Raw genomic sequence first — 57,671 nt, 5'->3', positions numbered from 1 at the left:
GGGTGACTCTGCAGGTGGTGGCCTGTCACTAGCCTTTGCGCAGTATTTATTAGAACAAGGACTGCCGCAGCCCAAGGACATTATTCTGTTGTCACCGTGGCTTGATATAACATTAAGCAATCCGGCAGTACTCGCCATGATTGATAAAGAACCTATGTTGAACTGGGATATGCTGGTCGAGGCCGGGAAAAGATACGCCGGTGAAACTCCGCGCTCCCATTACTTGGTCAGCCCCATCCATGGAGAGATTAAAAATTTGGGTAAAATTTCATTATTTATTGGAACACATGAATTTTTCCTTCCGGATGCCCGCAAATTCAAAGAAAAAGCAGCCCGCCAATTCGTTGATATCAACTATTTCGAGTATCCAAAAATGAATCATGTCTTCCCCGTATTTCCTATACCAGAAGCCAAAAAGGCACTTGGACAGATTGTTGAGATTATTAATAGGCAGATATTGTGATCACTAACAATTAGGTGCTGCAGTTCCTTGCAAATATTTACGAAGAGCACAGAAAAAAGCCGCTGTAGAGCGGCTTTTTCGGATGCTTCGCGCAGTTCCCGTAGGTATTCCTTTTCCAATCAATTCCAATATCTAACATTTCTATTCCGCTTATTGATCCAGCGCAGCCAAGCGGGTGGAGGGGTGAATGCTGCGAATGAGCAGGATTCCGTCATACTGATCTCGGGGAATCATTTTCTCATCCAATACTCCCCATGCCTTGACAGTACGAGGTGTATACATCCATTCGGTCGCTGGATTTAACTCTTCGTCTCTCATGTTGATAAATCGGGCCGCACCCATGTCCGTTCCCACAATATCCTCAAGATTGCCCTTCTCATGAGGGAGAACTTTCTCCTCTACCCCGTTGTTTTTCTTCGAACTTCCTTCTTGGGCAAATAGCCCGATTACATAATTTGCCTGTTTGAGGGAGTAAGGCAGCAGCTCTCCCATCGTCGGATAAGGATTGTGGTCAAAATCGTACCCGTTGTGCTCTGTAATCATCGTGGAATTGTTTTTACGTATGTGATAGTTATGACCCCATATGATTATTTTCTCGTTTGGATAGACATTTTCAGCAAGCCAAGTAAGGTTACCGGCCATGACGCGGTCTCGTTCATAACTCGCCATTTGTAACTGTTTCTCAGGGTCAATTCCGGCAAACATCTTAACGATGTGAGGATGATAGTTATCCAGCATATCCAAGCGGTTTTGTAACACACGCTCAATCAAAGGCACGAGGTTGGTCTGATCGGCCTCAGCTTGATTCAATTCATCTCGGTGTTCTCGTACGAATTGTTGAAGAGCTTGATACTTTTCTTTGATCTTCTTTTTTTGCTGATTAAAATCATCGATTTGGTTAATCTTGTTCATTTCCTTATACCACTGCTCCGTCTGGGCAAAGGCTTTGGCTTTACCTGGATCTACTTGGTTGAACCAATGCTGAATATAAGTAATAAAAGAATGGTCTGCGCCTTGAGAGTCAAAACCAGTCAGGATTAGCGGATGATCGGTTTTACTCTGCTGCGCGATGTATTCGAACAGCGGCAAGTTCTCTTGTACCTGCCATACGCCATAGATGGAGCTTTTCATAAATTGTTCTGTTGTCATATGATGTCTCTGTGCATACGCCACAGCACTATCCGAAAGATTAGACTCGAATGCAATCACGTTATAACCTAATTCCTCATGCAGGAATTTGACGAGCCGGACTTTCATCGAATTGTATTCGGATGCCCCATGCGAAGCTTCACCGAGACTGACCATGCGCTTATCCGCTAGAACGGATTTCAGGAAAGTTAAGTCGGTGTAAGAATCATCTTTTTCAGGTTTGAATGATGTTAACGTTTTCGCATTTGAGCGGATATGGTCCTGCCAGGTTAGATCGGATGACATCTGAGTCTCTTGAACCGTTGTAGGCAGTCCTGTCATGTAGGCGGTATCACCAGTACCTGCCATACTTAAGCTGCAGACCGCTGCTGTAGATAATAATACCTGTTTGTACCATGGTTTCATTAGGCTGACACTCCTCTGCTTTGATGGAGTCCAGCATAACATTCCTCGTTTAAAGCCAGTCCACTTGATGTTTAAGGTTAGTTTAAGAATGGAGGGACGAAGATTAAAAATCTTCCGCAGCAATTGAACCTGACATCATCAGTTGTAAAAAATGGGGGAAATCTTCCGCCACTTTTGTAACCTCTTCAAATTCAGGTTCTTCCCCGCGCACAACCGCACCAGTTTCACTGGATAGATCAATGGCATAATAGGAATAACCATCATGAACAGACATCATTATCGGCAGATGCTGATCCCACCAACTCGTGATTTCGGATTTCCACACATCATCGTTTGCAGCTGCTTCGAGGCTGATTAATTCATATTCATTCCAGTGGAATTCCGAATTGGAACTGTTATTGTAGTCAGCCTCGCACAGGAACCAGGTCTGCTCGCTGGTTGACATGCATTGGCTGACCAAACGTAAGAATGAGGCATACTCGTCGGGAATAATCTTGTATCTGGCAATCCATTGTTGATTCAGGTGGAGTTCAGGTTCTGACTTTAGGGTTACCATCCAACCGCTTAATTCAGCCCATGTGATGAAATCCAGAACGACTTTATCCATACAGCACCTTCTCTCTAGGAAGATTATTTCCGTACAATCCAGCGCAGCAGCACCGGTCAAACGTCATCTTTAAAATGGAAATGTTCGTGATGGATCGAATTCATTCCTGCCAGCTTCCCCGTTTTCTTGTGGTAAAATGCAAAGTTTTGATTCAGCGGCAGCTCCAGCAGTTGATAATTGTGGTCGCGGGGTAAAGAATCGATTTCTTTCAAAGCTGCCTCTCTCGTGCTGTACATGCCGATCGGATAGAAATTAGGGAAATGTGCAGATGCCTCTGCTGCGAATATTCCCCAGATGAAATCAGTCAAATGGAGTCAACCCTTTCCTCTGTAATGATCTACCGCCGCCTGCTCAATCGCAAGTCCTTTCGTGTACCGTTCCATAAACCGGGCAAAACCGTTCACATCCGAAATGTCTGGATCTATCCTGATTGCTTCCACGTCATTGAACACTTTCAGGTTGAGGTAATCTGTCAAGCTCTCGTTATTTTCCTTATACATCATGTAGGAAGCCAATACTGCTATACCCCATGCACCGCCCTCACCAGCAGTAGGCATAACAGATACCGGAACGTTAAGTGCAGCTGCGCACATTTTCTGGCCAATTAAGGGCGTTTTGAATAATCCGCCATGTGCCAAGATATGGTCAATCTTTACATCCTCTCTCTCCGTTAAAATGTCCATACCGAGCTTTAATGCGCCAAATGCACTGAACAGATGTGTTCTCATAAAATTAGCGAGTGTAAATCGGCTCTCTGGCGAACGAACAAATAAGGGACGTCCTTGGGTTATGCCAGTAATCTTCTCTCCCGAATAGTAACCATAACTCAGCAAACCGCCGCCATCCGGTTCTGCTTCGAGCGCTTTATTGAACAAAACATGAAATAAGTGACTGGTGTCGGCTTTATATCCCAACGCTTCACAAAATTCATGAAATAATCTGACCCATGCATTAATATCACTAGTGCAGTTGTTGGCAAGAACCATACCTACAGGGCGTCCATCAGGTGTAGTCACCATGTCAATCTCGGGATATACCCCTATATCTTTATCCAGAACAATCATAGCAAAAATTGATGTACCTGCAGATATACTGCCGCTGCATGTCTGAATACTGTTCGCAGCCACCATACCTGTTCCGGCATCCCCTTCCGGAGGACAGAATGGAATACCGGCTTGAAGATCACCATCCGGGTCGAGGAGATTCGCACCAACGTCATGAAGATAACCCGCATGTTCACCAGCTGAATAGACAGAAGGTAGAATGTCTTCAAGCTTCCAGGGGTAATCATTACGGCTAATTAGTTCGTTGAACTGCTCCATCATCTCTTCATTGTATCCTCTTGTCGACCTATTGACCGGGAACATGCCTGAAGCATCCCCCACCCCGATCACTTTACGGCCTGTTAGAAGAAAGTGAATGTAACCCGATAATGTTGTCATATATTTAATGTTCTTTACATGTTCTTCATTGTTTAAGATAGCTTGGTACAGATGCGCAATACTCCAGCGCTCAGGAATTTTATATTGGAATTCCCGGGTTAACGAAGCTGCTGCCGTACTCGTTGTGAGATTACGCCAAGTACGAAATGGAACTAACAATGCTGCTGCTTTATCCAGAACAAGATAACCCTGCATCATGCCGGATATTCCGATAGAACCAATTCTGTGCAGACTCACTCCATAGTTCTTCATAACCTGCTTTTTTAATCGAGCGTACACTTCCTGTAACCCTTGAATCATCTCATGTGCATGATAAGTCCAGTTATGATTAATCCATTGATTTTCCCAATCATAGCTGCTGGAAGCAATGATTTCGAATTCATTATTGATCATAACGGCCTTGATTCGTGTCGATCCAAATTCAATACCAAGCGAGGTGTTACCGCTGACGATCGCTCGTTTCAGATGTTGATCCATTACGTGCGCGCACCACCTTTTGGGAGAGTGATATCATATGAACTGAATAACTTGGTGTGATAATAACATGTTTTGCGGACTTTGTATATTGGATAAACTAAGTTTTGGTATGAAATGCTGCTCACTCTATATCGGGTCTTGTATTAGGTGCACAGATGTGTCGGGGCTGAAAAAGCATTATGGAGGCCGCAGAACAAGCTTGTGGGAAAATTAAACAGGGAGTGAACAAACGGCATAGAAGCAGCAATCGCCGCAAACCTGTGCAAACGGTAGGATGCGGCGATTTGTACTGTGAAGTTGTGTAGTTTTGGTAACTTGCTTCTCAGTTCTTTTGTGGTTCATTACCCTGATGAGCTTCTACAGCTTTTCTTCCCATGTTCATGGACAGCTGTACACTAATCATTAGCAGTACAATGACCAGCATAGCAATAATAGAGATATAAAACTGTCCGCTGAGATCAAAGATCCGTCCTATAAAAAGTGGGCCGAAAGCGCCCATGATATAACCTCCCATTTGTGACATGGCTGACCACGTTCCTGCTTCTTCAGGCGTATTTGTTGCCATGATGGGCAGCATCAGCGCTAGCGGAAACAATCCACCAGCACCGATACCGAGAAAAAGCACTGCTGGAAGCATCGGCACTGGTGACAAGAGTAACACAAGACCGATGAGTTCAGACACACTGCACAAGACAAGCCATTGTTTGATCTTCCCAGAGCGATTTACAAGATTCGGAATCAATAACGCGACAGGAACTTGAATCAATGTGAATACGGTTAGAAGCAGCGCTGCATGTTGTGAACTGTATCCAAAGCTGAGGGCAATGGGTGAAATCCATGCCGTCAAGCTGTAGAACATGCTGGCCATGAAACCAAAAAACAAGGTAAATTGAATTGCTTTTTTATTACCCAACGGTAATCTGAGACGTTTTATATCACTTCTGGAAGGTTTATTTTTTCGAATAAGTCCAATCCAGAAGAATACTGCAATGATCCCCATAATAGCCCAACAGGACAAAGCAAATGAAAGATTATGCTGACGTTGCGTGTAGATCGGAATGGTCAACCCAGATGCCAGGGCCGCTCCAATTGTCATGGATACGGAGTAAATACTGACTATGCCAGGGTTTGCCGGGAAATACTTTTTAATAAAGCTGGACAATAATGGCCCGGCAAGACTAATACCAATCCCACCGACCAACGCGGTAACGATCAAAATAGTAACCGATTGATCTGCACTGCGGAGTGCAGTGGCGAGTGTAATGAGAAGAAGCGAGATGAAAATAGTTCGCTCCAAACCGAGACGCTGACTTAACGTTGTAGTGGCCGGGGCGAACAGTCCCATGCACAGGACGGGTAATGTAGTCATCAGACTTGCTGTTAATGCGCTGATACCCAGTTCCGCCTGAATCATACTCATCATGGATGCCACAGAAGTAATGATGGGACGCAGATTCAATGCTGCGAAGAACAGAGCTAATACATAAAATATTTTTTTCACCTTTCTCTTCCTCCTGAATCTTGTTGAATTAAATATGAGTATAAAGCCGCCCCATTCATTGATCAATCCAATAAATCGTATTATTATGATAGTAAAATACTATCATTCTGCGAAGGAGAAAAGATGGATACTCGAAATTTAACATATTTTATGGCGGTCTTCGAGCTTCTTCATTTCACGAAGGCGGCAGAACTTCTCGGAATTTCACAGCCTACGTTAAGTCAGCAGATACGTCTGCTTGAGGCTGAAGTGGGTATGCCTCTTTTTGATCGAATTGGCAAAAAAGTGGTTGCAACCGAGGCAGGCAGACTTCTACATCAATACGGTATGAAAATGATTCAGGCTGAAATGGATGCAAAAAGTGCGATTCAAGAGCTGCGATCGGAGAAGCGAGGAACTGTTCGACTTGCTGTGTTACCCTCTGATCTTGATTTTCAACTCGTCCCGCTGTTTGTGGAATTCAAGACAAGGTACCCTGACACGAAATTACAGGCTTTCTCAACGATCTATGTACGAGACGAAGTATTAACACATAAAGTGGATCTTGGCATCGGGCTGCGTGGTCCTACCGATAGACGACTCGTGCAGATCCCTTTGGGGAGCGAGCCTTATGAATTATTTGTTCATTCTTCGAGTGATCTTGCGAGTAGACATGAAATAAGCCTTGAAGAATTGACGCAGCTTGCACTGGTCATGTACCCCAAAGGCTATATAGGTAGAGATTTGGTGGATGAGGTTTTCCGGGAACAAGGTTTGGAGTTAACTACGGTGATGGAAGCCGGTTCCGCATCCTCCCTGCTGCAGCTTGTAGCAGCAGGGATCGGTGCGACAATTCAGCCGAGAGAACTGTTAAAGCAGCATTCGGGCTGGGAAGATATTGTAACGATACCTATTGCGGGTGCCGCACCTGTTCGACACATGGAACTAAGCTACTATGCAGATCGATTCATCAGTAAAGCGCAGCAGCAGCTGACGGAATGGCTGATCGGATTTTTCAAATCTAGAACGGATTGACTCTCCAACCTCAAACTGAAATCCAGTTCAATTTCACGTTTCAATCGGGGTGATTACTTTATTAGGTACCCACCCCTTCTCGCCTTCTGCAGTGAGTACGAGACTCCATTCATTCAGTTCCAGCACTTTTTTAACAACCATACCTGGTATAACGTTCAATTCATGCGCAGAGTAGTCCTCTTGAACAATCGCCAAAAGCTCTTCATTAGGTGAACTTAGTATTTGTTTTGGCACCCAGCCGCGCTTTTTAGATTGGACCGCTTCACAAAAAATCCAGTTGGGGAATTGAGTATCTTCCTCCCCATAGTGAACAATCTCTCCTCTGGTTAATACAATGGGATCTGGATAATTCGACTGATGTGAATGAATTACTTTATACGGATTCATATGTATTCCCTCCTGCTGTGCCGTGCTGTATTTCACATAAAAGTGTTGTGTATGGCTAAAGGTATTATATCAAAATGTAACATAACTCTAAATATAAAGTGTTCATTTTCTATAGAGCAGCGCCTAGATTACAGCGAAAATATACGCTAAGCCTTCGGTATTAACGGCTTAGCGTTTTGGGGTTGTTTTAACTCCGATCGTCCAAGTGATACAGCCAGATCAGAGGATGATTCAACTTTCAATGTTTTTCATTAGTCTCCATGTTTAATCTTCGTTATGAACGGTAGGTTGTCCATAAGCGCAGAGAAAGACACGTACACCTTCAGTAATAATACGTTTGGTCTGTGCTTCTTCCACAGCACCCGTTCCCCCCGGTCGATTAAATACCAATAAAAACGTTAATGCAGCAAAGTGTTTTACAGCCATTTCAGGGTCGGGTACATGGAGCAGTCCGGTTTGTCCAAACTCGGTAAACCTCCTAATAAGCTCCTCTTCTGCTGCGTTATCCAGCTTTTCCAAAAACGAGGATGGCAGGTTGGCCGCTTCCACCGTGATCAGACGGATTAAAGCGCTGTAGTCAGACGAGCCATTAGCAGAAGCGACGAATTGTTCGCAGAACAAGCACAGTGCCTGTTCCAGATTCTCGAACTCCCGGAGGTAATCTGAAATGCCCTGCTTGATCAGTTCCAGCACTGCCTCACTCGTTTCTTCCGCAACAGCAATCAGTAGGTTCAGTTTGTCCCCATAATAATCATAAACGGTTCGTTTAGACACCCCGGCCCTAGCTGCGACTGCATCAACGCTGGAACGATCAAACCCGTCTGATAGAAATAGATCTCGTGCTGCCGCAATAATTTTAGCTCGTTTCTCTGAAGAGCCTTGGCGAATTTTTTTGTTTTCCGTATTCTCCATCCTTACGTTCCCCCTTATAGGTATAGTATCAAAAATGAGTTCCTCTTTACAAACTACACTGTACGGTGTAGTGTAATTAATGCAGCGCTCTAAATGAATGATCAGGGAGGAATTTATTCATGAAAACTACGCAGTCTGTTGTTGATGTGCTCATTATCGGAGCTGGACCGACAGGGCTTACATTAGCCTGCGACCTTGCTCGCCGCAGCGTCGATCATCGTATTATCGAACGCAGTATTTCGTATAATGCAGCATCTCGTGCCAAAGGAATCCAGCCCCGCTCGCTGGAAGTCGTCGATGATTTGCAGGCTGTTCGTTACATTACGGACACAGGTGTCGTAGATTTGCCTGTTCGTTATTATACGGAAGAAGGCCGGAGTGCGGATAAGCGAGCTATAACCGTCTCAGCCAGCGCCGAACTTGAAACACCTTACCCTGATCCGGTCTGGATTGCTCAATTTGATGTAGAAAAAGCGCTGCGCGAACAATATGGGGTACTCGGCGGCCGAGTTGAATTGGGGGTTGAAGCCGTAGGACTTGTACAGGATCTGGATAGTGTTGTGGTAACCGTTAACACACCGCAGGGAGAAGAGCATATTCGAGCTCGTTATGTAGTCGGTGCTGACGGAGGCAAAAGCAATATCCGCAAGTTTATTCATCTGCCACTGGTTGGAAAAACACACGATCAAGAGCGGTGGTATCTTGGCGATGTACGTCTGGAAGGTCTGGATCGTGATCATATTCATATCTGGACTTCCCCCGAGGGAATGATTGGGGTGACACCATTACCGAAATCCGACATTTGGCAGCTGCAGGCTACAATTTCGGCAGAAATTGAGGAACCAGAGGAGCCGTCGCTCGAAGTGTATCAAGCTATGTTTGACCGACGGGCGGGTGCCAGACGAGTTCAGCTCACGGATGCCTCCTGGCTCTCCATCTACAGAATCAACGTAAGAATGGTTGAAACTTACCGCAAAGGCCGAGTTTTCCTCGCTGGCGATGCTGCTCATGTCCATTCCCCGGCTGGCGGTCAAGGCATGAATACGGGGATACAGGATGCGTACAATCTCGGATGGAAGCTGGAAGCCGTTCTACGTGGAGCGGATAACGCTCTGCTTGACACGTACGATGAGGAGCGGCGTCCTGTTGCACGAGCCGTGCTTGAGGACAGCACCAAAAAGATGGGAGGGGTATTGGGAACGGCGACTGAACGCGGAGCTTTATCCCGAACGTTAAGCGCCATTTCCGACGATTTGACGACCGGACTGCTTGTTTCCTATCGTTCAAGTTCTCTTACGCGCCCTACTCTTCGCACAATTGCTGCGCGTACAATGCCTGGGGATCGGGCGCCTAACGCCGAGAGTCTGCAAGGCACAGGGTTTGCAGGCAATCTTTTTGACTTGTTTCGAGGGCCGCACTGGACTCTTTTGGCTTTTGTAGACGATACCAATCAGCTCAATTTGAAGAACTTCGCCTACGACGAACTCCATGTGCACTGCATCGTGCCGCCGCATGCACAGGAGACGGCAGGCATCATTGACGCAGCAGGGAATGCTTATCGAATTTACGATGCAGTAAACGAAGAACTTGTATTGATTCGTCCCGACGGTTACATCGCACTGCGCACTTCCATTGCAGACTGTTCATCAATTCAGCAGTACTTGAATTCGATATTATCACCCAAGCTCATCTGAACAGCGACAACGATTTGAACTCTTCATGATCGATATTCCTAACGATAAATAAAGAAGATGGCCCCCTGAAACACAGGAGCCATCTTCTTTGATATTCAAACCATTGTATAACGGAAATAGTCAAAATCAGCATGTTTGCGTGTCCCGCCCAAATCCTGCGCACAAAGACCGATATAAGTCCCGGTGAACCGGATATACTCTGGAGATTCGTCACACAGATGTGTAATATCTGTCCACTCACCCACTTGAATCCAGGAGGAATCCTCGTCTGAGCTGTAGTAAAAACACGCCCGATCATGATCGATCACAGCTTTGAGGCGAATTTGATTCCCCTGCTGCAGCGGAATGTCCTCCTCCAGAAGCTCATCATACAGCCCATATCTGGATTGGATGATACCCAGGCACAGCCCTTTTTCTTCATGATGGGTTACCCGGAGGTAGAGATAGTCTTGAGTGTCGTAATACAGTATCAGTCCGGCCATCTGCTGTGGATGATCTGGAGCGAATTCCAGGCACGTCTCGGCTTCACATTTAAAAGCCTGCAGTCTGCGAGCAACCATGCTCTGTCTGTGCGTCGAACTCATCGATTCCATTCCATACAGGCGTAAGCAGCCGGGACGTTCCGTCAGAGTAACCCAACTTGGGTCCGGCGGGATACGAAGGGTATTCCAGTCTTGACGAAGCTCGGCTTCTTCAAATTGATCCATCTCTGCTGGTGGTTCGAATGGGTGCGGTTCTAGATTCGGTGCTGCCACCTGAAGCTCAGGGTATCGTTCCCCGCTGGCAAGCCGAAGCCATCCGTCTTCACTCCAGGTACAGCGCTGCAGCGCTGTCTCACGTCCAAGGATGCAGTGTTTCTCCTTCACAGGTCTGCCCACCAGATGTGCCATGTACCATTCACCTGTGGGTGTCTCGACGAGACTGCCGTGGCCGGCCTTTTGCAGCGGTAGATCTGTTCTGCCGTGTGAAGTGAGCATCGGATTAGCCGGATCGACCTCATAAGGACCCTGTAACGTTCGTGAACGAGCAACCGTAACCGCATGCTCATAACCGGTCCCACCTTCAGCAGTGACCAGATAATAATAGCCCTGGCGTTTATACAGATGGGGCGCTTCGGTCAGTCCCAGTTTCGTTCCTTCAAAAATGTTAATCGCGGGGCCAATCAGCTTCTGCTCCTGAACCGAGTATTCCTGCAGTACGATGCCTGCGAAGCGGTTTTTGCCTTTGCGGTGATCCCAGATCATGTTAACCAGCCATTTACGTCCATCTTCATCATGGAACAAGGACGGATCGAAACCGCTGCTGTTTAGATAGATTGGATCGGACCATGGCCCTTCAATATCCGATGCGGTCACAAGGTAATTGTGAGTATCTTTAAAGGCACCTACCCTGCTCTTCACATCGGTATATATCAGATAGAACACGCCGTTATCGCAGCTGAGACAGGGCGCCCATACGCCTCCTGAATTAATATTCCCCTCCATATTTAATTGGGAAATTCGCGTCAAGGGTGAAGGCAGCGCACGCCAATGAACCAGATCCCTGGAGTGATGAATGCGTACACCCGGGAACCACTCAAAGGTGGAAGTGGCGATATAATAATCCTCCCCTGCCCGGCAGATGGAGGGATCGGGATTAAAACCGGGCAGAATGGGATTGGTGATCATCGGATTGATCGTATTCATGTAGAGAAACCTCCGGTAAATAAGTAATTAACGTACATCGGTATAAAATCAGTTCATTCGTGTAGGAGCTTTAAGTGCCGTCCTTTGTTCAGTGCCATCCCAGTGCCTTTTTGCCAGCCTCTAGCGCAGTAACGATCCGGTCAACATCGTACACATTGCCTCTCCACGTACCTCCGCTGACAGACTGCAGCGCCGCCCATAAGCGTGTATCATCAGGCAGTGCTTCATCTGGCCGCATATCCGGGTGAAACGGCCTTTGTGCCAGAATGAGGGCTCCTTCTTCAGGGGAAACCTCCATTCCTTTAGTACCTATAAAGTTAACACTGCCATCCAGAGTACCCCGATCCACAACAATATCAATTAAGTCGCCATTTCTCAGCTTACCAATGGGCCCGCCTGCCAGCCCTTCAGGACCTACATGACCAATACAAGCTCCTGTGGAGACGCCAGAGAACCTAGCATCGGTGATCAGGGAAACGTATTTGCCAAACGATAAATGCTTAAGTGCAGAAGTCAGCTGATAAGTCTCCTCCATGCCGGTTCCTGAAGGCCCGCGCCCAAGCAGCACGATGATGTCCCCCGCCGCAATTCCGCCTGTCTTGATCGCACGTATTGCTTCCCGTTCCGTAGTAAACACTTTCGCTGTACCCCGGTGACGGTATACACCATGCTCATCCAGAACATCCGGGTCGATCGATGTGGACTTGATAACGGAACCTTCCGGAGCAATATTTCCTGTCGGAAATGTCACCGTCGATGAAATTCCCAGACGCTGCGACTGCTCTGTACTCATAATAACGCTGTCCGGGTCAATCCCGTCCCTTTCCTGCAATTGCTTCCTCATTACATGGCGGCGTTCGGATGTCTCCCACCAATCCAGTACATGACCCAACGACGTGCCTGTTACGGTAGGTACAGATTCATCCAACAAACCAAGACGTCTCAGATGAAGCATGACCTCGGGTACACCGCCGGCTTGGAACACACGAATGGTCGGGTAAAAGATGGGGCCGTTAGGCAGCGCACTTACCAGTCTGGGGACATGTTTGTTGACTTGAATCCAGTCCTGCACATTAGGCAGTGTTAAACCAGCCGCATGAGCAATCGCGGGTATATGAAGCAGCAGATTGGTAGACCCGCCGAAGGCGGCATGCACGACCATGGCATTACGAATCGACGCATCGGTAATAATGTCGGCCATCCTCGTTCCCTGGTTCTCCATGCTGATCAGTGCACGAGCAGACTGTCTTGCCATCTCCATCCAAATGGGCTGCCCGGAAGGGGCAAGCGCAGCATGAGGTACTGTCATACCCAAGGCTTCAGCCACAACCTGAGCGGTTGCCGCAGTCCCCAGAAACTGACATCCACCGCCTGGTGTAGCACAAGCCCTGCACCCTAAGTCCGCCGCCATTTCAAGCGAAAGCTCTCCATTCGCGTACCTTGCACCGATGGTCTGAATTTTACCTGCGTCCTCCCCATCCGTAGGTGGAAGAGTAACACCGCCAGGGACAATAACACCTGGCAGCTGCGGCATACCTGCAAGTGCAAGCATCATTGCGGGCAGTCCTTTATCACAAGTGGCAACGCCGAGCACACCTTTTCGTGTAGGCAGGGATCGAATCAAGCGGCGGAACACCATCGCAGCATCATTTCGATACGGCAGCGAGTCGAACATGCCTGTTGTTCCTTGGGATCTGCCATCGCAGGGGTCACTGACATAACCGGCAAACGGGATACCGCCCCGGCTGGACAGCTCTTCTGCGGCCGCCTTCATTAGCAGTCCCACTTCCCAGTGACCCGTGTGATAACCGAGCGCTGCTGGACTGCCATCCTCATTTCGAATACCGCCCTGTGTACTCAGAATCAGATACTGTTTTCCGTTTAATTCTCCAGGTTTCCAGCCCATACCCACGTTCTGGGACATGCCGAACAAGTCACCGCTTGGAGCGTTACGCAGTAAATCATCCGTTAAAGGCAGACGTCCCGATACCCCTGGAGCATGAGCCGTTATCTCGTAAAGATCAGACGACTTTCCCTCACGGTCAGACGCCTCACTCTCCAAATTAGACGTCTCTTCCCCCATAATTGATAGGATTTGTTCGTACATGATACCCTCCCCGCAGTTTAAGACTTGACAAAGACTGTTTTGATCGCGGTGAAAAATTCTACAGCCGCTTGTCCCTGCTCTCTGGAATGTGAACTGGACATCTTCATTCCGCCAAACGGAGCCTGTAACTCGACACCGGCCGTCTCGGCATTAATTCTCACAAGTCCAGCATCCATATCGCGGATAAACGAGAGCATAGACCCGACATTTTGCGTATAAATCGAAGCACTTAATCCGTAGTCACTGTCATTAGCCAGCGCTATAGCTTCTTCAATAGAATCTACCGGCATCAGTGCCAGTACTGGGCCAAATATTTCTTCCCGGGCAATAGACATATGAGGTTTGACACCTTCGAATACCGTTGGCTGTACATAAAATCCGTCTGCAAGCTCAGGAGTATCCGGTTTGTTTCCTCCAGCAAGCAGCACAGCACCTTCATCCTGACCTTTTTGAATGTAATGCAGCACGGTGTTAAGTTGTCCTTCACTAGCGCATGGGCCCATCCAGCTCCCAGCAGACATCCCGTCACCCAAGCGGATTTCCTGAATCTGCGACAGCAGTTTTTCTTTAAATGCGTCATATATTTTCCGTTCGATAATAACGCGGCTGGTAGCCGTACATTTTTGGCCCGTTGATTTCAGACCACCGCTAATCGTTCCCTCGACAGCCAGATCCAGGTCTGCATCTGCCGCAATGATAACCGGGTTTTTGCCGCCCATTTCAAGCTGGTATTTGGCTCCACGAGCGAGTGCTGCAGCTCCGACCCGTTTGCCGACTTCATTGGAACCGGTAAACGTAATTCCATTCACATCGGGATGCTCGGCAAGCGCGGAACCGATGACCGACCCTTTACCACATATAAGGTTAAGAACTCCCGCCGGGAGACCTGCTTCTTCAAAACATTCCAATACCTTGGCTGCCGTAACCGCTGTTTCCTGAGCAGGCTTAAGCACAACCGTGTTGCCGTAGATCAGCGCAGGTGCTGCTTTCCAGATCGGAATAGCTACCGGGAAATTCCACGGTGCAATCACACCTACAACACCAAGCGGTACACGCGTTGTGAACATTAAGGCCTCGCTATCTGTAGACGGAATGACATCACCCGTTTTGCGCATGCCTTCTCCTGCGTAGTATCTTAAGATCGCCACACCGCGCATCGTTTCGCCTTTGGCTTCCGGGAAGGTTTTGCCCATCTCTCTTGTCATCGCTTCTGCTACTTCATCAGCTCGGCGTTCAAGCACATTTGCTGCCTGAAAAAGATAGTTGCCGCGTTCAGCACCCGTTAGTTTCCGCCAGGACTTTGCCGCCGTTTTGGCTGCTGCTACAGCCTGATTCAAGTCATCCACGCCAGAGGCAGGAACATGCCCCACGATTTCTTTTCGATTCGCCGGATTGAGGCTGGGTTCTGTTTTGCCGGACTCCGCCTTCACCCATTCACCGTTAATAAAATTGTTATAGGTCTGCTCTAACTGAAATGCACTCATGATCTTCATCCTCTCTATTCGTTGAATTAGGTTCTCTTGAATGGTCAGATCCTTTACTCGTTTCCAATGACCGGGTTAACAAGAGTGCCGATACCACTAATCGATATTTCAATACGGTCACCTGGGTTAAGTGTAAAATCATTAGGCGGTACAATATTTGTACCTGTCAGGAGTACCGTGCCGTCGAACAGATCATTATCTCTTGCTAAAAAGGACACCAGTTCATCCAGCTTCCGGTTTAATTCACTCGTGCTGGCCTCACTTTTGACAACCAATTCTCCATTTCGATATATCTCGCAGACAATATCCAGGTCATATGGATTCTGCACCGTTTCCGCCAGTCGGATTGCTGGACCGATGGAGCAGGAATTGCGCCATATTTTGGCCTGTGGCAGATACAGCGGGTTCTCCCCTTCAATATCCCGGCAGCTCATGTCATTGCCTGCAATATATCCGACGATACTGCCATCTGCGGCGAGTACAAGCCCAAGCTCAGGCTCGGGAATCTGCCAAGTGGAATCACTGCGGAGCGTAACCGCTTCATTCGGTCCAATGGTCCGGGCTGCTGTGGATTTGAAAAAAATCTCCGGACGTTCAGCATCGTAAACTTTGTCGTAGAACGTATTGGCATCCAGCTTGCCATCCGTCGCTTCGTAATTCCGCGCTTCCCGGCTTCGCTGATACGTCACACCGGCTGCCCATACTTCGGGTGCTTCAATTGGATTGACAAAATGCAGGGATGTCCAATCATCCGTCAGTTTGTTTGCTGGCTTAAAAGCGCTTTCAACAAGCTGGACTGATGAAATGCCCTTCTCTCTTGCCTGATAGATCAAAGTCATGAAATCGGCCTGCGGCAAACGATAGGCTTGTTCATCATCCGTAACGGCTGCCAGCCACTTCTGTTCTCCATCCAGAAATCGAATAATTCGCATGTAAACCTGCCCCCTGTTTTCCCCTTCGGGTTGATAGTACTAACTTACCATCAGGTACGATGCATGGCGATGCTATAATCAATCCGACGATTTACCCTTTTCACGCATTGTTTTTCTGTTAAGATAGGATTATAAGTCTCACAAAAAGATAATTAAAGGTGAAGCCTACGCTTCGGATGCATCTTTCTTTCATAAAGCTTTTAGCTTCGATTTTTCAGGTTCTTTCTGTCCTCTCCGATTTTATGTAAAGGACTAGTTCAACAATAACCAACCGTTATAAAAGGTACAGGACTAAGGAGGTTGAGCTGCCGTGAACAAGCATACAGAAGCGATGTATTTAGGTCGTCTGCCGGATGTTCGCATGTCGTTTCAATTAATGGGGCTGCATGCCAGGAAGGCGGAATCTAACTGGACATATCCATCCCATGAGCATTCGATGTATGAAATCCACTGGATGATGGAGGGGCAGATGAGTATGGTGATCAATGGTACGGTGTATGATCAGTCCAAGGGAGATCTGCTGTTTATTCGGCCCGGGATGACACATTCCTGCACGGGTGCGGGACCGGAAGGTTTCACCTATTTTTCGGTTCATTTCAGCGTTCATGATACGTCCTTTTGCCGGGAACTTAACCGCAGCAGAGACACTTATTATCCGGCGGATTCCAGTCTAGCATTAACGATATCTCCTGTTTTGTCTACCTTATACGATCTGGCTGCTGAGCACATGACCGATTCATTATCCTCATCCAAACAAATGAGGGTGCATGCCGCTGTATTTGAACTGCTCGGTTCACTGGTTGGACAGTTATCTCAGACCACATCTGTTACACTATCGAGAAAAGAAATGATTGCCCAACAGATCGCTGAGCACATTGAGGAATCCGTAAGATACATCCATCTGCACGGCGAGATTCAGGAAGGTAACCGGACCTGGATTCAGGATATCGCCAAATCACTCAACTTAAGCACCTCGCAGGTGAATCGCATTTTTCGGGAGGTCTACGATCAGGCGCCGCGTCAATATTTATCAGAAACCCTTCTGAATGAAGCCCAGCGACTGTTAAAGCAAACTGACCTGAACGTGGATCATATTGCGATGATGCTGGGGTACAAAACCAATGCTCATTTCAGTCGTCAGTTCAAGCGGTGGACAGGTATTACGCCCAGTAAATTTCGTATGCATACCCAGCAGAGCGCAGCCAATCATGCGCATCATGGAGAAGGGATCAAAGCTCATGCTGAGCATGAGTTAACATGAAAAAGCAGCTCGCGGGTAATTGAACATCACCACAGGCTGCTTTGTTCTGCAGATTAAATTTGCGCTGTATTTTATTCGAAAACCTGAATTAACTGAGCGTAAAGGATGCCAGACTTGCGCTTCCCGTTCCCCGGTATGTCAAATATAAAGCCTGCTTGCCGTCCGGAATGGCCGCAGTAGCTGTATAGGGTTTCCACTCGTTGGTGAAATGTACCGGGATTGTTCCCAGAACGGGACCGTCCCATGAGGTTTTGACCTCGAAGGTTCCGCTGCAGTATCCACGCACCTTGATCGTAACTTGATGAACATCTTTACAATTGAAGTATTTAAAACCCGCCGTGGCTGACTCCGTCATGTTCGCAATATAGCCTGTTTCTTCGTCGCCATCCCGGCCATCCTGGGTGATTTTCGGAAAACGGCTGTCCAGCCAAGCGCCTGCACCGAAACCTCCCGTGTACTGTTGATCATCTTGCGTGAACAGATTACATGCGAGATATGCGGGATATTCCCCTTTACCTTCGAGAGGTCCATCGTTTGAACCACAGGAGGTCATTTCAACTTGAGGAATGGATCCATCCGGTTCAAAAGAAATCTTCTCGATACATCCCTGCCGATTGAATGCATCGCCGTTCGTATGTCGGTGATAGAAAATATACCAGTCTGCGCCGATCTCTATGATGCTGCCATGGTTGTTGCCGCCGTAATACATAGGTTTGCCAGCTGGCTTATACGTATCGATATGCAGATCGCAGTTGCTTACAATTACGCCTTGATATTTGAATCCTCCGGTTGGAGATGTGCTGGTCGCGTAACATAACTCGTGCATTACAACAGAGGAATAGACCAGATAGTAGATCTCGCCCCTTTTGCGGATCGAAGGTGCTTCAAAGAATTCATGTCCTTCAAATCCGCTGCCCTCACTATAGGGTTGACTTGGTGCAATAAATACGGGTTCCTCTATAATGGTAAGCATATCAGGCCCAAGCACCGCTGCCATAGCACCATGTCTGGAGCGGTCACCTGGCGCACAGAACCCGGTATACAGATAAGTCCGCTCTCCTTCTGTCATCACACCGGGGTCAAACTGCGGCTCATCCCCTTCTCGTTCTCCGAGCCGGGTACCGTCAGCATATTTTACATAACCATAAAACTCGTACTTACCCGCAGGTTCACTGCATACGGCAACCGAAACCACAGGCACTTTATCGAGTACATAATATAGATAATACCGACCATCGGGACCCCTCGTGACATCAGGGGCATATAGACACATATGACCATCCGGATTCAGTGGATCATCTGTTTTTCGATAAATGACGCCCTCATTCCGCCAATTCCCAAGGTCATCTACGGGTGCAGACCAGCACACATAATCGTTCAGGCAAAAAACATGCCCGTTAAAACGATCATGTGAACCGTAAACGTACACTCTGTCGTTAAATACGTAAGGTTCCCCATCCGGCACGTATTCCCAAGACGGAAGATATGGATTCAGACCTTGTTTTCTCATTACAATGCACTCCTTGTTTAAAATCATTGGTTTAATTAATTCCGCAAATGATGCGGCTGTACCGAAAAATCTTCCTTATAATAGGATTAGTTCGATGTTCTGAAATCGTTGTTACTCCACAACATGTTTGGTAAAGGTGATGAAATCATGAATACTATTTTTTATGCTGAGTATGACGCTGCCCACCACAGTCAATTTGTGTTTGATATTCCCGAAGGTCATGATTGCTGGCTGCTGGTGGTCACACAGACTCCCGCTCTGTTCTGGGTAGATGGTAAACTTCAACCATATCCGTCCCATTGTGCTGTTCTCTACGCACCTCATCAAAAAATATACTACTGCGCTTGTGCAGAACAGTATGTGAATGACTGGATTCGTTTTGACACGGATGAGCTTTATGTAACGGATACTTCTCTCCCGCTGGGGAAGCCATTTCCGTTAGATGACCCTGAATATTGTCGCAAGCTGTTTCAATTGCTGGTTGCTGAGCATTCTTTGCAAAAAGACTATCGGGAGTCATCCATAGATTATTTGCTGCGAACACTGTTTAACAAACTGCTGGAGTCTTGTGATCAAGAAAATATTGGCCCGCAGCATTACCCTCTCATGAAACTTCGGACAGCGATCCACAACCATCCAAGTCATCCATGGACAGTTGCTGCTATGGCCAAGACCTTAAATATCAGCCCAGGCTACCTGCAGTCCATTTATAAAAAATCCTTTGGGGTGTCCTGCATGGATGATGTCATCCACAGCCGAATTCGATTGGCCAAAGAGTATCTCGGACATCATCGGCATACGGTTGTGGAGATAGCTGACAGGTGCGGATACCGCAATGTAGAGCACTTTTGCCGGCAGTTCAAACAGATCACGGGTGTATCCCCTAAACAATTCAAGGAGCATCGACCTGATCGAAGTTTGTAGGCACAAACACTAGGATAAGTGCTAACACATATAAAAAAACACAAACATAAGCTCTAGTAACAACATAAATAGGGTGTTCTTAGTATTTCATGTTGGTAACGCTTTCTATTATTAAGTTAAGGTTTTGCCTACTCGGCTGCAATGATTTATCCTGAATGATTATTGATCAATTCTCAGGTTTGATTGGATGTTGGCGCAAAATGAGAAATTCATGATATCACATTTTATTAATACCGCTTCGTACTTTCTTAAAATCATCATATGTATACGTTCTAAGTATAGTTATTTAATGTACTGCTAGGGTTTAACATTTGTGTCACGCTGGACAGGCTTGGACTTATTCGGCGTCGGATTGTTAAGCTTTTTGCGCTTTTGAAAAGTGATATAGGACGTAATGATTAAAAGTGCGGGAAATCCGATATAAATCAGGATGTATAAAATAATAGGTCCAAAAACAAGAATAATAGCATCTGACGGGCCGTTATATATGCCGTTCTCCTCCTTCATGTAATTATAAATTCTAATGTTTACGATATGCATATTATACAGTGATTACATCTACTGGTCGATGGCGTCATGCTGGATGAAAGTGTTCTTCGCAATACATGGTCAAGGAAGGTTCATATCGTGGATCTGCGGCTCCTTTATTAAGATCTATTTGTAACATTTTCAAACTAGAATCGTTACTTACTTATATATGCAGCTAAACATAAAACAGAAACGAGAGATATCATGAAAAATAAAGCTTCCATGATTCTATTCATGTTGGGATTAGCTATTGCACTTTCTGCTTGTGCTGATGGAAATAAGAGTAATTCGGAAGTAAACCAAACGACCCAAACAGGGAGTGGGAGTAGATCTAAGGATGAACAAACAGCTGCCGAAACAACTGCAGAATCGAAAATTAATTTTGAAAAAGGTGTATTCATAGACTTAGAAAAAGAGAACAATGCCCTGTTAAACGAGCAAATCAAAGAAGTTTTGAAGAAAAATCTTGACGCTCAGGTAAGTCTAGATGAAGAAACCTTCCGAAGTACATTTAAAGACTCGAAGACTGCAGATTCTTACATGGGAAGCTTTGGCGGAGAATATAAGTTTACAGAAATATATAATATTTCAGAAGATAAAACTAAACATCAGATCTTAGTAAACGTTACTGGAAAGATGTTAAGAGATAATGTCATTGAGGATGCCGCTATCACCTATTACTTTGATGCTGATGCCAATAGGAAATGGAGTATTGTGGCGATAGACTAAAAATACGGCCTCTTATTGATAAAGAAATGAAGCTTCAGTATAACGTAGTATTCGTCAAATGGTTTTTTGAGGGATTTCCAGTAAAAAGCAGACTCTCATAATGCTGTAGCACATATACCCATCAGTCAGGAGGTAAAACATGAAAAAAGTAGTCCTGCATTCTTTGTTACTTATACTATCAATAGGGATCATAACTGCTTGTGGTAACATTACGGACTCTGAATCACAGTTGGAAAATAATACCCCTAAAACAGAGCAAACTGAAACTCAAGTTGAGAGTGCCCCTAATATAAAGACAGGAGTTTTTATTGATCTAAATTCCGTAGACAATCCTTTGTTTAACAAGGACATAAAAGTGTTATTGGAGAGAACATTAGATTCACTAGCCAATAAAAAAGAGAAAGAATTCAGAAGCGTTTTTGCAGATGACGGGACTGCTGACGCGCACATGTATTTGTTTGGAAACGATTATGCATTTGAAGAGATGGGAACAGTTGGTGAAGATCAAGAAGGTAGAATCGTAGTAGAAATTAGAGGGAAAGTTGTATCTGATAACGAGGTGAAAACACCCAATTCGTTCTACTATTTTGTAAAAAGCAAACAGGATAAGTGGCGTTTAGGGGCGATTGACTAACCATTTTTCTAGTAACCAATCTATTCTACGGTTTTTTCGAGATTAGTGGTAAAATAAACAAAAAATAGTCTAACGTAAGGAGATTGGTTTGTGATGAACGAAAGACCTACTAAAGAAGAATATGCTTCCTTCTACGAAGGATACATTCAGCTTGTTCCTGAAGGAAACGTAATTGAGCTGCTGGAACAGCAAGGTACACAGGTAAACACAGCGATTCGTGCTCTCACAGAAGAACAAGGAAATTTCCGTTATGATGCTGGCAAATGGAGTGTCAAAGAGGTTTTTGGCCATCTTATTGACAATGAACGCATTATGAGCGGGCGCTTGCTTCGGATCGCCAGGGGCGATGTCACATCTCTTCCGGGTTATGATCAGGACATTCTGATGAGCAGTCATCCGTTTGAATCCTATACCATGATTGATCTGGCGGAAGAATATGCAGCTGTAAGACATTCTACCGTACTTCTGCTTCGTCGTCTCAGCACCGAGGCCTGGTTGCGCAGAGGCATAGTTAACGATCATCCGGCTTCAACGCGTTCTATCGCGTGCGTGATAACCGGACACGAACTGCATCATCTGTCTGTACTGCGTGAACGTTACGGGATTAAGCTGTAATCCTAAGCTTCTGGACAATACAGGCGCTGCTGCTCAACGAAATGAGCGTAATATAAAAAAGGAGAATCTGTTCATCTAACGATGAATAAGATTCTCTTCTCTCTTTAACACGTTTCATCTTGATCTCTTTGCTGCTCTTTTCTCAGCTTGAATACATAATATATTGGTATGAATCCGCAAATGAACAAAATTGCCCCCATCCCTAATCCTTCAGCCCATCCTGTGTTCGCTGCACTTGAAGTTAGGATCATAACTGCGGCAGCAATCAGAAGCAGTACAGTCAGACTGACCATGAAAACTTTCCTTGGATGTTTCACTCCCCTCTCCTGTTCTACACTAACACTGATCGATAAGTAGGCAAAAACAACAGATGTTAAAATAAATATAAACCAAAGCGGATTGCTGCGCATGGATTCAATACCACCTCTGACCAAGTCAGAGCCCAATACAAAAAGAATACCTAGAGTTTGAACAATGTACGTAACCTTAAAATGGTGCAGGTTTCTCAGAATATTGGATTGAGGAACCAAATTTATTCGAGAATAGATACAGAGCAGTCCCTTATCGATTTATTAATCTTGTCATTGTAGAATGAAATAAACAAACGGATTGGAGTGAAGCGAATTGATCGGATCTTCACGCTATTTGAGACAGGTGCAGCTTAAGCGAAATCTGGTTCCTACTTTTCAAGCGTATCCTTTTGATCTGGCAGTGATTCGAAATCTACATACACTTGATTTTCATCCCAAGGTAACCTACATTGTTGGTGAAAACGGCATGGGTAAGTCTACACTAATGGAGTCCATTGCTGTCTCCTGGGGATTTAATCCCGAAGGCGGAACAATGAACTTTTCATTTTCTACTCAGGCTACGCATTCGAACTTATTTGAATATATTCAGTTAGTCAAAGGCCCGCGGCGTCCCAGAGACGGATTTTTTTTCAGGGCTGAAAGCTATTATAATCTGGCAACGACCATTGATGAGTTAGATCGCGAGCCTTCACCGGGACGTCCTATCAAAGATTCGTACGGTGGAAAGTCACTGCATGAGCAATCCCATGGAGAGTCCTTTTTTTCCACATTTGTTCATCGGTTTGGGGGAAATGGCTTGTACATTCTGGATGAGCCCGAGGCTGCATTGTCGCCCCTTCGTCAGATGGCCATGCTCACCCGCATTCATGAACTGGTGCAGCAAAATTCTCAATTCATTATTGCTACCCACTCTCCGATTCTGATGGCGTATCCCGATGCACAGATCTATAACCTGACACCAGATGGAATTGAGATTCAGACGTTGGAAGAAACGGATCATTATCTGATCATGAAGGAATTTCTGAATAACAAAGACAAGATGATCCAGCAGTTATTTGAGGATAACGATAATTAAAACCGCGAATACGAACAGCCGTCAACGGTTTGAATTGACGGCTGGGATGATCTGATTTTTTTTATAATGAAGCATCTCTTCAGCGATGTTAACCAAATCCTCTTTACTGTCAGCATAAGAAAAACAGCTAACCAACCTCATTAGCTGTTTCTCTATATTCACGGTGATTCCTTATGTTATGATGTCTTCTTCCTCAGCTCTTGTAATAATAATCCGGGATGTTGGTCCACCGTTTTTTCAGTTCATGTGCAATAGCTTTCGGTTTGCGATCACGTGTGAAGATGCCTTTTTTATTGCCCTGCACACGGATGATTCCCTGAGTGGTGGCAAAATCAGCAAAGTTCCATACTTGTTCGCCAACAAACTGTTGAAATTCATCAAACACCTCATGGTTTGCTCTATAAAACTCCACTTGGTATTCCTCGGTAAACATTACGGGCTCAACATCATGTAATCCGGCAACCGTGTCCGCTCCGTATTCCGTCATCATAAAAGGTTTATGCGGGCATCGTTTCAACCAGCCATTAAATTCGGCACGAAGCTTTTCTTTGGCCGAGTCCAGATTACCCCCATCGACATACCATCCATAGTATCGGTTAAAGGTGAGAATATCCAACAGCTCGGCAATCTGATCCTTTTCTGGCGAGGATTCCATCTGAGTAACAATCGTAACCGGACGTTTCTGTGGATCTAATTCTCTCGTTAGATCAATCAATGGTTTGAAATATTCGTAAGCCCCCTTTTCTTCAGAAGCAGGTTCGTTAGCAATATTCCACATGACCACACAGGCGTGATTTTTGTCCCGCTGTATAAGCTCGCGAATCACATCCTGGTGATGTTCAAACGTATCGAGTTCGTCCCATGTATTCTTCAGCACACCACCACGATGAACAACCAGCATGTTCAGATGCATACCGACCGCTGGCACCTCATCAATGACTACAAACCCTTCCCGATCGGCAAGTCTCATGACTTCTTCTGAATAGGGGTAATGTGCAGTACGGAAAGAGTTGGCTCCCGTCCACTTCATCAGATTAAAATCGAGTACATTGGCTGGCTCATTAAAACCTCTGCCATGCATGGTTGTATCTTCATGCTTGCCGTACCCTTTGAAGTAGAAAGGTTTATCATTAATGAGGAATTTTCCTTCCTTCACTTCCACACTTCTCACCCCAAACGGCTGTTCATAAACGTCAATCGTTTCGCCTTCGGCTTCCAGTTCGACGCGCAGCGTGTACAAGTAGGCATCTAATGGTTCCCACAGTCTGACATTTGGAATGATCATTTTACCTGACTGGCCTTCATATTCTGCAACCATCGTGCCGGATTCTTCGATAATTTTCACTCTAACCGAAGCTGTTCCAGTAATATCAATCGAATACTGAACCTGACCATCCAGTTCGGTCACAATGCTAATATCTCTAGTATAGGTCTTTGGTGTTGTGTATATTTTTACAGGTCGATGCAAACCAGCATAGTTGAAAAAATCGAAGTTCGGCAGGTTCTGCAGTGTTTTTCCCCCGCCAGAAACCTCCTGCTCAATGATAGAGCCAACGGGTAATGTCGTTTCATCTACGATATTATTTACTGCGACGGTTAAGCGATTCTTCCCTTTTTGCAGATAACGGTTTATTTCAGCTTCAAAAGGCAAAAAGCCTCCTTTATGCTCTATAACAAACTCACCATTCACATACACTTTTGCTAAATGAGTAACTGAACCAAATCGTAATACGATTCTCTCATGATGTATTGAATCTGGGAGCGTAATATCACGTTCATACCATACCCAGCCAACATGGTCACGAATTTTCGCACTTACTCCGATGTCATTATAGGATGCTGGAACCACCATACACATCGGGTCTAGTAGTTTTCCAAGCTGCCAGTTTTCTTGAAACCCTGCTCCTTCATCCAGCTTGAAATTCCAGATTCCATTGAGATCTATGATGTGACGTGTCTCGGTCAATATAGGGTATAACATATAAACATCTCCTCCATCTTTGAAAAATAAGAGCTTCTTCTACCTCCTGTCGAGTACACCATATAAAACTAGTATCAGTTCATCCTTTTTGTATTGATATCGCTTACAAGTTGGGCTGTACGTTTCTTGTTCAGCGGGTATAGAAAAGCAATACAGATAAATACGAGAAACAGACCACAAGCTGGTACAAGTGTTGCTAGAAAATATATGCCTTCAAGTGTGCGTGGTGTCTGCACCTCAAGTGCAGCGTTATATCCAACAGCCGCCATAGCTGCCCCTCCAATGCCTCCGGCTACGGCCTGTCCGACTTTACGTGAAAAAGAATAAATGGAGTAGATCGTAGCATCCTCGCGTAATCCGGTGACATGTTCATGATAGTCTACCAGATCCGTAATAAAGGCCCAGCTAATGAGATTGAACAGAGCATATCCGAACAACCCAACGAAGAGAATCGCCATATATTGAACTGCCGAAAGATTCGGAATGAGATATAAAAGCAGGTAAACTACGGTTGAAAGTAAAAAGCCTGCAGCAGCTACTTCTTTTTTTCCAAACTTCGCTACGAGCGGTTTGACTAACGGCATCCCGATAAATATAGGGGCGGATTGAACCAGACTAAACACACTGAGCAGTTGGGCATTACCAAAATAGTCTTTGAACAAATACGTATTAACCGTACCAATCAGCATTAAATTGATTAAAAAAATAAGTGATCCAATCAAAAAGACGATCAGCGGTTTATTTTTCAAAAGACCATGCAGCGTTTTTCTCATATTGGTGTTTGGTTTCTCATTCGCATCCGGGATGACACGTTCGATGGATAATTTATAACATGCCATATAAGAAGCAATGGACAGAATTCCAAAAATGACGGCTCCCAGCATGAAACGAGTGGCATTCGCTTCGTTATTAACAAATAAGAGCAGTGGACCCACAACACCGACAAATAATTGCGCCAATGTGGCTCCCAGCGATCTCCATGTAGACAGCACCGTACGTTCTACAGGGTCCGCAGTAATGACGGATGCCATGGAGCCGTATGGGATGTTAACAGTGCTGTACAGCGTTCCCCATAGAATATATGTGACATAAGCGTAGGCAAGATAGAATCCGTTGGACATGCCCGGGATATAAACAAACATGAGTACCCCGGAGATTACAAGCGGGAATGACATGCGATAAATCCAGGGTTTAAATTTACCGTGTTTTGATGCTTTTCGGGTATCAATAAAGCGCCCCCACGTGACATCTGCTATGGCATCCCATAAACGTGCTAACAGGAATAAACCTCCGACGGCAGCCGGATTAATATGAAATACATCGGTGTAAAAGACCATCAAAAACGAAGCAACCAAAGCAAAGAAGAAATCGTTCCCAAAATCACCAAACAAATAGCCGAATTTATCCTTATATCCAAAAGGACGCATAAAAATCCACCTCTCTATTTAAAATGGGCAGCAACTGTGCAGGCATTCTTTACCATTTAATGCAGATACTTTTGGTAACGCTCTCATTTCAAGTTATACGTTTTCTGTTTATATTGATCGAGCGGCTGATCCCCCTTAACTCCATGCTTGAAATCGATTTCATAAAAAATTATAATCGGTTTTGTAATGTTTCATATGGTATGTTTCACATATAAAAAGGAATATTCACATTTGATTTTCACTACTCGGAATGAAACGGAGAATTAAGGGATGTATAACTGCAGCGTTGAAAATATTGAATATATATGTAATATGACACATCATTTGTACAATGTACCTGTTTACTATGTTGACAACCAGTACAAGCTGACCTATCAAGTCACACCTGTAAATTTTCCGCGTAACCCGCTATTCCCCTCTGAATATGAGATCATGACAGATCTATTCTCCAACATGGAAATACAGCAATTTCCTGTCCTCCGTGAAACGATTTATCTGGAGAAATATTTCGCAATACGTATCTGTGCTGATCATCAGTGGAACGGAAGCATTATTGTAGGACCGATCATTAATTTTCGAATGACAGAGGAGATTATTCGCGTTACCTTGAGCGATCTATTCACCCAGGCGGATAACAAGGAATTGAAAGAATATTATGATCGTGTACCTGTAATGAGTAACTTTAATTTTATTCATCTCAGTATGGTTGTTTATTTCATGCTCTATCAGGAACAATTAACGCTGGATGACATCCTGATGAAGAATGAGAATGAACGCTCGAAGAAAGAACTGGAGATTGAGCAGCCCTATAACCAAATCATTGATGATCGCCAAAATAATCTAATCCATACCGAGATCGATAAAGAAAAGAAACTTTTTGATTTTATTCGATTAGGTAGAACAGATAAAGTACTTGAAACGTTTCATACGATTCATAAACAAGGCAAAAAAAGTGTATTGTCCAAGACGAGTTATTTGCGCAGTCAAAAAAATCTGGCGATCTCCCTCATCACTCTTGCAACTAGATCAGCGGTAGAGGGCGGCGTGTATCAAGAGATTGCTTACAATCTAAGTGATCTATATATCCTAAAAATTGAGGAACTAACGGATAGCCAGGGGGTGGAGGATTTAATGGAGGATGCTGTGCTCGATTTTGCGGAACGTGTCGAGCATAGTAAAAAACACAAATATTCGAAGCCGATCAACATCTGCCGAAATTATATTTTTAACCATCTAAATGAACGAATCACGATTGCTCAGCTGGCTCAAATGACTGCCTTGAACCCTAATTATTTATCCAATTTGTTCAAAAAAGAAGTAGGTATCTCGATCTCACAATTCATTTTAAAAACGAAAATTGAAGAAGCTCAAAATCTGTTGATGTACTCTCAATACTCTTTAGCAGAGATTTCTATTCTATTAAATTTTTATGATCAAAGTTATTTTGCAAAAGTGTTTAAAACTTATACGGGGTGTACACCCAAGCAGTTCAAAGATCAAAGAAATAATGACAAATAATGAATTAAGTTTATACCATACTAGGGCGTGTCATGAAACCCGCTGAAGTGCATCTTTTACCCCCTTTACGCCCCCTGCTGGCTCCTTTCCCTTGACGTGCCTCGACACGCCTGCGGTAAACTTCCTGGTATGAAACGGAAATTCGGCAAAATCGGCTTCCTTCAGCGTTCTCAGACATACCCTAAAAAACCGCTATATCAGCGGCTTTAATAAGTTTCTCTGGATTACTCTGTTCTTACTTCATTCTTCAAAGAAAGCCTTTGGCCTGCATAGGCGGCGGCACCAATCATGCCTGCCTGTCCTCCCAGTTGGGCCTGCTTAATTGTACAAGCGCCGGAAGACAGCTGTAATGTATGCTTCTGAACCGTATCACGAACGGTATTTAGAAGTCGATCTCCAGCTGCCGACATGCCGCCGCCAACGATAATCATCTCTGGATTGAACAGATTGATGACGTTGGAAAGACCGAAGCCCAACAGTTCTCCTGTCTCATGCATAACTTCTACAGCAAGCGGATCCCCAAGGTCGTACGCATTCGAGATCAGATGAGCTGTAATTTGGGTCTGATCTCCCTTCACCCAATCCTGAATTATACTGGTTCGGCCTTCACTCAGCTTATCCGTCAAAGTTCGAACCATCCCGATGGCTGACACGTATCTACCTAAACAACCAGAGCTTCCGCAGCGGCAGGGGCGTCCCTCTCTATACATATTCATGTGGCCGATTTCGCCTGCACTGGATGTTGTCCCATAGATCACTTTTCCATCACTGACAATGCCGGACCCCAGCCCTGTACCTAAAGTAATCAATACCAAGTTGCGGTAACCTATCCCTGCACCAAATAACCATTCACCATACAGATTTACACGCACGTCATTGTCGATAAAAACAGGAAATGAGAAATATTTATTCATGTGGTCTACAACTTGAATATGTTCCCATCCGGGAAAATTCGGTGAAAATATAGACAAACCCGATGCTGGATTCAACAAACCAGGCACGCCGATTCCCATACAGTGGACCGAATCAGGATGGATCCCCTCGGACAACATCATCTCTTGGGAGATCTTCACCATTTTATTCAATACGTGCAGCGGTCCTTTATCTGCTTCTGCGAGATCACTTCGCTCGTGGATTTTGTTAAATTCCCTATCGAAGACAGCCGATTTAATATTAGTGCCGCCCAGATCAATGCCGATCATATATTTACTCATGCCAGATCTCCAATCTTGACTAGTGTGGTAACAGTACTATTGACCCATGATAACAGAACCAAGGACAGATACAACCAAAAATATGTCGTTGTTAGAAACGATTATTCCCATCGCCGCATGAGTTGTTCCAGCGGTCCGCGGCTGTGATGATTTTTCCAATAAAACGAAAATACCGCAGCTGCAGCGTAAAATATGAATGCATAGATTGTTGAAAACACAATGCTGCCATTTTCCAATAAGCCAGTTAACTGAAGTGGAGCAAGTCCAACCATGATATGCGCGACATAGTGTGTAAGAGAAAGCTGTCCTGTACGGATGAACGTTTGAACCCACCTGCTCTCCCTCCACCTCTCGGCAGCCTGAATGCAGATAATAAGTACTGTAAGTGCTGATGCAGCTGCAGCGAAGAAGTACATCAGGTTAGGCGGCATCGGTTTTGTACCGAATAGATATCGGGCGCCTTCTGAGCTTAATAACGGTGTGAGTCCTTTCATCATATAACGAGAAACCATTTCCATGAATACAGCAGCAGCTGCTGCGATGAGAAGGAGACGAGTTCTTGCTTTTTTTCGTGTCAACCAATCCTTTCTGCCCAGCCACATGCCCAAAAGAAAAAATGCCAGCCACGGAAAAACAGGATGGAATCCATTAAACAGCAAATTCCGAGTAAAGCCGGATAACGTCCATACATTTTCATATTCATGGTAATTCGCCGACCAGCCGATGCTGTAGTCCAGAAATAACAACTGGAAGATGGTCACAACAAGGATGCCTGCAGCTCCGAGAAGAAACTTTCGATCCGTAGACTGCAGCAGCAGCGCCGCCACCGCCAAGAATACTGCGTAGTAATGCAGAATATCTGCACTCCAGCCAATTGCAAGCAGCAGCATGCCTGTTACAAACAAAAATGCCGCTCTTCGATACAGTGTTTTTTGTGCCGTTAGAATCAGCTCACGTACACCCGAAGCTCTCGCCTTGGCTGTCATCAGCGAAACCCCTATGCCGGCAAGAATAACAAACAGCGCAGAAGCGCGCCCCTCCAGAGCTTCGGTTACCTTCTGCAGCCATACGGGTCCGGCATCTTGTGCATTCATCGCCAGCTTGTAATTGACCAGAATCATACCGATAACAGCGAGTGCTCTGGCCAAGTCCAGTCCGAAAATCCTTTCATTTGATTGATAAATGTTCATATTTTAACTCCCTCCGATCCACCTCTATGATGTTTGCCACTGTGTAAATACAACATGAAGCATAAGGCTTGGGACAGACCTAAGGTCAAGTCATATCATTTTTTTATCTCCGGCAATCTAAAAAAAGGTGCACAACTATAACAAAAAAGCCGCTTTAGTGGCGGCCTCTTGTTAATTCTATGATTTTACCTACGTACTCTTGGGCAGTTTATTCAAATTAAGTCGACTTATTTTGCTGTTGTCAGTCATAACATAGACAATGCCTCCACCCTCATACACAAACATGGGATCAGAGCTGCTGAGTTCAGTGATATCCACCGTGTGAAGCAGTTTTATTTGGACTGATGCCGAGGCGGTCGTTTGATAGATCGATATTTTGGAGTCCTCCACAAGCATTACAGTTCCATCTCCAGCGGTCTGATACGTTTGAGCTGAAGCGGGAACAGTCTGCATGACGCCTTTACGGTCGATCATAAAAAAGCTGCCATTGGACCGAATGCCTGTGAATCCGTTCGAAAATACGCGTTTTGACACAGCAACCGATGTTGTCGAGTCTTGATAATAGCTCACATCGTTTATTTTCCTGCTCCATATCACTTTGCCGCTTGTTGTCTTCGCTGTAAAGCTGGTCACGTTGTTATCCAAATTTTTTTGGAAGTGAAGCAGCCCGTCAGAACCGAATCCTGAAAAGACGCCTTCTTTAAAATCGAAATTGTACTGAAACTGCTGCCTCATATTGAAATCATAAAACTTCATCCGGCTGGACGTTTTGCTCGTGCTGTTAATCGTTTGAAGCAGACCATTGACAAACCCATTATAAATGGATGCATCCCAATTGTTTTTGCCCAAGAACTTGCCCTCTGGACTATACCGATAACTGGTCACCCGCTCAGAAGCGGTTTCCAGATATATAAACAGATTACCGTTCGGCATAACGGAGACCCCGGACATGGAACGAATCTTTTCATCAAAATACTTCGTCCACAGCACTTTTCCATTCGCATGATAAGCAGTCAGGCGCTGCTTCTCAATGCCTGATCTGTTTTTCACAGGTGTAAGAATATAAACCGTACCGTTTGGAGCAGTCTGTGCATATGTACCAAAAAAGTTAAAGCTCATGTTACTTCCTGCTGTATAAGAGGTCTTGGATAACAGCTTTCCTGTCTTCTTGTCCAGATTAAACATCTGATTGTCTATACTCATAAAGTGCAATGCCTGATCTGTGATCCGGACGTTACTGTCTGACATGTAGCTGTGCTCCTCCGGAACAAAAAATGTCCAGTCTGGATCGGGCAGCTTCTTAGACGTGCCAGCAGAAGCCGTTCCCGTAAGTATGCTGCTGAACAGCATGATGATGAGCAGAGGTACCCATCGTTTGACGTGAAGCAATAAGATCACCTTCTTCATTTTAATAAACGACATCCCATTATCGTCATTTGTGCACTCTTCCGTTTCATCATACTGTATTTTTCAACCATAAACGACTGAATAAATAGTGCATATCATGCTCTTTATTAAATGCCTTTGTGTCTATGCACAAATCAAACCTATGATGTTATGTTATCTGACATTTTTGTTTGACTATCCTCCATAATCATGTTACATTTTCAAACATAAGAGAGGATTGGAAAAAGATTACATGGATTTATGGTGTTATTCCTCCTCCATTTATCTCGTACAAAGGGGCTGCTTCGTATGCATTTAACTGTACAGGAACGTGAAAAGCTGCTGATGTATCTGGCTGCTGATATGGCCGAAAAGCGATTGAAGCGAGGCGTTCAGCTGAATTATCCTGAAGCCGCTGCTTATATTTCAGGGTTTGTTGTAGAGGGTGCACGTGATGGAAAAACAGTGAAGCAGTTGATGGAAGAAGCTCGTCAACTGCTGACCGCGAATCAGGTAATGGATGGTGTTGCCGAACTGCTGGGTGAAGTTCAGATTGAAGCTACGTTTCCAGATGGCACGAAACTGGTGACGGTACACGATCCGATTGCTCGTACAGAGGGTGCGATTATCCCGGGTGAGTATGAATTTGCAGATGATCCGATTGTGCTGCTCCCTGACCGCAAAAGGATCACACGTTCCGTGACCAACACTGGAAGCCGGCCCATTCAGGTCGGGTCACACTTTCATTTCTTTGAAACAAATCCTTCTTTATCATTCGACCGGGAAGGCACCAAAGGATATCGTCTGGATATCGCTTCTGGTCTCTCTGTTCGCTTCGAACCTGGAGAAATGCATGAGATTACGCTGGTTGAGATTGGCGGCACCAAAGAAATCTACGGATTTGCCGGTTTAACAAACGGGAGGGTTGACTCATGAACACAATAGATCGCGCGACGTATGCAAGCATGTATGGTCCCACGACGGGAGATCGGATTCGGCTCGCAGACACCTCGTTAAAGATTGAGATCGAGAAAGACTTTACCGTGTATGGAGACGAGTGTGTTTTTGGCGGCGGTAAAACGGTTCGGGACGGCATGGGCCAGCATCCATTGGCAGCCCGGGACGAAGGCGTTCTGGATACGGTCATTACCAATGTTGTAATTGTGGATACGTGGGGAATTGTCAAAGCCGATATTGGTATTAAGGATGGGTTGATTCGCGGGATCGGCAAAGCAGGAAATCCGTATATGATGGACGGTGTCGATCCTGATATGTATATCGGTGTGGGGACTGAGGTCATCTCGGGCGAAAATCTGATTGTGACGGCAGGTGGAGTCGACAGCCATGTGCATTTCATCTCTCCACAACAAATTGAAATTGCACTGCAGAGCGGCGTTACCACGATGATCGGCGGAGGATCGGGACCGGCTACGGGTACACTCGCGACCAACTGCACATCTGGTGTGTGGCATATTGAACGCATGATGCAGGCACTTGATTCATTGCCCATGAATTTTGTGATGCTGGGTCGGGGCAACAGTTCCAGACCTGAAGCGTTAATGGAACAGGTGCTTGCAGGCGTCGGTGGACTGAAAATCCATGAAGACTGGGGAAGCACCCCCTATGTCATCGACAAATGTTTAAGTGTCGCGGAGCAGTATGATATTCAGGTCAATATCCATACGGATACGCTGAATGAAGCCGGATATGTGGAAGACAGTCTGCGTTCGTTCAATGGTCGTGCAATCCATACGTATCATACGGAAGGGGCAGGCGGTGGTCATGCACCAGACCTGCTGCGTGTTGCTTCCATGCCCAATGTCCTCCCTTCCTCCACCAGCCCAACCATGCCTTACACTCGTAATACGATAGATGAGCATCTGGATATGCTGATGATCTGCCATCATCTCGATCCCAAAATCCCGGAGGATGTAGCCTTTGCCGCTTCACGTATTCGGGAGACAACGATTGGTGCGGAAGATATTCTGCATGATATCGGTGCAATCAGTATGACCAGCTCGGATTCACAGGCGATGGGTCGCGTCGGTGAGGTGGCGATCAGAACCTGGCAGACAGCTGATAAAATGAAAAAACAACGCGGTTCGCTTCCCGGCGATCATCAGGCCGATAACCAACGCGTCAAACGATATATCGCGAAATACACCATTAATCCTGCTGTTACACATGGCATATCCCAATATGTAGGCTCCATTGAAGTTGGTAAAATGGCGGATCTTGTGTTCTGGAAACCTGCATTTTTCGGAACGAAACCGGAACTTGTCATCAAAGGCGGCATGATCGTTCATAGTGTCATGGGAGATCCGAACTCCACCATCTCTACGCCGCAGCCCTATATGTACAGACCGATGTTTGGCAGTTACGGTAAAGCGCGATCTGCAATTTGTGCATCCTTTGTATCTCAAGCTTCTATTGATGCGGGAACGCTGTCTTCTCTTGGACTCACCAAATCATTGAAGCCTGTGAAGGGCTGCCGTGCCGCCAGTAAAAAAGATATGATTCTGAATGGTGAAACACCAACCATCATGGTAGATCCGACCAATTACACGGTATCTGTGAATGGAGAAACATTACGCTGCCTTCCGGTTGACGAGCTTCCGATGGCACAGCGTTATTTCTTGAGTTAGATTGCGGATTTTTGGAGTAAGAATGGAGATCGCTGCTGAAATCGTTCAATGGCTTACCTGATAAAATCCCTCCACCCGCATAGCGGGTGTTTTTTGTTTCGCGCGTTTCACGCACTCAACTGGCTAAAGCCATAATGAAGAAGCCCAGCTGACATGAGCTGAGCTTTTTCTTGTTTTTTTCACCGTACGCTCAAGAACATCATCGAATAAAGCCGCCTTCGGAATGAAGAACCTGACCGGTGATCCATGCCCCAGCTTCACTAACGAGAAAATCAATGAGGTTAGCTGCATCCTCAGGTGTTCCAATACGTCCTAACGGGAACTGAGGTAAGAGAAAATCACGAATGGAGTCATCCATCCAGGTTGTATCCGTCGGCCCCGGATTTACGGCATTTACTGTGATGTTCAATGGTGCAAGCTCACTCGACAACGACTTGGTGAAGGCGGAGATAGCCCCTTTCGTCGCAGCATATGCCAGTTCTCCAGGCATGGGTGATATATCCTGTCCAGACGTCATGTTGATAATCCTGCCTGAGGTCAGCTTGGATTTTTCGAACTCACGGGCAAATAGTGTGCTTAACAGAAAAGTAGATCTCATATTAACGGCGTAGTGGTCGTCCATCAGTGCAGCGTCAAAGGACTTGTAGTCGGTATTGACACCATAAGCAGCATTATTGATCAATATGCAGGGAGTTCCCATCTCCTTCACTGCACTTGCATATACTTGCTGGGGTGCACAGCGATCTGAAAGATCGATCTCGATGGATGCACAGCGAACTCCTGAATTTTCAATTTCCTGATGAAACGCAGTAATATATTCGGGATGAGCCTTCCAGTATGTGAAAAATATATCAACATCTCTGGAAGCCAGCTTACGGCAAAAGGCACTTCCCATATCCCTGGGGTCACTGGCACCCGTGATGATCGCAACTTTTCGTTGATTTTGTGTCATCGTCCCACCTCTATTCATGAAGATAAATTAGCGCATTTCCTCATAATTATAGATGATAGAATGGATTAAACAACCCATGATGTTGAATACAAAGTCTCCTATGCAAACTATTGTGAAATGCAGCGGCCTCTGACTTAGAAAGAATAGCGGAACAGACCGTAGTAAAGTGGGCCGAGTGTGATGATTAGGGTGGCGATCATCCACCATCTTCTCTTCCACATCGATATTTCTGGCATAATTTCTTCACCGTTGTGGTCCTTCAGGGACATTGCAAAAAATATTTCCCACAGTAAAGCTGCCAAAGTAATAACTTTCCAAGTGCCCGGATTTAGCATTTGAATCTGTTTGACGTATCCCAATAGTCCAATCCAGGTAACAACGGACACAACAAAATCGATTTTTCCGTGTCTTGATCTATACTTTCCTTTTAATAAATAACCGAGAGATGCTGTTCCGAGTAATCCAAGATAAATTGTCCATAACCAGTTGATCATATAACTTCCTCTTTGTTGTCTAGACATTTAATTATTTTTTGTTTGGCCTGCTCATACCCTGCTGCATTATAGGTGAAGCTTATCATTATGTATAGCGGAAAATGGTTCCAACACTAAACTCTGAGCAGTCTGTCTATGCTGTTCGTTTATTCCAATAGGCACTTTAGTATGGTTTAATAGATCGTATTGATGAATTGCTTTTGTAAAGGGGGACCACCGTTTGATGAACTTATATGGCGCTCATCATCATATTCTAGTGCATTCGGATGCCATTGATGCAGAGGCACACCAACATTCGTTTATCCAAGTCACACTTGCTTTGGAAAGTCCCTTACAGATTGAAGTTCAGGAGCAGCATATAAGTACAGAAGGGATCGTGATTAACTCCAATACGGCTCATCTTTGCAGGGATCAGGTCAGCCCTTGTTATTACTTTTAATCGACAGCACGTCCAACATCGCAGCCGCATTCAAGCGATATATGAGCAGACAAGCATATGCCCATCTTCCTTCATTAAATAGTAAAGAAATCGCGGTATACATTAAAACACAGCTGCCCTCGGTTCATAATGCAGCAAGTTATGATTTGTTTTTGGAGAGACTCATGACTCTTTTAACCTGGACTACACTCAACCTCTGGTGACGGATCAACGAATCAGCGAATTGATTCAAGACATTAAAAATTGCACCGAGTCGGAGCACTCTATCCGTACTTATGCAGAAAAGTTTGGTCTATCGAACAGCAGGCTTTCGCATCTGATTAAAGAGAATACAGGCATATCTCTTAGCGGTTATATGCTGTTACATAAACTGCACAAAGCATCCTATCTGATTTTCGAGGGAAAAAGCATTACAGAAGCAGCATTGGCGGCTGGATTTGATACCCCCTCCCATTTTGCCAATACGAGTAAGAAATTGCTCGGCATGACTGCCAAAGATATTCGGAAAGGCAGCGTGTTTTTGCAAGTTTCTTCCCTGTACTGACGATACAATGACTGCAGGAGGAGCTCATCATGATCCACTATCTCGAGCAGACGAAATTATTAAATTATAACCATTCCGCCATTCAAGGCTTGATCCGCAGTCGTCAATGGAGTTCACTCTCTGTTAAGAATCAGATCCTCAGCGTTTATAACTATGTTCGCGACGAAATAGAGTTTGGTTACAATCGCAGGGATGATATTCCGGCTTCAGAAGTGCTGCAGGACGTATATGGCCAGTGCAATACCAAAGGCATTCTTTTTATGGCTCTATTGAGAGCTCTTGGAATTCCCTGCCGAATTCACGGGTTTACCATTCATAAGCAGCTGCAGAAGGGGGCGATGAACAGCTGGTACTATCGACTTTCGCCGGATGAGATTATTCATAGCTGGATCGAAGTAATGTATAAAGGGGACTGGTTAAATATGGAGGTTTTTGTTTTGTTTTGTTTTGTTATCGATCTCCCTTATCTGAACAAACTTCAGCAAAAGTTTAAACCGTGTTCCGGTTCTTTCTGCGGTTACGGTGTTGCGACTGACGATGTTCAGAATCCAGCTGTCTTTTGGGATGAAAATGACACCTATGTGCAGAAACCAAACAAAAATACGGAACGATTCAGCAAATTCTCTGTTTCGTTCCGTGTGAAAGTTCGTATTAATCCATGTTTACAGGCTCGATCACTTCGAATAAAAATGGATTACCGTTTAAATATTCTCTTATGTATGCTTGGGCATATTTTTGTTCATCGATTAAACTGGCTGTTTCTCTTGGGTCAGATGCTTGATGACAGTAATTCTCGATCATGATCATAATGAAAAAACATTCCAGATCCCGAGTATAGTCCGTTTCCAACTTCCTACTACGCTCATAACCTTGGATAAGCATCCATCGATGTTTTGGCCAAAGCTCCAACATGGTGCCTGCCATATCGTATAGATAATATCCGTACCCACATCTTCCAAAATCAATCGGATAAGGCTGATTATCGTTAAAAACCATGTTTCCGGTATGTAAATCAGCATGAATGAGCCCATAGTTATGTTCACTTGGACGCATAGTTGTAAGTTGGGATACAACCTTCTCAGCTGCATCTTGATACAACTTCCATGCCTCTTCGGATAAAAAATGTTCATGGCAACGTTCCAACTTAGCTAGTTCACGTTTAAAACTTTCTACTCCCCAAGTAGGTCTTACAAAATCAGAAGGTGGATTGAAGTCCTTTGCTGCTTCATGGAGCCTGCTTATTAATACACCCATATGATATGCATGACTATCCGTAAATTCACCTTTTGCTTTTTCACCCTCGATCCACCGCATCATCGTTACATAAGGACGTCTATATCCTATATCTGTTTCGATGTCCAATACATAAACACCATCACAACTTGGTATCCCTTCGGGTACATTTAGATCTTTCGATTTGTTCAGTGCTTGTAACAGCAGGAGCTCCGAACGAATTTCCTCTCTGCTCAATCGGTCCGAATGAATGCGAAGTAAATAATGGTCAAGGGTACTGGTTTCAATTTTATACGTGATCGAATCAGATAGTTGTATAAACTCGATTTTATCCCACTCTATGTCATACTGTTGAATTGCTGATAGAGCAGCTTTCCTTGCTCGGATGAATAACGCCCGCCGTTCTTCATCCGTATCAAATCTAAAAAAATCTTTCATTTGTTATCCCCCTGCAATGTTCATGAAGTAAATCAACTACTTCTCTTATAAGTTATTGTAACGATCGTAAAATCTTAATAATATGTAATAAACAATTTAAACTATGCTGTACACAAAAAAAGTCTTATACCTAATAAACAATAAAATATGTTATTAGCTAGCATTTGCATGAGCACAAAAAGCGGAACGAAGCGTCACCTAGCGATGCCTCGTTCCATTTGAATCGGGTCTACTGAATCGAAAATACTTCTTTTTTCAATAATGCTTCTGGTTTCTGACCGATCGGATCACTGTGGAAGTAATCACGGATTACACCGTCATGCAGATAGTTGGCGATGGACACCATAATCATGCCTTGATCCAGTGCCAGATAAGCTTTGGCCACTTCTTTGGTCTCCAGATTGATGGAGTCATATAAGCCGTATTTGCCCATCATGTTTAACTTCTTCAATGTTTTGATGTTTTTGCGTGCCTCTTCAGGCACATAGTCCAGAGCAAGGAACGTGGCGTGAGCAGTTACCGTTGCCCCATCTTTATAACCCGAGATACCGAGCGGTGTCGCAGCGAATTCACTATATCCGGTAGGTGTTGCAGACGGGGAGAATCCCCAAGCTTCATACCCTTTTTCTTTGGCATATTCAATCTGCAGCTGGGCATGACGTTTGTTGTTTAATCCTAAAGCTTGCGTACCCAAATCTTTTTCCTTGATCACTAGCCCTGGCATAAGTCCTTCAAACATGCTTCCTCCCCAGCTGGGAACAAACTTTCGGCCTTTATACTCGTAACTTCCTTCAAAAACATCCACGCCATCGTAATTTACTATCTGACCCTGTGGAATCTGAGACTGCCAATCCCACTCAAGAGGCATCGTCCGGTACATCTTCCACCAATGCTCCTGAGGAACGTCCCCCTTACCAATGGCAATATAACTTCCTACACGAGGTTCAGTATAGAATGACCCATAATGGTGCTCAGTAAGTGCGCCTTTAGCGACATCATAGCCACCACGGAACTGACCGATCACCGGATCGTACAGCGTTGTGTAGTTCATCTGTTTAACGAGTGTGCTCGTTTGTACATTCAATTCAGGATAAGCTTGACCAACTACGATTAAGCCCGCGGATAACCAGCCGTTATCGACTTGTGATATAAATTGCCCCCAATCTTTTTTGACGGAACCATCGTCCGTGTTGTACCAGTTGTAATAAAGTCCATTCCATTTATCCATCTTCTCCAGCGTGTTTAGTGTTGTTTTCAAACGGGATACGGCTTCTTTCTTCGAAAGGAGTCCCATCTGCTCTGCGGAGACGGTACTCATCATATACATCGCAATGTTTGTTGGTGAGGTGCGCTTGGCTTCTTCGATCCCCTTCTCCTTCATTCGGACCTCATCATACGTCAATCCGGTTTTTGGATCGGTAAAGTCTTCAAAGTACTTGTACGTTTTTTTGGCAACCGCTTTCAATTCTGGTTTGAAGCCCGTCAGCTTGCCTGAATCATGTGCCGATATAACAGGAGTGAAAGCTGTACTGGCAAACAAACAAAAAGTTAAAATGAGTCCTAACCTTTTTACAATATTCATCTCTTTTCTCCTTTCAAAATCGAATTCGAAACGTTTCGTATTTTATGATAGCACGACTGTGCATATTTGGTAAATAATAAAATGAAAACCCTTACTTTAAAAGAGTGATGGCGATTTTCAAAAAAATGATCAAGATTCGAAACGTTTCATAATATGATCTTCGTAATGATCCATTTATTCGTAATTATATTTCATATCAAAAAAGCCGCTGATTTCAGCGGCTTTCATTGAATATAACTTCAAAGTAAATTTATAGCGAAACAGTATGCGTCCTACTCATACCGTTGAACGGAACTAATTTCCCTCTAACGGTCAACTGTTTTCACAAAACAACAGGCTTCATCAGCCCGTCCTCTCCAAAAAAGATCGGATCAATACACACTTCCCGGTGATATCCTTTGCCGGTAGAGAAACGGGACAGCGGCGTCACAAAGCGATGATAGGCTATATGATACTGATCCGTCCGAGGATCATGAATAATACAGTGATGGCCTGTTCCGAGCATGCCTTTTGTCACATTTTTGCTTAAAACCGTGTAGTGATAGGTAACTGGGCCGTACAAGCTTTCCGAGGTACCATAATTCACATGATAATCTTCACTTCCGGTATCATCACAGGACCATGTGAAGTGATACAGCTCATCACGTTTTAACACCGTTACAGCCTCTCTGAACTCATGCAGTCCTTCCAGATTTCTCATCGTTTCTTCGCGCACATGGATCATATCTTCATCAAGTTCCACAATCGCTGCATGCGCGTTCCCAAACAAGAGGTACATGCTCCCATCCTGCTCGGCATAGATTGAAGGGTCGATCGCCTGGCCCATCGTGATGCCAAGACGTCTTAGTTGGTCCATCGTTATTAAAGGCTGCGGCTCAGCAAGAAAAGGACCGGTTGGCGAATCGGCAGTGGCGACACCAATTGCACTTTCCTGGTTGGGCATCTTACCGCAGAAATAATAGTAATACTTGTTGTTCCGGCTGGCGATTGCTGGTGCCCACGCGTTTCCGATGGCCCAAGGTACATCATCCGATGCCAGATCAAGAATCACTCCTTCGTCCTGCCAATATCGCAGATCACTGGAGGAGAAAACCTTAAACTGTGTGCCAGACCAGCTCTCAAAACCATCGGTGGTAGGAACCATGTAATAGCGATCGCCGAATTTCGCCACATCGGGGTCCGCATACTGACCAGCCAGTACTTGATGCCCATCTCCGTAAGCTGTCAGCAGGCGGCTGCATTCTTCCACGGTGATTGGCAGGACACTGCCATGCCGCTTGTGCGCCGCACCCATATCAAACTCATCATCTGGAACCATTCGGAAATCTCCACTGTCCAGACTGCTTGTCAGCAGTGGAAGATAGCCCTTCCCTTCTGCGAAACGGTCGACGATCAGGCACCACTCTTCCCGATCATTGAATTTAAAGATCTGAGGGCCTTCAACTCCCAGCAGCGCTTCCAGCACAGGGGCATGGAGTGGTACGAACGCATCCTTATCCAGTGAACTCCCTTTTTCGACGCGAATATTTTTGGTTGTTTCATCTTTGGAATAGCGATAATACGAACCGCAAGAAGCAAGAATCGTTGTATCAATGATATGATTTTCCCGTTCTATGTACTTTTCCGCTGGAGTAAAGGTGCGGAAGTCCTTGGTACGTGCACTGTATATTTTTTGCTTGCGTTCAGATTCATGCGCTTCCTGTGTGGCAGAAGCCCAGAATACAAGAAACTCGTCTGTTTTTTCATCATAGACGGCTTCAGGAGCCCACACACATCCTGCTCCCTCAACGCCAACCGTAACGGTCCAAGGCGAAGACCATGTGATGAGATCGCTGGATTCCCAGACAACAATGTCCCGGCTGCCTGCATGAACCGCCGTATCCCAGCCTTTACCGTTGGCTATTCGCAGATCGGTAGCCATCAGATAAAACTTGTTTTCCCGAACAGAACGAATGAGAAACGGGTCGCGTACACCCTGCTCACCAAGATTCGAACGCAGTACGGGTCTGCCCCCATTCAGGTCCTTCCAATGCAGACCATCCTCGCTGTATGAGAAGTAAATCTGCTCTCCGTCCGACTGTTCCCCGATAAAATGCACAAAAAGATATCCTGCATAAGTTGTGTCTGTATTTAACAAAATCAAGAACCTCCCTGCAATCACTTAATAATCAATTCCACAAAAAAAGAAAGCGCTTAACTTAACTTGTATCATACTTCAAATCTACCAAAAGGAGTAGGGAAATTTGCTGCTGCTCGCATTTACCACTTCAACATCTTCATATACAATGGTATAGCTGTATAGTTAAGTGAAACGGAGGCTTTCTTATGATTCAGTCCATAATACATATTGCCTTAGTCGTGAACGATTATGATGAAGCAATAGAGTTCTATACCCGAAAATTGAACTTTACGTTACTTGAAGACACCTACCAACCCGAGCAGGACAAACGATGGGTGGTCATCGCCCCTCCCGGCTCAATTGGCACAACCATCTTACTGGCCAGAGCTTCTAAACCGGAGCAGGAGCCGTTTGTCGGCAACCAGGCCGGAGGGAGAGTTTTCCTGTTTCTGAATACGGATGACTTCTGGCGAGACTATAATGACATGGTTTCCAAAGGGATTGAGTTTGTGAGAGAACCCAAGGAACAGTCTTATGGTATCGTTGCTGTTTTTAAAGATCTCTATGGAAACCTATGGGATCTGCTGCAGATGAATGAAAATCACCCGATTTCAAAACGTATGAAATAAAGTTCGAAAGGGTTCGCTTTAGTAGGATATCCCCACACGTGTGCGAATGAAATGACGATTCGCAAGTTGTTGGTAAGTAAACTCGGCCGTATCTGAGGTGGAAATTTCAGTTCCGCCATCCGGCAAAACATCCCGCTCGACCCTGTAGTTTCCCAGGCGTGCCCCATCGGGTAAATAGGTAGGACACACAATCGTCCATTCGAGAACAGACTGCTGCAGCTGTTTGTATACACGTTCGTGCTCTTCGGCTGCCCGGGTTGACTTACGTCTGGATTCGCTGGATTGATAGCGAAGCTTCCCCGGCTCGGTTCTGCTCTGCAGAATTCCGGCCGTTCCGATGGTAACGATTCGCTGTATGCCTTCTGCTGCCATGGCGTCTATGATTAAGGGTATACTTTCTGATAATGTGGTTGTTCCGTCCGTGTTCAACGCACTGATGACCGCTTCTGCTCCCTGAACCGCTCGTTTCAGGTCCTCCGGGTGCAGCACATTGCCTTGAATGATACGCAAGTTGGGATGTGGATTTATTTTCTCCGGGGAACGAACCAGTACGGTCACGTGATGCCCTTCTTGAAGAGCGTATGTAAGGATATGAATTCCAACTCGTCCAGATGCTCCTAGTATCAAAATATGCATCATTATCAAACCTCCAGCTTGAAGTGTGTTTTTATCTTGCTTTTGTCTTTGTCTCTTTTAAATCATCGACACATTCAAATTTCATGAATCGGTACTTGTGCTTCGCCTGCCATAGAAGATTAGAATACCAAAAAAACCGTTGCACGGATACTTCACGTACCCGCATAACGGTTTTATTCAATAGTTAGTGATATATATTTAAAGAGCTGTATTGATCTTTTCGCTGAATGTCTTGATTTTCTCGGCGATTTCCTTGGGATGAGATCGATATAAATAATGATTCGCATCCAGCAAAACCATTTCTGCCTGTGCACTATCCTTAATCTGCTTCTCATGCTCCGACACCCATTCCTTCACGACAGGATGGTTCTTCTGTACAAAGAACAGGACTGGCAGATTAACAGGCAGTGCAAGCTTTTTGGCTGCCTGGAAGTTGGAATACATGCTGACCGCTTCGTTTAACTGTGTGTTATTGTACATATTTTTGCGAATTAAAATGTTTAACTGCTCCTTAGTATGATCGTCATAGGAAAGTCCATCATACGGGTCAGCACTCAGCTTCAGCTGTACACGGGCAAAGCCAAGGTTGCGGAACCATTTAATAGGCTCAATATCCGATGCTTCCACTTTCTGCTCGCTCAGCGCCGGGACACTGCTGTCCAGACCGATGAATGCCTGCACTTCGTCTGGATATCTGTTCACATAATCCAGACTGTATAGACCTGAGATTGAATGAGCCATCAGCATGTAACGCTTGAATCCAAGATTTTGCAGAGCGGTATGCACCTCATGTGTAATATTCGCTGAGCTGCGTTCTTTATCGGTCGGGTCGCTTAATCCGTAGCCCAATGGTTCTACAACTACCACCTTATAATAAGGGCTGAGTTCGTTTATAAGTGGTTTGAAATCAAGTGCAGGCGAAGCGGTCCCGAACCCCGGCAGTATGACGATGGTTTCTTTGCCTTCCCCCTGCATGAATACATTCATTCGTTTTCCATCGACAGACACCTTTTGACCGTACGGCTCCAATCGTTTCTGTTCAGAATGACTGCTGAATAGATTAACCGTGTATACGGCGGCGATCAAGAGCAGTATGATTGCGACAATAGTGACCATTACTTTTAATAAAATTTGAAGAAGCCGCTTTGTTTTGGAACGATGCTTTACTTCTGATTTGTGCTGCACTGGTTGAGTCAAGCTGTTCATCTCCTTGTGTGTATCTTCATCTGTTATGCAGTATACCTGAACTATTTGTCCTGCCAATGAATGGAGTATGAACGGAATATGAACACCAAAAAAAGCCGCTGGGCAGCGGCTTTATGGTACTATCTCATACGGCTGGTTTAAACTGTGTTAATGCATGCTCTAGTCTTGAAGATGAATGAATTCATAAACCATTTTAGCAAGTTCCGCCCGTGTAACCTCTGCCTTCGGGTCGAATCGAAGGTTAGCTTTGCCTGTCATTATGCCAAGCATATTAACATGTTCCACCGCTTCTTTGGCCCATGAGGAGACTTGATCATGATCTGTGAAAGTGGATTTCGTCATTTCAGAAGCAGAAGCCGGATTATTGAACAGTTTTTCAGAAGCTCTCATTAATATGACAGCGGCCTCTTCCCGGCTGATGGCATCCTTTGGTCTGAACAGCCCGCCATTCCCCTGTACAATGCCAAGCGCTGCTGCCTCAGCAGCGGCTGGTCCGAAATAGGCTTCTGACGGTACATCAACATACGGTGATGACAGTGTAGATGATGTTTTTCCAGCGGCTCGCATCATCAGCGTGATAAAGTCACCACGATTTACTTTTAATTCTGGTCCGTAGTTTTCACTGTTGATTCCCTGAATCAGATGTTTGGCAGTTAGCATGCCAACATAGGGTGCCGCCCAGGAATTGGCTATATCACCAAAGGATTTGCGATACTCCATAATGGTGTATACACCTGGTTGATCAACATTAAACGTTACGCGGCTGTTATTAAAAGCACCTCCTTTGTACTGCACATTCTGTCCATCCGGTGCTGCGAGATAGACCCCGGCGTACTCAGAATGGAACTTCTTGAGCTGATCTGCGGTTAATGTTTTTTCCACGAGAACCGCGTTAGTGAACGTTTGGACTTCTCTTTCCTTCTGTCCTTGAAGAATGTACATGCGCAGCGACTGCATGATCCCGGTCTGCACGTAATGTTCACGAGCTGCCAGACGATCGGTGAGCGCTTCAGCTGTATTCGCATCCTGTAGACGGTTGGAACGAAGAATTAGCTGCTGTTCATCCTCCAAAAGCTGCGGGAGAACGTCTGGAGGAAGGGTAATCTGCAGCCCAGGTGATACAATCTGGATCGTTTTTCCGTTGGCTTTTGCCTGTTTCACCGCTTTACCCGGGAGATATAGGTCAAAGGACGTTTCAGTATTCGGGTCACTGTCCTCAAGGGTAATCATAACTTTACGATCAGCACTGGATGCGGCGGCCTGCTCCAGTAACGAGGATTCAACACGGTATATTCCATCCTCACCACGCTTCAGCACCAGCTTTCCTTTCTCAGGAGGAATTGGAGTCTTACTTTCAGTTGGTGTACTGTCAGATGATCCTGTTGACATTTCCGGATTGGAAATGCTGCTGTCTCCTCCCCCATTTCCGGGTGTGTTTTCACCAGGCGAAGGAGTGCCAGTATGGAATCCCCAAATGTCAGATAATGTGGAACCGCTGTTGTCGTCCTTCACTTGGACATACCACTGGTTGTAACTGCCGCTTGCAAGTCCTTTCCAAACAACAGAAGCCTGCTTGCCGCTTGGGATATTATGCTGTGAGCCTATTTTTTCATCAGTATACACGTTGACTCCGATATAGTCCGTAGCAACTCGTTTGGTTGTAGGCGCCAGGCCAAGGTCCAGACTGAACTCGTCTTTACCTTTTTCAACAGCAGGATCATAGTAGTTATAGTCATTCAGGTAAGGAGAGTACGTTTTGATGTGAAGCTTGTTATTTTTCATATCAAACTGCATCAGTCTCATGTAACCCAATCCGCCTTCAGGAGCGCCTTGATAATCTGCCAGCATTTGATACACGCTGCGATCCGGAATACCGTCTCCGTCATCGTCAACTGCATCCACTTTCAATTCGGCATCGTGGTAATGTCCAGAAAGAGCGGCAATGACGTTTTTGTTCGGTTTGACGACTTTCTCGAAGATTTGATCTGCGATCGGTGAACGATTGTTGGATACAAGCAAATATTCGTGCAGACAGAGTATCGCTTTCCGTTCCGGATATTTGGCGACAATCTCATTCATCCAGTCGATTTCTTTTTCTCCAAGTCCCCACCCCATGTAAACGATGATGAAGTCATTGCCTCCAGCCGAAACGAGATCATAATGACCGCGATTATTCTCGTATGATCCGCCGTACACCGATTGGTTTACGAAACGCTGTGCTCCGAAATACTGCTGGAACTTGCTGTAGTCATTATCCTGATGACCAACGTCGTGATTACCCGCAAGCACACCATATGGAATCGACGCATCCTCAAGCACTTTCATATTTTTATCAGCTTCAATCCACTGATATTCCTGATCTGCCTTATCAACCACATCTCCGGTATGGATGACATATTTGATATTCATTTGTTCTTTTTGCTCCGCGATCCAGCTCACCATTTTTTGATAGATCTGCGGATAACTTTGGGAATAGTACTGCGTATCGGACATCCATATAAAGGAGAAATCATAGTCCTCTTGCGATTCGGGCTGTGACGTCGTGCCTGCCAAGTTCACCTGCTGCTCTGCAAGTTCATCCTGTACCATAACCTGGATGGTTCCGTTCAGAGAGTAATCTCCGGCCAGAACAACTGCGGATAATCCGAAATCGTCCTTACCTGCAATAACCTGATCTAACTGCCCCCACTTCTTCTGGGCTTCACTCCAGGCATACAAGCTTACCTTACGTCCTTCAAGCGACTTGCCCTGCCATTGGATGTCCACGCGCTCCGTACTGCGAACGTCAGGATCAAGTTTGACTTCAAAACGCTGATAAGGAAACTGCTCTACGGAGTCGTTCACCAGGTACGTGCCGTCTACAGCTTCAATCTTCCTGTAATCAGCTGCTTCCATCACCTTCTCGCCCGCAGGAATCATCTGTTTGGGCGGCTCTGTCTCCGCAGTGTTCAGGTAACCTGTAAAACGGTCGGCGCGATGACTGTCGTATTTGTATCCTTTGAAAAACGATACGTTCATCGCATCCGCGCTTGGGTCCTGCACCTTAACGATCAGATTGGCTGCTGTGCCCACATTGGTCTGATTCAGCTGTGGACTGATTAACTCCGGCTGCAGCGGGTTCTCATCCGGCACATGAAACTGAATCGTCTTGTCAGATAGGTTACCTGCACGGTCCGCGGCCTGAATCTGCAGCGTATGCTTGCCCCTCGACATTTTTCCAGAGGACGTATGCATCGGAAGGTCAATTTTTTTCCCGTCCAATTTCACCGTTATCTCATCGACACCGGCAATTTCATCTTGAATTTGCGCATCAATAACGAAGGGTCCGCGATACGTTTGGTTCTCCTCGACGGTCGGTTGAATAACAGGTCCCGTATTATCAACCAATACCTGGGCAGCAGCCTCCTTCTCGCCATCCGTTACTTTTACTAGATGGTGGCCGTCAGGGACAGCAGTGGTGTCCCAAGTATAAGCTGTGGATTTCATCTGTTCGGGCTTCAGGTTAAAATGAAAACCAATCGATTCACTTTTTCCTGCTGAATCTCCCATTTTGATCTGTTTCTCTTTTTCAGCATAAGCAGGGTCCCAGATTTCAGTCCCGTCAGCCAGGAGCAGTCTGACATTTTTGATTTCAAAATCGTCTTTGTTTTCTTCCGGACGCTGGTCAAAAGGAGAGGTTTTGGAACCTGCCCGGGCATAAATAACATTATCGCCCTGGATCAGCCGTTCGGATGAAATGGGAAAGGATAGTGTTGTGTACGCTGTAATGGGATTCATGAATGTATAAAGAATCGTTTGGTCTTCCAATTCAGGAGGCCCCATAGTCACTGCATTTTTGAAATAATAATCAACATTCACTGCTTCAAACACGAAATACGCATCATGCTCCAGTGCTCCCGAAGTTGAGTTTTCAGGAACGAGCTTATTATCGATTTGAAGTTGAACAGGTGCATTACCAGACTGCGAGGTACCTTTAAGGATATGCGTTCCCTGCAGGATATCCTGATCTTTGACATTCAGCCGAAGTGCCTCATCACTTACTCCCCCGGTTATGGAAATGCTTGTTTTATCCGAACGGGTTTCATGAACACCGTCGGAGACAACAAAATAATATTCAATGGTTTTACGGCCGATAAGCGACGCGGATGATAAGTTATAATGATACATCGTATCGTTGAAGTCCTCGGTTAAACGGTACCGTGAAAATTCCGTATCTTTATCCGATCGAATATACACTTCAACGGAAGTGACTTCCCGGTTGTCTTTGGCATCTACGACCAGCTCCAATCCTTTTGATTGATCTACTGTCGCTGTGCGTGTCATATCCGTAACCGTCGGGGGAAGGTTATCCTGCTCTACCTGAATGGGCTGCGGCGGAATCTGAGACGAATCAAGGATACCTGGTGAAGGAGCGTCAGATCCCGAACCGGACTTGATCATTACGCTGCTGCCATTCAGCGGATAAGCATAAGTAATCGCTTTATTCTCTTTGGTTTCATCGCCTTTCGTCCCATCGGCATAAGCCTGATCTGCATCATAATACGCAGATGAAATTTCTTTTCCCGTATTCGTTTTGAGCACGAGTGCTCTGCGGCCTGAATTAGCCATACCATCACTCTGGATAGTATGAAGAGTAACATTCGGAATCAGGCTGCTTTGATAGAACTGATTGAAATCCTGCTCGGTATACGAAGCGTTTGCACTGTTTTTGATCCAGAATACGACCGGCTGCTGCGGAGGAATTACAAAATCAGGCTGCTCTGCCTGCCACAGCACATCTGCGTTTGGTCCTTTATCCGGGTAACGATAGTACAAACTATAGTTTTTGAACTGTACAGGCTGGTTCGTATTATTATAAATCTCAACATACTCATAAGCATCCGTAGACGTTCCCGCAATATTCGTAGTGTTGGGTACAAGCTCTGTAATGAGCAGCGGAGGTACCTTCGACGGATCGAATGCGTCCAACTGAACAGAAGCTGTATAGGACTGATCCAGACTGCCGTTCTGAATCCGATATAAGAGCTGCGGTTCAACAAGCATGGATGCAGGTATTACAGCACTATACTCGTTCGTTTGATTAATCGAAGACATGGTTAGAGCGGTATATCTGTGCTGTGCAGGCGTTTTGAACAGAAGTTTCACCGCGGAAGGACTCCCGTCAGCCTCAACAGCCGGATTATTGATCTTCGCTTTCACTACAAAGTCCTGAACCGGCAGAGCATCTGTGGGAGCAATGTGCTCTATACTCGTCTGCGAATCTTCGTCTACCACAGGGGGGACGATTTGTGTGGAATCAATCACACCTGGCGTGGCTGGAAGTTTACCCGAGTCGCTCATTACATTCATTTGCGTACTTCCTACAGCAGGATGTTTGAAAAAAATACCCATATTTGTTTTGACCTGAGCTGGTTCATACGATGCAGAAGTTATGGTCTCGTTGTCGTTTGCAAGGCTCTTAATCACAAGGGAACGGGCACTTCCGTTAGCCATGCCGCTTCCTCCCTGAAGACGGTGGATCTGCTGTCCCTCTACCAGGCTTGTGCCAAAATTGCTGTTAAATTGTTCGACGGTCAGCTGATGGTTACTGCCATTCATAATCCAGAATACAACCGGACTGTGGGCTGGGATGAAAATATCCGAGCCTTCATCCGTTTTCCAGGTATCTTTATTGTTGTAGTAAAAAAAGTAATCTTTAAAATTGATCTCTTGGTCGGTGTTATTATAGACCTCAATAAATTCATACGCGTCCGTGCTGGAATTGGGCAGATTTGAGGTATCCGGCACGATTTCTGTAATCAGCAGGCTCGGTCCGGTTGTCTGCTTGGCAGCGGCGATCACGGGACGAATAACGGTGGTAAAGTCGGATGAGGAGATTATTTTCCCCTCGGAGTTTAACAGTTCAATGGTATAACTCAACTGATGCCCGTTCAAAGATTGAGCTGGAATTTCGCCTGTATACGTCTCCGGACTTGAATCCACGGGTGTTAGTTCGAGGGAGTCAGACCCCTGCCCGTCTACCAAGTATGTCAGGCGTACATTCAGCTGCGGTTCACCACCATGTACCGAAGCGGTAACAGTAAACGGCTGCATGGCAGATATCCATTCCGGAGGTGTGTGATTCACCTCAGGGATGCTGGTCTCTTGGTTAACCGCAGGATCACTTTGTTCTGTTGATGATAGCGTTTCCGCTTGAGCAGCAGGTGTGGTTGTAAATGGCGTTCCCATCGTCAGCAGCATGCTGCTTAGAACGGCGATCGAAACACTGCGCTGAAATCTGTTTCGTTTACTCAATTGCCCCCGCATCTCCTTCATATCCCAATTTAAAGTTTAGAAAAACAAACATTTTCTATGATATTAGGGATTTGTTACCGGAGTTGATGAAGTGCGTAAAAGGAAAGTTAATCCAGCATCTAGGCTTGAATATGCTCTGATACAGCCTGATGCAGCTCAGCTTCCGTGCAGTCCAGGATTCTTGTAAACTCCTGCGGATGACGAATCAGTTGATTCATCGACTTAACGCCGTACTTTTCCATCACATACTCTACAAAAATATACGAGAACTGGAATCCTTTCTTGGTATCAAAATCCCACGTATCATCGTCTAATTCAGCAAAAGTGGGTATCTTATTCGTGCGAATAGCCTCTTCGGTCGAGAACTTAAGATATTCTGGTGTCATCAGTTTGGCTTCATATCCACCGATTCCCTGTCTGATCCATTTCGGAGCCTGGGGATTAATCTCTTCAATCAGCCACATGGAGAACAGATGAACGGAACCTTTGATAATGGATTCGTACGTATGCTCAGGCCCGGGGTTCAGAGGTGAAACAATCTTGAGAATGTTTTCCTCGTATGTGCCGGTGAACCAGTCAGGCGCATCTTTTTCCCCCACAGCTTGATGAAATGCGGACAGGTCGGGATACATTTCAATGATGACTTTTCGTGAAGGCTGGTAATCGTATTTCACTGCAAGTCTTTCGACGTGTCCGTTTAGTTCCGTGATGAGGTCATGATTTGCTTTTTTCATACGGTTGTCTGAATGTGCTGAAATGCCTTTATTTTCGATAGAAATTAAGTTTTGAATTGACATGATAGCCATGTGCCCCCATTCATTTAATTCGTTTTTTAACTTCCCAAGAGCGCGGTACAATCTGTTCTTCACTGCGCTCTCACGCATACCAACAATGCTTGCAATCTCGGGCAGCGTACAGTCTGCAAAAAAACGTAAAGCGATAATCTCCTGATTTTTCTCATCCAGCGTTTGTAAGGCCGTTCCGATATCGATCCGAAAGTCAACATACTTTGTAAACTCAAGAGAGATGGACTGGGATTCGAGTTGTGTAACATCAAGCGGTGATTCATTCTGCCGTGACAACCTTCGATATTCGTTTTTTAATGTGTTCTGGGCAATCTTGAAGATCCATGTGAAAATATGTGCGTTCCCTTTAAAACGGTGCAGATTCTCCGCTGCTTTCATAAATACCTGTTGTGTGAGATCATCTGCAGCCGCGGCGTTTAATTTCAGTGAAAAGTAGGTGTTGATGCGCTCACGATATAATGCATAGATGTGTTCCACATGGATAATGCTGTCCTGTTCATCCGGTTGAACAGGTGTGAAATCTGTGTCTTGAGCTCCAGACATGGTGAGAACCTCCTCTTGATTTACAATAAATTAGACACCGGAACACAGCGATTAGCCACAAGTACGCTCAAAAAATATGTAGACTTACCTATAATCCTTATACATTCCTCTAATAAACCGCTTAACATCAATATAATGCATGACTTCATATCCTCGTACTGACGATCGTTGGCTCAGGCTTATTTGTTCAGGTCAAAAAAGTGCAGCACAGTTCAAATAAGTGCAGCGTACGATGCCTGTTATGCATTCCCTGATCCCCTCTATAGTTAAAAAACATGCAGATTCTGGTCAATAACGTTTATATCCCCTCTTCTTATTCTCTATTACAATATCTTCAAGTACAACATTCCTAAACCATGACTTGAACTTGAGGGGGAACGTAAATGAACAAAAAGATGAAGATTCTGATCTTGTCGATGAGCATGTCTGCCTTATTGGTCACGGCCTGCAGTGACAAGGGAAAAGGTCAGGCACAAACAGATGCGGAAAATGATGGTACGGGTGCAGTCACCATCCATACGGTTACGTCCGAATACAGTTCAGCGAAATATCCAAAGGGCGATGATATTACGAATAATGTCTGGACCCGCAGATACAAAGAGAAACTTAATATTAACGTCAAGACGGACTGGGTCAGTGATGAATACGAAACCAAACTCAATCTCGCCATTTCTTCCAATGAACTTCCCGACGTTTTTCGGGTGAATCCTTCCCAGCTTCGCCAGCTGATTGAGGCCGATATGGTCATGGATTTGACAGAAGCCTTTGAACAGCACGCCTCGGAACGCCTCAAAAGTTATATGAAAGCGGATGCAGACAGCTACGAATCTGGAAAAAAAGACGGCAAGCTCTACGGTATCCCCCAGATGCATTGGGGATTAATTGATCAACCGGACTTTATCTGGATTCGAAATGACTGGAAAGAAGAGCTCAAACTGCAGGACCCGAAATCGGTCGAGGATATCAAAAATATGGCTCTTGCATTTATGGAAAAACACGGCGGATACGGCATTGCTGTGGATCAATCGCTGGATTATCTGAACCTGCTCGCGATCGCTTGGAACGCTCATCCGGACCTGTGGATTGAGGATGGTACGGGAAAACTGACCTATGGCTCCATCCAGCCTGAGATGAAAAACGCGCTCGCCGAATGGGCGGAATGGTATAAGCGGGGCATTATCGATCCGGAATTTGCCATTAAAGACTTCAACGCCATGAATGCCGACATTGTCGCTGGCAAAGTGGGCATCCAGCCGTACTATCAGTGGTGGGGATATAATCCTGGCGTAGATACCGTCGCTAATCTGGGTAAAGACGCCATCTTCTATCCGTATCTGATTCCAACGGTCGATGGCAAAGAAGCGAAACAATCTATCTTTTTTGCGAATAACAACTACATTGTAATGAAAAAAGATGCTGCCAATCCACAGGCAGTGATCGAAATTCTGAATGATTATGCTTATATCGTGGATGAAGGCAATGGCAAGGAAAAACCGGAGACACTCTCCGCTCTGCTGGACAACGATATTGCGCACGTTGTTGGTGCGTTCCGTGTGCTTAACCCGAATTCGGACTATGAACAGTTCGAGGCTGTATCGAAAGCTCTTGAAACGAAGGATACCAGTGGGCTCACCACGTCAGGCATGTGGCAGAAGTATAACAACAGCGTCGAGTTTATCAAAAATGCGACACCGGGCGCGGTTGGTGATTATCTGCAGCAGGGCGCACCGAAAAATGCGTATGGCTTGGCGAAAAAAGTGCTCGACAGCGGCAACTACACCAAAACTGCACTATGGGGCGTCACGCCTGAGGCTCTGTCCAGTTATGGAACAACGCTGGATGATATTCTGACGGAAGGTTTTACAAAAATCATTATGGGCAGCGAGAACATCGACTACTTTGATGTGGTGGTACAGAACTGGCGTGCAGCTGGCGGAGATACAGCCATTGAAGCCGTGAACGAAGCCTACGGCAAATAAGCTGAAGCTGCGAGGCTGGGGGGTGAGCCTGTTCTCACCCCTCTTTTTGATAACTGAACGGAGGAAAAGCAATGCTGAAAAAATGGAAGCAGCAAAGTCCTTACCACCTCATGTTAATCCCCAGCGTGGTGTTGGTATTTATTTTTAGTTACATTCCTTTCTATGGCCTGGTTATTGCCTTTCAAAAGTATAATCCGGGTCTTGGCTTCAGTTCGCCTTGGGTTGGATGGGACAATTTCACTCATGTCTTTAATCAGCCCAATTTCGTGAGAACGATCTGGAATACCCTCTACATGTCCGTTTTCAAAATGATCGGCGGCATTGTTGTGCCTGTTATTTTCGCCCTGCTGCTGAATGAAGTGCTGCACAACGGGATCAAACGAACGTTCCAGACTCTCGTCTATATTCCGAATTTCCTGTCCTGGGTCATTATGGCCGGCATTATGCTGGATATTCTGAGTGCGGATGGGATCGTGAATACGTTTTTAGGGGTGCTCGGCATGAAACCGATCTCCTTCCTCGGCACGCCTTCCATCTTTCCGTGGACAATGATTGTGAGTGATATCTGGAAAGGCTTCGGGTTTGGCACGGTTGTCTATCTGGCTGCCTTAACGAGCATTGATCCTGGCCTGTACGAAGCCGCAGTCATTGATGGAGCCAAGCGCTGGAAGCAAACGATCTATATCACCCTGCCGCTCCTGATGCCGACGATCGTTTTAATGACGGTATTGTCGCTGGGAAATGTGCTCAATGCCGGTTTCGATCAGATATATAATCTTTATTCTCCTGTGGTTTATCAGACCGGAGATATTATCGACACCTATGTGTACCGTCTGGGTATCCAGCAGGCACAGTATTCCATTGCAACTGCAGTCGGTTTATTCAAATCGGTTATATCCTGCATTCTGGTTGCAGTCTCTTACATTCTGGCTTACCGCGTGGCAGGTTACCGTATCTTCTAAGGAGGGCATAATCGGATGATTCATGATAAAAGTATAAGCAGGCGTCTCTTTCATATTTTGAATTACACGATACTGCTGGCGATCTCGCTGCTGTGTGTCCTGCCGTTTGTCAATTTACTCGCCGTCTCTTTCAGCAGCAGTTCAGCGGTCTCTGCGGGGAGTGTTACATTCTGGCCAGTTGAATTTACAACGAAGGCTTATGAGTTTGCTCTTTCTGGAAGTGCATTTTATTCCTCCCTCTGGGTGGCAATTCAGCGAACCGTTCTGGGTACACTGGTGAATCTGCTCTTAATTGTGCTTACAGCATACCCACTCTCCAAAACAAAACAGAAGGTCATGGGCCGCAACCTCTATATGGGATTTTTCATCGTTACGATGCTGTTCAGCGGTGGATTGATTCCTACTTATCTTGTTGTGGTTAAAATGGGGCTGATCGATTCCATCTGGTCTTTGATTCTTCCAGGTGCGCTGCCCGTGTTCAGCATGATCATTCTGATGAACTTTATTCGCGGACTGCCTGAGGAGATTGAAGAATCAGCCATCATTGATGGTGCAGGCCCGATGCAGGTGTTAATCCGGATCATGCTTCCGCTTCTCAAGCCTGCGCTCGCGACGGTAGGACTGTTCAGCATTGTCGGCCATTGGAACTCCTGGTTTGACGGCATTATCTATATGAACAATCCAGCCAACTATCCGCTGCAGAGTTATCTCCAAACCCTGCTTCAAAGCTTTGAGCAGATGATGCTGAAGTCCGGGTCAGACTACACCCAGCTGTTAGCCATGATGAATGCCAGAACCGGACGTGCAGCCCAGATGTTCCTTGGTGCCATCCCGATTCTGCTCATCTATCCGTTCCTGCAGAAGTATTTTACCAAAGGTTTGGTACTCGGCAGTGTTAAGGGATAAAGAAAGGACAATAAGAATCAATGATATAGATATGGTTTGAACGTGTATCCCAAAACAAACGCAAATACCCTAAGGACCTGCAGACGATGATCTGCAGGTCCTTTCATTAGCGCTAATATGTTTCACTTGCTCCCTGGTAAACAGGTAATCGCAGGCAGCAGAATGGTAAACGTTGTGCCTTTACCAATCTGGCTGTTCACCTGTATCCCATACGGTTTCCCGAAGTGCAGCTGAATTCGCCGCTGCACATTATACAAACCAATCCCTCTACCTCCGCTTCCAGTCTCCTGCTTTTCCTCCAACAGGCTGCGGACGGTAAACTGATCCATCCCTGCTCCATTATCACGGACTTCAATACATATGTCGTCCTGCCGTGATTGAATCCGAATGGTGATTACACCCTCCTCTTCGATCTCGGCAAGGCCGTGAAAAAAAGCATTTTCCACGATGGGCTGCAGAATCATTTTGGGCATCACATAATCCAGAAGGGTGTCATCAATCTCGTACTGCATCTGAATGCTGCCGTAATATCGGACATTCTGAATGGTGACGTAATGCTCAATGTGATTCAGCTCCTCTCGAATCATCACGAGACTGCCATCAGTCCTGGTTGCATATCGCAGCATAGAGATGAGCGCATCCGTCATATCTACAATTTTGCCCGCCTGCTGCATGGATGCAATCCATTTCACGGACCCTAAT

General features: G+C 45.4%; 46 protein-coding genes and 1 pseudogene (2 of these 47 running past the window's edge). 19 read left to right on the top strand and 28 right to left on the bottom strand.

Going from position 1 to position 57,671, the window contains the following annotated elements; all coding sequences use genetic code 11:
- On the top strand, positions 1-463 hold the final stretch of the coding sequence (locus MKY97_RS14845) for an alpha/beta hydrolase (RefSeq protein ID WP_342556340.1). It extends 476 nt beyond the left edge of the window; the window shows 463 of its 939 coding nt (coding positions 477-939); its start codon lies off the left edge, out of view; its stop codon occupies positions 461-463.
- Positions 464-613: 150 nt separating this feature from the next.
- Here MKY97_RS14845 and MKY97_RS14840 read toward each other — a convergent pair whose 3' ends face one another.
- The 5 genes from MKY97_RS14840 to MKY97_RS14820 form a co-directional block, all read right to left on the bottom strand.
- On the bottom strand, positions 614-2,017 hold the full coding sequence (locus tag MKY97_RS14840) for an erythromycin esterase family protein (protein WP_342556158.1): 1,404 nt from the start codon (positions 2,015-2,017) through the stop codon (positions 614-616).
- Positions 2,018-2,120: 103 nt separating this feature from the next.
- A complete protein-coding gene (locus MKY97_RS14835) occupies positions 2,121-2,624 on the bottom strand; it encodes an SMI1/KNR4 family protein (protein WP_342556157.1) in 504 nt (167 codons plus the stop codon).
- A 56-nt stretch (positions 2,625-2,680) separates the two neighbouring features.
- Positions 2,681-2,932 (bottom strand): hypothetical protein, encoded by a 252-nt coding sequence (locus MKY97_RS14830; RefSeq protein WP_342556156.1) that lies wholly within the window; start codon positions 2,930-2,932, stop codon positions 2,681-2,683.
- 6 nt (positions 2,933-2,938) lie between these two features.
- The gene (locus tag MKY97_RS14825; RefSeq protein ID WP_342556155.1) at positions 2,939-4,543 is read right to left on the bottom strand and encodes an FGGY-family carbohydrate kinase; all 1,605 of its coding nucleotides are present in this window, start codon (positions 4,541-4,543) and stop codon (positions 2,939-2,941) included.
- Between the two features lie 322 nt (positions 4,544-4,865).
- Complete coding sequence (locus MKY97_RS14820) at positions 4,866-6,044, bottom strand: MFS transporter (protein ID WP_342556154.1); 1,179 nt, start codon at positions 6,042-6,044, stop codon at positions 4,866-4,868.
- Between the two features lie 123 nt (positions 6,045-6,167).
- On the opposite strand from MKY97_RS14820, the gene MKY97_RS14815 reads away from it, so the two are divergent.
- On the top strand, positions 6,168-7,058 hold the full coding sequence (locus MKY97_RS14815) for a LysR family transcriptional regulator (protein WP_342556153.1): 891 nt from the start codon (positions 6,168-6,170) through the stop codon (positions 7,056-7,058).
- Positions 7,059-7,091: 33 nt separating this feature from the next.
- Here MKY97_RS14815 and MKY97_RS14810 read toward each other — a convergent pair whose 3' ends face one another.
- Complete coding sequence (locus tag MKY97_RS14810; RefSeq protein ID WP_342556152.1) at positions 7,092-7,445, bottom strand: SH3 domain-containing protein; 354 nt, start codon at positions 7,443-7,445, stop codon at positions 7,092-7,094.
- 264 nt (positions 7,446-7,709) lie between these two features.
- Positions 7,710-8,357: a TetR/AcrR family transcriptional regulator gene (locus tag MKY97_RS14805; RefSeq protein WP_342556151.1), complete on the bottom strand. Its 648-nt coding sequence runs from the start codon at positions 8,355-8,357 to the stop codon at positions 7,710-7,712.
- A gap of 119 nt (positions 8,358-8,476) precedes the next feature.
- On the opposite strand from MKY97_RS14805, the gene MKY97_RS14800 reads away from it, so the two are divergent.
- Positions 8,477-10,051, top strand: a complete 1,575-nt coding sequence (locus MKY97_RS14800) for an FAD-dependent monooxygenase (protein WP_342556150.1) — start codon at positions 8,477-8,479, stop codon at positions 10,049-10,051.
- Between the two features lie 95 nt (positions 10,052-10,146).
- Here MKY97_RS14800 and MKY97_RS14795 read toward each other — a convergent pair whose 3' ends face one another.
- From MKY97_RS14795 to MKY97_RS14780, 4 genes are all read right to left on the bottom strand, one after another.
- Positions 10,147-11,736 (bottom strand): glycoside hydrolase family 43 protein, encoded by a 1,590-nt coding sequence (locus tag MKY97_RS14795; protein WP_342556149.1) that lies wholly within the window; start codon positions 11,734-11,736, stop codon positions 10,147-10,149.
- An 88-nt stretch (positions 11,737-11,824) separates the two neighbouring features.
- Complete coding sequence (locus MKY97_RS14790) at positions 11,825-13,843, bottom strand: YjhG/YagF family D-xylonate dehydratase (RefSeq protein WP_342556148.1); 2,019 nt, start codon at positions 13,841-13,843, stop codon at positions 11,825-11,827.
- Between the two features lie 17 nt (positions 13,844-13,860).
- Positions 13,861-15,327 carry an alpha-ketoglutaric semialdehyde dehydrogenase GucD gene (gene gucD / locus MKY97_RS14785; RefSeq protein ID WP_342556147.1) on the bottom strand — a complete coding sequence of 489 codons (1,467 nt, stop codon included), beginning with the start codon at positions 15,325-15,327 and terminating at the stop codon, positions 13,861-13,863.
- A 53-nt stretch (positions 15,328-15,380) separates the two neighbouring features.
- The gene (locus MKY97_RS14780) at positions 15,381-16,259 is read right to left on the bottom strand and encodes a fumarylacetoacetate hydrolase family protein (RefSeq protein WP_342556146.1); all 879 of its coding nucleotides are present in this window, start codon (positions 16,257-16,259) and stop codon (positions 15,381-15,383) included.
- A 310-nt stretch (positions 16,260-16,569) separates the two neighbouring features.
- Here MKY97_RS14780 and MKY97_RS14775 point away from each other — a divergent pair, with 310 nt between their 5' ends.
- Positions 16,570-17,520, top strand: coding sequence for an AraC family transcriptional regulator (locus tag MKY97_RS14775; RefSeq protein WP_342556145.1), 951 nt, complete (start codon positions 16,570-16,572; stop codon positions 17,518-17,520).
- An 88-nt stretch (positions 17,521-17,608) separates the two neighbouring features.
- Here the strand turns inward: MKY97_RS14775 and MKY97_RS14770 are convergent, their stop codons facing one another.
- The gene (locus tag MKY97_RS14770) at positions 17,609-19,030 is read right to left on the bottom strand and encodes a family 43 glycosylhydrolase (RefSeq protein WP_342556144.1); all 1,422 of its coding nucleotides are present in this window, start codon (positions 19,028-19,030) and stop codon (positions 17,609-17,611) included.
- A 147-nt stretch (positions 19,031-19,177) separates the two neighbouring features.
- Between MKY97_RS14770 and MKY97_RS14765 the strand changes: the two genes are divergently transcribed.
- The 4 genes from MKY97_RS14765 (at position 19,178) to MKY97_RS14750 (ending at position 22,460) form a co-directional block, all read left to right on the top strand.
- Complete coding sequence (locus tag MKY97_RS14765) at positions 19,178-19,954, top strand: AraC family transcriptional regulator (RefSeq protein ID WP_342556143.1); 777 nt, start codon at positions 19,178-19,180, stop codon at positions 19,952-19,954.
- A gap of 732 nt (positions 19,955-20,686) precedes the next feature.
- On the top strand, positions 20,687-21,211 hold the full coding sequence (locus MKY97_RS14760) for a hypothetical protein (RefSeq protein ID WP_342556142.1): 525 nt from the start codon (positions 20,687-20,689) through the stop codon (positions 21,209-21,211).
- 139 nt (positions 21,212-21,350) lie between these two features.
- The gene (locus tag MKY97_RS14755; RefSeq protein ID WP_342556141.1) at positions 21,351-21,845 is read left to right on the top strand and encodes a hypothetical protein; all 495 of its coding nucleotides are present in this window, start codon (positions 21,351-21,353) and stop codon (positions 21,843-21,845) included.
- 93 nt (positions 21,846-21,938) lie between these two features.
- Positions 21,939-22,460, top strand: coding sequence for a DinB family protein (locus MKY97_RS14750; RefSeq protein WP_342556140.1), 522 nt, complete (start codon positions 21,939-21,941; stop codon positions 22,458-22,460).
- A gap of 104 nt (positions 22,461-22,564) precedes the next feature.
- On the opposite strand, the gene MKY97_RS14745 is transcribed toward MKY97_RS14750, so the two are convergent.
- Complete coding sequence (locus tag MKY97_RS14745) at positions 22,565-22,777, bottom strand: hypothetical protein (RefSeq protein WP_342556139.1); 213 nt, start codon at positions 22,775-22,777, stop codon at positions 22,565-22,567.
- A gap of 328 nt (positions 22,778-23,105) precedes the next feature.
- Between MKY97_RS14745 and MKY97_RS14740 the strand changes: the two genes are divergently transcribed.
- Complete coding sequence (locus MKY97_RS14740) at positions 23,106-23,846, top strand: AAA family ATPase (RefSeq protein ID WP_342556339.1); 741 nt, start codon at positions 23,106-23,108, stop codon at positions 23,844-23,846.
- A 193-nt stretch (positions 23,847-24,039) separates the two neighbouring features.
- Here the strand turns inward: MKY97_RS14740 and uidA are convergent, their stop codons facing one another.
- A complete protein-coding gene (uidA, locus tag MKY97_RS14735) occupies positions 24,040-25,827 on the bottom strand; it encodes a beta-glucuronidase (protein WP_342556138.1) in 1,788 nt (595 codons plus the stop codon).
- A gap of 74 nt (positions 25,828-25,901) precedes the next feature.
- The gene (locus MKY97_RS14730) at positions 25,902-27,254 is read right to left on the bottom strand and encodes a glycoside-pentoside-hexuronide (GPH):cation symporter (protein ID WP_342556137.1); all 1,353 of its coding nucleotides are present in this window, start codon (positions 27,252-27,254) and stop codon (positions 25,902-25,904) included.
- 270 nt (positions 27,255-27,524) lie between these two features.
- Between MKY97_RS14730 and MKY97_RS14725 the strand changes: the two genes are divergently transcribed.
- On the top strand, positions 27,525-28,772 hold the full coding sequence (locus tag MKY97_RS14725; RefSeq protein WP_342556136.1) for a helix-turn-helix domain-containing protein: 1,248 nt from the start codon (positions 27,525-27,527) through the stop codon (positions 28,770-28,772).
- 224 nt (positions 28,773-28,996) lie between these two features.
- On the opposite strand, the gene MKY97_RS14720 is transcribed toward MKY97_RS14725, so the two are convergent.
- From MKY97_RS14720 to MKY97_RS14710, 3 genes are all read right to left on the bottom strand, one after another.
- On the bottom strand, positions 28,997-29,986 hold the full coding sequence (locus tag MKY97_RS14720) for an ROK family protein (RefSeq protein WP_342556135.1): 990 nt from the start codon (positions 29,984-29,986) through the stop codon (positions 28,997-28,999).
- Between the two features lie 101 nt (positions 29,987-30,087).
- Positions 30,088-31,176 carry a heparan-alpha-glucosaminide N-acetyltransferase domain-containing protein gene (locus tag MKY97_RS14715; protein ID WP_342556134.1) on the bottom strand — a complete coding sequence of 363 codons (1,089 nt, stop codon included), beginning with the start codon at positions 31,174-31,176 and terminating at the stop codon, positions 30,088-30,090.
- A gap of 189 nt (positions 31,177-31,365) precedes the next feature.
- On the bottom strand, positions 31,366-32,583 hold the full coding sequence (locus tag MKY97_RS14710) for a hypothetical protein (RefSeq protein ID WP_342556133.1): 1,218 nt from the start codon (positions 32,581-32,583) through the stop codon (positions 31,366-31,368).
- Positions 32,584-32,871: 288 nt separating this feature from the next.
- Here MKY97_RS14710 and MKY97_RS14705 point away from each other — a divergent pair, with 288 nt between their 5' ends.
- Both MKY97_RS14705 and ureC read left to right on the top strand, forming a co-directional pair.
- Positions 32,872-33,498, top strand: a complete 627-nt coding sequence (locus MKY97_RS14705; RefSeq protein WP_342556132.1) for an urease subunit gamma — start codon at positions 32,872-32,874, stop codon at positions 33,496-33,498.
- On the top strand, positions 33,495-35,207 hold the full coding sequence (gene ureC, locus MKY97_RS14700) for an urease subunit alpha (RefSeq protein WP_342556131.1): 1,713 nt from the start codon (positions 33,495-33,497) through the stop codon (positions 35,205-35,207). Before MKY97_RS14705 ends, ureC begins: the two co-directional genes overlap by 4 nt.
- Before the next feature lie 199 nt (positions 35,208-35,406).
- Here ureC and MKY97_RS14695 read toward each other — a convergent pair whose 3' ends face one another.
- Positions 35,407-36,159, bottom strand: coding sequence for an SDR family oxidoreductase (locus MKY97_RS14695; protein WP_342556130.1), 753 nt, complete (start codon positions 36,157-36,159; stop codon positions 35,407-35,409).
- Positions 36,160-36,293: 134 nt separating this feature from the next.
- Positions 36,294-36,653, bottom strand: coding sequence for a hypothetical protein (locus MKY97_RS14690; protein WP_342556129.1), 360 nt, complete (start codon positions 36,651-36,653; stop codon positions 36,294-36,296).
- Positions 36,654-36,873: 220 nt separating this feature from the next.
- On the opposite strand from MKY97_RS14690, the gene MKY97_RS14685 reads away from it, so the two are divergent.
- The 3 genes and pseudogenes from MKY97_RS14685 to MKY97_RS14675 form a co-directional block, all read left to right on the top strand.
- The gene (locus MKY97_RS14685) at positions 36,874-37,092 is read left to right on the top strand and encodes a hypothetical protein (protein ID WP_342556128.1); all 219 of its coding nucleotides are present in this window, start codon (positions 36,874-36,876) and stop codon (positions 37,090-37,092) included.
- Between the two features lie 199 nt (positions 37,093-37,291).
- Positions 37,292-37,636 (top strand): AraC family transcriptional regulator, encoded by a 345-nt coding sequence (locus tag MKY97_RS14680; protein ID WP_342556127.1) that lies wholly within the window; start codon positions 37,292-37,294, stop codon positions 37,634-37,636.
- A gap of 29 nt (positions 37,637-37,665) precedes the next feature.
- Positions 37,666-38,052: pseudogene (locus MKY97_RS14675) on the top strand (transglutaminase-like domain-containing protein); the annotation flags it as partial.
- A gap of 235 nt (positions 38,053-38,287) precedes the next feature.
- Here the strand turns inward: MKY97_RS14675 and MKY97_RS14670 are convergent.
- The 3 genes from MKY97_RS14670 to MKY97_RS14660 all read right to left on the bottom strand — a co-directional run bounded on the left by MKY97_RS14670 (position 38,288) and on the right by MKY97_RS14660 (position 43,026).
- Positions 38,288-39,307, bottom strand: a complete 1,020-nt coding sequence (locus tag MKY97_RS14670) for a phosphotransferase (RefSeq protein WP_342556126.1) — start codon at positions 39,305-39,307, stop codon at positions 38,288-38,290.
- 229 nt (positions 39,308-39,536) lie between these two features.
- Positions 39,537-40,889, bottom strand: a complete 1,353-nt coding sequence (locus tag MKY97_RS14665; RefSeq protein WP_342556125.1) for a glucoamylase family protein — start codon at positions 40,887-40,889, stop codon at positions 39,537-39,539.
- A gap of 322 nt (positions 40,890-41,211) precedes the next feature.
- Positions 41,212-43,026, bottom strand: coding sequence for a family 43 glycosylhydrolase (locus MKY97_RS14660; protein ID WP_342556124.1), 1,815 nt, complete (start codon positions 43,024-43,026; stop codon positions 41,212-41,214).
- 188 nt (positions 43,027-43,214) lie between these two features.
- Here MKY97_RS14660 and MKY97_RS14655 point away from each other — a divergent pair, with 188 nt between their 5' ends.
- Complete coding sequence (locus MKY97_RS14655) at positions 43,215-43,637, top strand: VOC family protein (protein ID WP_342556123.1); 423 nt, start codon at positions 43,215-43,217, stop codon at positions 43,635-43,637.
- Positions 43,638-43,655: 18 nt separating this feature from the next.
- On the opposite strand, the gene MKY97_RS14650 is transcribed toward MKY97_RS14655, so the two are convergent.
- The 4 genes from MKY97_RS14650 to MKY97_RS14635 all read right to left on the bottom strand — a co-directional run bounded on the left by MKY97_RS14650 (position 43,656) and on the right by MKY97_RS14635 (position 53,122).
- Entirely contained in the window at positions 43,656-44,273 is a 618-nt protein-coding gene (locus MKY97_RS14650) for an SDR family oxidoreductase (protein ID WP_342556338.1), read from the bottom strand.
- A gap of 198 nt (positions 44,274-44,471) precedes the next feature.
- Positions 44,472-45,479 (bottom strand): alpha/beta fold hydrolase, encoded by a 1,008-nt coding sequence (locus tag MKY97_RS14645; RefSeq protein WP_342556122.1) that lies wholly within the window; start codon positions 45,477-45,479, stop codon positions 44,472-44,474.
- A 159-nt stretch (positions 45,480-45,638) separates the two neighbouring features.
- Positions 45,639-51,773: an S-layer homology domain-containing protein gene (locus MKY97_RS14640; RefSeq protein ID WP_342556121.1), complete on the bottom strand. Its 6,135-nt coding sequence runs from the start codon at positions 51,771-51,773 to the stop codon at positions 45,639-45,641.
- Between the two features lie 119 nt (positions 51,774-51,892).
- Entirely contained in the window at positions 51,893-53,122 is a 1,230-nt protein-coding gene (locus tag MKY97_RS14635; RefSeq protein WP_342556120.1) for a sigma-70 family RNA polymerase sigma factor, read from the bottom strand.
- 383 nt (positions 53,123-53,505) lie between these two features.
- On the opposite strand from MKY97_RS14635, the gene MKY97_RS14630 reads away from it, so the two are divergent.
- The 3 genes from MKY97_RS14630 to MKY97_RS14620 all read left to right on the top strand — a co-directional run bounded on the left by MKY97_RS14630 (position 53,506) and on the right by MKY97_RS14620 (position 56,969).
- Positions 53,506-55,101 carry a hypothetical protein gene (locus MKY97_RS14630; protein WP_342556119.1) on the top strand — a complete coding sequence of 532 codons (1,596 nt, stop codon included), beginning with the start codon at positions 53,506-53,508 and terminating at the stop codon, positions 55,099-55,101.
- Positions 55,102-55,172: 71 nt separating this feature from the next.
- Positions 55,173-56,063, top strand: coding sequence for an ABC transporter permease subunit (locus tag MKY97_RS14625; protein WP_342556118.1), 891 nt, complete (start codon positions 55,173-55,175; stop codon positions 56,061-56,063).
- 15 nt (positions 56,064-56,078) lie between these two features.
- Positions 56,079-56,969, top strand: coding sequence for a carbohydrate ABC transporter permease (locus tag MKY97_RS14620; protein WP_342556117.1), 891 nt, complete (start codon positions 56,079-56,081; stop codon positions 56,967-56,969).
- Positions 56,970-57,091: 122 nt separating this feature from the next.
- On the opposite strand, the gene MKY97_RS14615 is transcribed toward MKY97_RS14620, so the two are convergent.
- On the bottom strand, positions 57,092-57,671 hold the 3' end of the coding sequence (locus MKY97_RS14615; protein ID WP_342556116.1) for a sensor histidine kinase. Its footprint extends 1,175 nt past the window's final position; the window shows 580 of its 1,755 coding nt (coding positions 1,176-1,755); the start codon falls outside the window, past its right edge; it ends in the stop codon at positions 57,092-57,094.

Origin of the sequence: Paenibacillus sp. FSL R7-0652 (assembly GCF_038595045.1) — a bacterium.
GTDB lineage: Bacteria > Bacillota > Bacilli > Paenibacillales > Paenibacillaceae > Paenibacillus.
The sequence above is the reverse complement of the archived record's forward strand: the minus strand, read 5'-3'. Positions and strand labels throughout refer to the sequence as shown.

Coding starts and splice junctions, on each gene's coding strand:
- MKY97_RS14840 (WP_342556158.1), bottom strand. CDS start 2,017: ATGAAACCATGGTACAAACAGGTATTATTATCTACAGCAGCGGTCTGC.
- MKY97_RS14835 (WP_342556157.1), bottom strand. CDS start 2,624: ATGGATAAAGTCGTTCTGGATTTCATCACATGGGCTGAATTAAGCGGT.
- MKY97_RS14825 (WP_342556155.1), bottom strand. CDS start 4,543: ATGGATCAACATCTGAAACGAGCGATCGTCAGCGGTAACACCTCGCTT.
- MKY97_RS14815 (WP_342556153.1), top strand. CDS start 6,168: ATGGATACTCGAAATTTAACATATTTTATGGCGGTCTTCGAGCTTCTT.
- MKY97_RS14810 (WP_342556152.1), bottom strand. CDS start 7,445: ATGAATCCGTATAAAGTAATTCATTCACATCAGTCGAATTATCCAGAT.
- MKY97_RS14805 (WP_342556151.1), bottom strand. CDS start 8,357: ATGGAGAATACGGAAAACAAAAAAATTCGCCAAGGCTCTTCAGAGAAA.
- MKY97_RS14800 (WP_342556150.1), top strand. CDS start 8,477: ATGAAAACTACGCAGTCTGTTGTTGATGTGCTCATTATCGGAGCTGGA.
- MKY97_RS14795 (WP_342556149.1), bottom strand. CDS start 11,736: ATGAATACGATCAATCCGATGATCACCAATCCCATTCTGCCCGGTTTT.
- MKY97_RS14790 (WP_342556148.1), bottom strand. CDS start 13,843: ATGTACGAACAAATCCTATCAATTATGGGGGAAGAGACGTCTAATTTG.
- gucD (WP_342556147.1), bottom strand. CDS start 15,327: ATGAGTGCATTTCAGTTAGAGCAGACCTATAACAATTTTATTAACGGT.
- MKY97_RS14780 (WP_342556146.1), bottom strand. CDS start 16,259: ATGCGAATTATTCGATTTCTGGATGGAGAACAGAAGTGGCTGGCAGCC.
- MKY97_RS14770 (WP_342556144.1), bottom strand. CDS start 19,030: ATGAGAAAACAAGGTCTGAATCCATATCTTCCGTCTTGGGAATACGTG.
- MKY97_RS14765 (WP_342556143.1), top strand. CDS start 19,178: ATGAATACTATTTTTTATGCTGAGTATGACGCTGCCCACCACAGTCAA.
- MKY97_RS14760 (WP_342556142.1), top strand. CDS start 20,687: ATGAAAAATAAAGCTTCCATGATTCTATTCATGTTGGGATTAGCTATT.
- MKY97_RS14755 (WP_342556141.1), top strand. CDS start 21,351: ATGAAAAAAGTAGTCCTGCATTCTTTGTTACTTATACTATCAATAGGG.
- MKY97_RS14750 (WP_342556140.1), top strand. CDS start 21,939: ATGAACGAAAGACCTACTAAAGAAGAATATGCTTCCTTCTACGAAGGA.
- uidA (WP_342556138.1), bottom strand. CDS start 25,827: ATGTTATACCCTATATTGACCGAGACACGTCACATCATAGATCTCAAT.
- MKY97_RS14730 (WP_342556137.1), bottom strand. CDS start 27,254: ATGCGTCCTTTTGGATATAAGGATAAATTCGGCTATTTGTTTGGTGAT.
- MKY97_RS14725 (WP_342556136.1), top strand. CDS start 27,525: ATGTATAACTGCAGCGTTGAAAATATTGAATATATATGTAATATGACA.
- MKY97_RS14720 (WP_342556135.1), bottom strand. CDS start 29,986: ATGAGTAAATATATGATCGGCATTGATCTGGGCGGCACTAATATTAAA.
- MKY97_RS14715 (WP_342556134.1), bottom strand. CDS start 31,176: ATGAACATTTATCAATCAAATGAAAGGATTTTCGGACTGGACTTGGCC.
- MKY97_RS14710 (WP_342556133.1), bottom strand. CDS start 32,583: ATGAAGAAGGTGATCTTATTGCTTCACGTCAAACGATGGGTACCTCTG.
- MKY97_RS14705 (WP_342556132.1), top strand. CDS start 32,872: ATGCATTTAACTGTACAGGAACGTGAAAAGCTGCTGATGTATCTGGCT.
- ureC (WP_342556131.1), top strand. CDS start 33,495: ATGAACACAATAGATCGCGCGACGTATGCAAGCATGTATGGTCCCACG.
- MKY97_RS14695 (WP_342556130.1), bottom strand. CDS start 36,159: ATGACACAAAATCAACGAAAAGTTGCGATCATCACGGGTGCCAGTGAC.
- MKY97_RS14690 (WP_342556129.1), bottom strand. CDS start 36,653: ATGATCAACTGGTTATGGACAATTTATCTTGGATTACTCGGAACAGCA.
- MKY97_RS14670 (WP_342556126.1), bottom strand. CDS start 39,307: ATGAAAGATTTTTTTAGATTTGATACGGATGAAGAACGGCGGGCGTTA.
- MKY97_RS14665 (WP_342556125.1), bottom strand. CDS start 40,889: ATGAATATTGTAAAAAGGTTAGGACTCATTTTAACTTTTTGTTTGTTT.
- MKY97_RS14655 (WP_342556123.1), top strand. CDS start 43,215: ATGATTCAGTCCATAATACATATTGCCTTAGTCGTGAACGATTATGAT.
- MKY97_RS14650 (WP_342556338.1), bottom strand. CDS start 44,273: ATGCATATTTTGATACTAGGAGCATCTGGACGAGTTGGAATTCATATC.
- MKY97_RS14645 (WP_342556122.1), bottom strand. CDS start 45,479: ATGAACAGCTTGACTCAACCAGTGCAGCACAAATCAGAAGTAAAGCAT.
- MKY97_RS14635 (WP_342556120.1), bottom strand. CDS start 53,122: ATGTCTGGAGCTCAAGACACAGATTTCACACCTGTTCAACCGGATGAA.
- MKY97_RS14630 (WP_342556119.1), top strand. CDS start 53,506: ATGAACAAAAAGATGAAGATTCTGATCTTGTCGATGAGCATGTCTGCC.
- MKY97_RS14625 (WP_342556118.1), top strand. CDS start 55,173: ATGCTGAAAAAATGGAAGCAGCAAAGTCCTTACCACCTCATGTTAATC.
- MKY97_RS14620 (WP_342556117.1), top strand. CDS start 56,079: ATGATTCATGATAAAAGTATAAGCAGGCGTCTCTTTCATATTTTGAAT.